Genomic DNA, 45827 nt, shown 5'->3' on the forward strand with positions numbered 1-45827 from the left:
CAACTGGAGCGGAAATCAACCACTACTCACTACATCCAAAAGCAATGGTATTTACGTATACAGCCAAATGATGAATCCGAACGATTTCGATTTTCAAAAAGAATCTCGAATGATTGTTCGGATTTTCTTTTATCTAAACACTTATGTCCCTGGCTCTTTTTGTTGTGAATCTTTCCTCTTTCACATATACATGTTAAAAAACATGGAAAGAGGGATGAAGGTGGCAGTCATACCTACAGATGAGTGGTTGGCAGAGTGGATTGATAATCCCTTGGATCTTCTCAAGAAAACGAAAAATGGCAAAGACGATCAGCAATCCTTTTATCAATACCTCACAAAGCACGGAATGTATCGTTCTGCGCGTCTCGCAGAAGATATTTACGAAAAAATGAAAGAAAAGAAACTTTGGGAACGATTTGCTCTCTTTGAAAAAAAATATAAGCGGAAGTGGAATGGACCGAGCGTCCCGATCTATCTATTCCCCGTACAGGAAAAAAGGGGGATGTTCCAGTCATCCATGAAAAAATCAGGGGTATGCTTCAAAGATGAAATCTTCTTTTTCGTTACGGACCAGGAAGATCCTAAAGAGTATGAAGCGTTATTTGTCCATGAATATCATCACTGTGTCAGAATGAAGCGGTTAAGCAAAAAGGAGGATCACTACACGCTCCTTGACTCCATCATTTTTGAGGGGCTGGCAGAAACGGCTGTCAAAGAATACTGTGGAGAGAAATATGTGGCTCCCTGGACAAAAGCGTATGATGAACAGGAATTGTCCCGCTACTATGAAAAATGGATAGAGCCCAATTTGGAAGTGAGGCGGGATAGTCCCCTGCATGATCAGCTGCTTCTTGGACAGAAATCCTTTCCGAAAATGCTCGGCTATTCATCGGGCTACCGATTGGTGCAACAGTTTTTAAAGAAACAGGATTCGTCAACCCTTTCCCTCATAGGAGAACCGTCAGCAGCATTTTTGCCATAGAAATCAAGGGGATTGCTGAATCTGATCTTCCTGAAATTAGAATGTCCTGTGCCGTCATATCTTCCTGTTCTTTTCATAAAATATACTAAGCATGGACGGGCTCCAATATCTAAATGTAAGGATAGAGGCGGAAGGTATGGTGGTACAATTGTTCGGGCTCTTTATAGGATTTGGACTGGCTGTTTCAGGAGGAGTAAGTTTAATCATGTATTTAAACTTGCTTACGACCGGAATGACATTTGCAGACTATATAGTCTTCGTCTCCACACGTGTCGAATGTTATTTATTCCTTTTGGGAATCCTCGTCATCACCCTCTCGATCTATATACCCCGCAGAAAAATATAATCACTATCATAAAACCCCTTATGATAGGAATAAATTTACACGGATTAGCCTATACTGATTGACAAATAAGATTGAAGCAAAGCGAGGGGTCAATCATGTTATATCTTCATGATGTATGGGTAAATTGGTTCGAAGGCGAAGAAAATGGTTACAATGTCTGCCATTTTCATGAGTGGAGAAAAGAGGACGTTATTGAATTACTGGATCAGGTTCCTCTGATTAAAGTAGACACGACACTGTTTCATTACATCGAGAATGATCTATCAGAGTTACCTCAACAACTGCTCCATCATGTCTATCAAAAAGCGTATCTTCGAAAAAACCACGAACGGATCCAGTTGGATTATTGTTTCATTGTGACGGATGGTACCGGGATACTGGCAGTGGACACAATCGGATATACCGTTCCAATCAGAAAAAGCAGGCTGATACCAAGACAGGAACAACTGGTGTATGAAATGGTCGAAAGTCATGAAACGGTACAGTATTCCATTGAGCCGGACGGTAAAAGGGAGGATGCGTATCATATTCTTTCCCCGAATCCTTATATGATGAGTGGGCTAACGCGGAAGGAAAGACAATTGAAGCAGCTGTTATTCATGGCCCTTGATCAACTTCACAGTTCAAACAACACGGCGGAAATCCGCTATTGGTACACCGAATGGGCACCAGAGCGCTACCGCACCATACAGGAAATGGATTTCGAAGACATATGGCAGATGCTATATGAAGAAACCCAGTACGGTTGGTCGGACAAGCACCTCACTCTCTGTGAAAATTTGATAAAGGGACAACCATTTTTCGAAAAACTATGGGAAGTGGAGAACCGTCCTAAGGTAAATTGATACTTCGCATGAAAACCTTGAGTCAGGAGTGGGCTTGAGGTTTTTTTGTATGCCGGCAGGAAAAAGGCCAGACACCGCGCAAGCAGTCTCTGGCCTTTCTGTTTATTTCCTCTTTCTCTCTTTTCTTCCCAGTCCCATGGCCTTTTCCATCTTCTTCAGCATTTTGTTTGCTGCGAAGTTTGCCTTTTCTGCACCGCGATCAAGGATATCATCCAATTCCTCTGAATCGATCAATTCATAGTAGCGGTCCTGTACCGGCTTGATGGCGTTTATGACCACCTGTGCCAAGTCACTTTTGAAGTCCCCGTATCCTTTCCCTTCATATTTCTGTTCGAGTTCTTCTATAGATGTACCTTCAAGGATCGAATAGATCGAAAGGAGGTTAGACACGCCGGGCTTGCTTTCTTTATCATATTTCACAATGCCGTCTGAATCGGTTACGGCACTCTTGATTTTCTTCTCGATCTGTTTAGGATCGTCAAGGAGTGTAATGAACGCTTTCTGGTTCGAATCGGATTTACTCATCTTCTTCAACGGGTCCTGAAGGGACATCACCCGGGCACCGACTTTGGGGATTCTTACTTCGGGTACTGTAAAGATATCATTGTATTTATTGTTGAAGCGTTCCGCCAGGTTCCTGGTCAGTTCCAGATGCTGCTTCTGATCCTCCCCGACGGGAACAAGATCTGTTCCATATAACAGGATGTCAGCCGCCATAAGCGGTGGGTACGTTAATAATCCTGCTGAAACGGCCTCTTTGCCATGAGATTTATCTTTGAATTGAGTCATTCTTTCAAGCTCCCCGATATATGTCACACACTGCAGGATCCATCCTGCCTGTGCGTGTGCAGGAACTTCCGATTGAATGAATAATGTGGATTTCTCCGGATCGATGCCACAGGCGATATACAGGGCGGCAAGACTGCGGATGTTTTTACGCAGCTCCATTTTATCCTGAGCCACCGTGATTGCGTGCTGGTCAACCACACAGAAGTAACAATTATATTCTTCCTGAAGCTCGGTGAATTGCTTCATCGCTCCGATGTAATTACCGAGGGTGATCGTCCCACTCGGCTGAATGCCACTAAATATTGTCTTCATTTCATTTCCTCCTAGTTTTACACAAAATAAAAACCCACCCGTCCTATGAAAAATAGGGACGAATGGGATGATTCCGCGGTGCCACCCTAAGTGCCCGTTAGAGCCAGCTTAGTCCATGACGTGCATGGAACCTTTTTAACGTAAGGTCATCCCGTTATGTGCTACTCCGTTTCACACATAAAGCTCCGAAGTCCATTCCTTTTCAAATGAATACTTGTTCACACCACCCACAAGCTCTCTTTGACTCATCATGAAAAGTACTACTCTCCATCCATGCTTATACTTTCATTCATATGTAAATATTATATGAGAAAAAAAGGGTGAATTCAAGTGTACAGAAGGTAGGTCATGATAATCGAAAGGACGAATGCGAGTCCACCGATCAATAAAAAGGATTTCGTAATGGAGTAGGAGCGTTGTACACCATATTCCTCGTGAGCTTCTTTCATCTCATCCAGGTCATCGAACTGGGATATATACTTTCCCTGTTTCGTGCTGTGGCGAAATCTTTTAAGGGCGTACACGATCCCGTTGAAAAATCCCTTTCCAAAAATATAAAGGAGGGCACCGATACTGTTATAGGCAATCCCGATGACAAACAAACTGTCTATAATAGAAAGAAACAGATCTTTTTCCTGCAGTGAAGCCACTACCAGGGCAATGATAAAAATAAGAAAGGTAAGTATGTTGAACAATTTCATTCGTTTCATAATGCTCCTTAAGATGTTTTTAACCAAAGTATACATGAAGGGAGAAGAATAATTCAATCCTCATTCATATATATACAATTCTTTCAAAAGTGTATAAGGGAAGACAACAGACATCCATACAGGGCGTACACACGAACGGTATCTTATTTCAAATGTTGAAAGAGAGGGAAATAAGTATTAATTCTATTATTTATATTTAGTCTGATGTTTTAATATTTATAATAGAAGGGGAGTGTCGGAAGAAGAAAAATCATCCACAATGTAAAATGATTTTACATGGATGAAATTTATGATTGTAACAATTGTAATGGGACAAACTCTCTAAAATATTCAGAAAAAACGTTGATGTAACAGGGTTTCAACAACAATATACCTACTAATCTGATAATTTGGCAAAAAAACTGTTAAATTCATATTGCAATAATTTCTCTATCATGTATAATAAGTAACAAATCTTCTGAAAATTAGAAGATAAATAAATATGAGATTTACGAGGAGGTCAATTTCAAGATGAAGAAAAAGTTTTCATTCTTGCTGGTTCTTCTTCTGGCTCTAAGTACTTTCTTGGCTGCTTGTGGCGGCGACAAGAAGACTGAGGGCAATGAGGAAGGATCAGGTGCAGGCGGTTCTGACGAAAAGAAAGAACAAGTACTTAACCTGCTGGAGGCGTCTGAGATCCCATCGATGGACTCTACTCTGGCAACTGACGCTGTTTCATTCAACGTAATGAACAACGTATTGGAAGGTCTTTACCGTTTAGGTGAAAATGACGAGGCAGTTCTAGGTATGGCTGCTGAAGAACCACAAATCAGTGAAGATGGCAAAACTTACACATTCAAGATCCGTGATGCGAAATGGTCAAATGGAGACCCTGTTACGGCTAACGACTTCGTTTACGCTTGGAAAAAAGCTTTAAACCCTGACACTGGTGCAGAGTATGCGTACATCATGTACGATATCAAAAACGCTGCTAAAGTAAATGCTGGTGACCTACCAGTTGATGAATTAGGTGTTAAAGCAACTGATGACAAAACATTAGAAGTTCAGCTTGAAACTCCGGTACCATATTTCAAAGCTTTACTTTCTTTCGCAACATTCTATCCTCAAAATCAAAAATTCGTGGAAGAGCAAGGCGACAAGTTCGGTCTTGAAGCTGACACGGTTGTGTATAACGGACCATTCACTCTTTCTGAGTGGAAGCATGAGCAAAGCTTCAAACTTTCTAAAAACGAAGATTACTGGGATGCAGAAACTGTGAAGTTGAAAGAAGTTAATTTCAACATCGTTAAAGATACTGCTACTGGTGTTAACCTTTATGAAACAAACAAAGCGGATATCGCTGGTCTATCAGCTGAATTCGTTGACAAGTACAAATCAGATGAAAACTTCAAAACAAGAGCTGCTACGTCTGTATACTTCTTACGTTTAAACCAAGGTAATGAAGTATTGAAAAATGTAAATGCTCGTAAAGCAATCGATGCTGCTTATGACAAGCAAGGTATGGTTGACGTACTTCTTAATAACGGATCCATCCCTGCGTACTACTTAGTACCAAAAGATTTCGTAACAGGTCCTGATGGAACTGAATACCGTGAAGCTGTTGGCGACTTTGGTGGATTCGACGCTAAGAAAGCTGCAGACTACTGGGCTAAGGCAAAAGAAGAGTTAGGTAAAGATTCTATTGAATTAGAACTATTAAACTATGACTCTGACAGCTCTAAGAAAATCGGTGAATTCCTAAAAGAACAACTTGAGCAAAACCTTGAAGGATTAACGGTTAAGATCAAAGCTCAACCATTCAAGCAAAAGCTTGAATTAGAAACTAAAGGTCAATATGACTTCTCTTTCGCTGGTTGGGGTCCTGACTATCCAGATCCGATGACTTTCGTTGACATGTTCGTGACTGACGGTGCTCATAACCAAATGGGTTACTCAAATCCTGAATATGACAAGAAAATTGAACAAGCTAAAGGTGAACTTCTTGACGATTTAGATGCACGCTGGCAGGCAATGGTTGACGCTGAAAAGATTCTTTTCGATGATCAAGCGATCAGTCCAATGTATCAAAAAGGCGTTTCTTATCTAGAGCGTCCGTATGTTAAGAATGTTCTACGTCATTCATTTGGTGCAGATAATTCATACAAATGGGCTTCAATTGAGTAAGTATTAACTCAGTAGACACACCTTTAAAGGGAGAGCGTATGCATGAGCATATGCTCTCCTTTTCCAGTGAATGTCGATAATTATCAAAAAAGTAAAAATACATTGAAAATTTGTCGAAAATAGCTATAATTAAAAATGTAGAAAAAATAAGATAAAAAAGGGGGGCTAAAGAATGGTCAGATATACAATTCAACGTATCGTCTATATGATCATCACTTTGCTTATCATTGCAACCGCCACTTTCTTTCTGATGAAGCTCCTGCCTGGATCTCCACTGCAAAACACAGAAAGGCTGTCTCCGGAACAACAACAAATCATCCTGGATAAATACGGTCTCAACGACCCGCTGCCAGAACAATATATCAACTATATGGTCGGGCTGGCTAAAGGAGATTTGGGGTTATCCTTCCAATATGATAATCGCCCGGTTACTCAAATTCTTGGCAGTCGTATTGGTCCTTCCTCACTTTTAGGATTTCAAGCCATGGTATTAGGAACATTTATAGGACTGTTAGTAGGTATCATTGCTGCAATTAAACACAATACTTGGTTAGACTATGGATCTACTTTCATGGCGGTATTGGGAATATCGATTCCGTCCTTTGTATTTGCAGCGTTATTACAATATTATGTAGGGGTCAAACTTGAATGGCTTCCAGTAGCACTTTGGGGTGAGTATAAGCATACCATTCTACCTACACTAGCACTTACAGTCGGTGTAGTAGCCACTATTGCCCGTTTTATGAGAACAGAAATGTTAGAGATTTTAAACTCTGATTATATCTTACTAGCAACTGCCAAAGGTATATCAAAGACGGGTACCATTGTGAAGCACGGAGTTAGAAATGCCATGATTCCAATTGTTACCATTCTTGGGCCCATGACAGTAGCAGTTATGACTGGATCACTGGTTGTAGAGCGAATTTTTGCGGTTCCTGGATTAGGGGAACAATTCGTCTTATCAATCAACACGAATGATTATACGGTCATTATGGGAATTACCCTTTTCTTTAGTGCTTTATTCATTGGTGTCATTTTCTTGGTAGATATCCTTTACGGAATCATTGATCCGCGTATTCGCTTAGCTGGAGGGAAGAAATAATGGGAGCAAAACAAAAGAAACAAGAGCAACTAGACCAACTTAGTCCAGACCTCTTCCAACCCCAACAGGCTAGTGGAGACGAGGCAGAAAAAATTTCACGTCCAAGCTTAAACTTTTGGCAGGATTCATGGCTTCGTTTGCGCAAGAATAAGGGTGCACTTGTAGGGATCATCATCACTGTCATCATCGTATTCTTTGCCATATTCGGTCCTGGAATGAACGAATATAAATTCAGTGATCAAAATATCCGTCATGCAAAGCTGCCTCCGAAAATTGAAGCGCTTTCAGGGATCAGCTGGCTTCCGTTTGACGGAAAAGACGCTGACGGTTTTGATGTGTATGAATCGAGACAAATCAAAGAGAATTACTGGTTTGGTACAGATGACCTGGGACGTGACTTATGGACACGTACTTGGAACGGAACACGCGTCTCTCTATACATCGGGATACTTGCCGCGATCATTGATTTCCTAATCGGGATTTCATACGGTGGGATTTCCGCTTACTATGGTGGAAGAGTCGATGACGTAATGCAACGGATCGTTGAAATTTTGGTAGGGATACCAAATCTGATTGTTGTCATCCTTTTCATCCTGATATTTGAACCGGGTATTTTCTCCATAACGATGGCGATGGTCATAACCGGCTGGGTCGGTATGTCAAGGATTGTCCGTGGACAAGTCCTACAATTAAAGAATCAGGAATTTGTCCTTGCTTCCCGTACATTAGGGGCAAGCAGTAATCGATTGATCTTCAAACACCTGCTACCGAACGTAATGGGACCAGTCATCATTACAACAATGTTCACGGTTCCTGCTGCAATATATACAGAAGCATTCTTAAGCTTTATCGGATTAGGGATCGCTCCACCTAAAGCGTCTCTCGGATCATTGGTTAATGAAGGATACAGATCTATCCAATCATATCCACATATGATGCTTGTACCATCCGCTGTCATTTCATTAGTCATTCTAAGCTTTAACTTAATGGCCGATGGACTGCGTGACGCACTAGATCCGAAAATGCGTAAGTAATGGAAGGGAGATAATACAATGTCAAAAATTTTAGAAGTGAAAGATCTACACGTCTCCTTCAATACGCATGGAGGGGAAGTACAGGCTGTCCGTGGTGTAGATTTCCATTTAGATAAAGGTGAAACATTAGCGATTGTTGGGGAGTCGGGTTCAGGTAAGTCCGTAACGACGAAAGCCCTAATGAGATTAATTCCAAACCCGCCGGGGTTCATCAAAGACGGGGAAATCCTGTTTGAAGGCAAAGATTTAGCCAAGCTTCCGGAAAAGGATATGCAAAAGATCCGCGGGAAGGATATCTCGATGATCTTCCAGGATCCAATGACGTCTCTGAATCCAACGATGACAATCGGGAAACAAATCATGGAACCACTGGTGAAGCACCAAAACATGAGCAAAAATGACGCGAAAAAACGCGCAATTGAATTATTGAAGCTGGTTGGTCTTCCGAGCCCTGAAACCCGCTTTAAGCAATACCCGCATCAGTTCTCGGGTGGACAGCGTCAGCGTGTCGTCATCGCTATCGCTCTTGCATGTAATCCTAAAATCCTTATTGCCGATGAACCGACAACTGCATTGGACGTTACGATTCAGGCACAGATCCTTGAGCTGATGAAGGATCTTCAAAATAAAATTGAAACGTCCATCATTTTCATCACCCATGATCTTGGCGTAGTTGCGAATGTGGCAGATCGTGTAGCGGTCATGTACGGTGGTCAAATCGTAGAAACGGGAACCGTCGATGAAATATTCTACGACCCCCGTCACCCATACACGTGGGGGTTGATCGGTTCGATGCCGACAACCGACACAGAAGGGGAACAGGAGCTTGTTGCGATTCCTGGTACTCCTCCGGATCTATTGAATCCACCAAAAGGGGATGCCTTCGCTCTCCGAAGTGAATATGCTTTGAAAGTGGATTTTGAACAAGAACCGCCATATTATCAGGTATCTGATACTCATATTGTGAAATCATGGTTGTTACATCCGAGTGCTCCGCAGGTTGAGCCACCAGAAGCAGTGAAAGTAAGACAACGACTAATGCCTTCTAATTATAGAGAGCCGGTACTTGTTGAGGGGGTTCGTTCATAATGACAGAAAAATTACTAGAAATTAAGAACTTAAAGCAATACTTCAACCCGGGAAAACCGAATATGGTTAAGGCAGTCGATGATATCAGCTTTGATATTTATAAAGGGGAAACTCTTGGACTTGTTGGAGAATCGGGTTGTGGGAAATCAACGACAGGCCGTACGATCATTCGTCTTTATGATGCGACGGACGGTCAGGTCCTCTTTAACGGTGAAGATGTTCATGGGAAGAAGTCTCGCTCTCAATTAAAGAAGTTCAACCGTAAAATGCAAATGATCTTCCAGGATCCTTATGCGAGTCTGAATCCCCGTATGAAGGTAGCCGATATCATTGCTGAAGGTATTGATATTCATGGATTGGCTTCTTCCAAGGAAGAACGATTGAAGAAGGTTCATGAGCTACTTGAAACAGTCGGTCTGAACAAAGAGCATGCAGGCCGTTATCCGCATGAATTCTCAGGTGGACAACGTCAGCGTATCGGGATTGCCCGTGCACTGGCTGTGGATCCTGATTTCATCATTGCCGATGAGCCGATTTCAGCCCTTGACGTTTCGATTCAGGCTCAGGTCGTCAATCTGATGCAGGAACTTCAAAAGGAAAAAGGATTAACTTACTTATTCATTGCCCATGACCTTTCCATGGTAAAGTATATCAGTGACCGGATTGGTGTTATGTATTATGGAAAGCTTGTTGAATTGACGACTAGTGACGCCCTGTACAAAAATCCGCTTCATCCATATACTCAATCGCTTCTATCTGCGATACCGTTACCGGATCCCGAGTATGAGCGCACCCGCAGAAGAAAAGAATATAACCCTTCTGTTCATAACTATACAGAGGATGATAATCTTGAAATGCGTGAAGTGGTACCTGGCCATTTCGTTTACTGCTCAGAGAAAGAATTTGCGCAATATCAAGCATCGTATAAAAGCTAAGAAGATGATAAAAGCTCCCTTCAATGAGGGGAGCTTTTTCCATTGATAACGTCTAAATCCTGATGTGATTCATACTATATATTGAAGAATATTCATTTCCTTGGAAATTTCGACAGACTAGGTGGATTAACCCTTTTCTTTCAAGTCATTTCCTTGTTAGAATAGTATAAGGAGTTACATAATTTACTAGATAGCATACTTAATAGAGGAGAGGTTCATTTTGAAATGGAGTAAGGTAGCGACATCTTTATGTGTAGCCACAATGTGTGTCTTGCCCTTCCAGTCAGCAAGTGCCGCTGAAGATGGTCCGGTGAAACATGAGAAGAGAACGTTTGCGATGAGCAAAAAGGAGATTACAAGCCCGGTGCCACGATTTGTATATGATTCAGGACTGAGCTTCGAGTATCCAGATGCGGTAAGAGGGGTATACGTTACAGCACATTCTGCTGGTGGAGCCCGTTTTGATACGCTTACAAAATTAATGGATACCACAGATCTTAATGCCATGGTCATTGATATTAAAGATGACGTAGGGAATGTGACATATGAACCGGAAGAGTCTTCCCCGTATGCCAAGGTGGGTCAGCCGTATATCAAAGATCCTAAAGCGATGTTAAAGACCCTGGAAGAAAAGAAAATCTATCCGATCGCACGTATTGTAGTATTCAAGGATACGGTTCTTGCAAATCAGCGTCCTGACTTGTCATTTAAGGACGGGGACAAGGTTTGGTCAAATGGAGGAGGGGATTCCTTCGTCAACCCTTTCCTCAAAGAAGTATGGGATTATAATGTAGGCATCGCCATTGAAGCAGCAAAAATGGGCTTTCAGGAAATCCAGTTCGATTACGTCCGATTCCCAGAAGGATTCGAGAAGCGTGATGATGAACTCATCTATAACGGAGGGGAATATGCCAAGGAAGATAGTGATAATGTACAGAAACGTGTACATGCCGTCACTGATTTTGTGGAATATGCCCATAAGAAGCTGGAACCATATGGCGTGAAAGTGTCCGTTGACATTTTCGGTTATACGGCAACCCTTCCAGAGGCACCCGGTATCGGGCAGAATTTCTCAAAGATATCTGAAAATGTGGATGTCATTTCATCCATGATCTATCCTAGTCATTGGACACCTTACTTCGGAATTGCCAAACCGGATCTACAGCCGTACGAACTGGTAACAGAATACACGAAGGTGGAGAAAGCGAAAATAGCCAAACTGAAAAATAAGCCGGTCTCAAGACCGTGGCTTCAGGATTTCACCGCTTCCTGGCTTGGCAGCGGAAACTACAAACCTTATGGAAAAGCAGAAGTAGAGGCACAGATCAAGGCGTTGAATGATCAAGGAATCAATGAATTCCTTCTGTGGGATGCAGGTAATTCCTATACGGAAGGCGTCGACTATACTCCTTAATAGAAGAGACTGACCTCTGGAACGTGCAGGTCAGTCTTTTTTTAAAGGAGAAACCGGGACCGAAGCATTGCTTCTCATTTGAAAAAGCGTTGAAATATTGTTATCATTAAAGTATTGGTAAGATTAACCGCTTTCAACCACATCTTCCTCTTCATGGGCAGTACAGCCTGTGATTCCGTACGATTATCCCACGGATAAGACTAACATCTAACATAAACCTATTTTTTTCTGAGAATGATAATGGTATCCCGTTAGTCAATGTCACTCAAAAATTCAAACGAAGGAGTAGATCCATGCACTGGTATGAAAAATTAAATCAATATTTCCCTGTAGAGGAAATGAAATCAAAAGAACATCTTGAATCACTGTTAAAAGAAAGAAGCGACATCTATCACAAAGATGAAGGGCCGCACCATGTCCTTATGTACGCCGAACTTGAAGACTTTATCTTCATCGATTATCTCTTCGTCTCAAAGGATGCCCGTGGACAAGGCCTGGGCCATAAATTACTCGATAAGTTGAAAGAAAAGAAGAAAGCCATCATTTTGGAAGTCGAACCAGTGGACTATGATGACACTGACACTGAGAAGCGCTTGAAATTCTACAAACGTGAAGGATTCGAACACGCCGTCAGTATTGGGTATGCCCGCCGTTCACTTGCTACAAACGAAATAAATGAAATGGAAATCCTATACTGGGCCCCTCAACATGAGTCCGAAGATCTGATCTTTAATTCCATGAAAAAAACATATGAGCTCATCCATACGTATAATGACCACAAATTTTACGGTGCATCTTATCAACCCGTTGACGAAGTGTTAAAGAAGGACGAAGAGCGTGATGGGGACGTATTAAAAGATCTTTAAACGAAAGAAAACCTTATTGCCTATTCGCAATAAGGTTTTCTAAATGAAAAAATGGAAATATACAATATCATGTTTAAGCTAAGAGTGTACCGGGTAAACCCATAATAGAAACAGAATATATAGCTTTGTTAAACCTCTGTACAGGAAATTTGACAAATTAGTTAAAACTATATTCATGGGACTGTAATTCATGTATAATACATAATAGAGATTTCTTATTTAAACTAATTTTAATTAACGTCGTTTAAATAATATACTCTATATTATAAAAATTCCTAAAGGGAGTGTGAATGATTCGTGGTTACATTATTCACTTCACCTAGTTGTACATCTTGTCGCAAGGCAAAAGCTTGGTTAGAAGAGCATGAGATTCCTTATACCGAACGCAACGTTTTTTCTGAACCATTAAGCATTGATGAAATCAAAGAAATCCTTCGCATGACTGAGGATGGAACAGATGAAATCATTTCAACCCGTTCTAAAACATTCCAGAAGCTTAATGTTGACCTGGAAACTTTACCACTTCAAGAACTGTTCGAATTGATTCAAAAAAATCCCGGACTGCTGAGACGACCGATCATCCTTGATGAAAAGCGCCTTCAGGTTGGATACAACGAAGATGAGATCAGACGTTTCCTACCAAGAAAGGTTCGGACATTCCAGCTTCTTGAAGCTCAAAGAATGGTAAACTAAAGTACTCTTTTCCAAGTAGGGGAATATATAAGTAAAAGGGGCTGACCCTTTAAGGAACGTTGCGTCTCCTTTCGGGTCAGTCTCTTTATTTTAGAATAAGTTTTATCACTTGAATTTTCTGCAAATATCCGCTAAAATGTCAAAAACGCCTAGAGGGATTTGTGAGAAAAAAATGGGTGTTAGTTTAATTCCATTTTCTGAGGTTTTATCATAAAATAGAAGTACAAGGTACAAACTAATCTAAATGTATCTTCAATCTTCACCAGCAATAGAGCGTTTTGCTCAGAGGGTGTAGTCCCTTCACTAACATCATGCAAGAAGGGAGAGGTGTTAATTGGAAATCGAACGCATAAACGAAAATACAGTCAAGTTCTATATTTCTTATGGGGATATCGAAGATCGCGGATTTGACCGTGAAGAAATCTGGTATAACCGAGAACGGAGTGAAGAACTCTTCTGGGAAATGATGGATGAAGTTCATCAAGAAGAAGATTTCGGAATTGAAGGACCGCTTTGGATTCAGGTTCAGGCGTTAGATAAAGGGCTTGAAGTCCTTGTTACAAGAGCTCAGGTTTCTAAGGATGGCCAGCGATTCGAGCTTCCTATTCCAGAGGATAAGCTCAAGGAACTTCCTGTCGATGAGCGTATAGAGGAACTATTGGATCAGCATTTCCAAATCAAGCAGGATCAGGATGGGGAAGCTGAAGTTGTTTTGGACTTCACGTTGAAATTCAATGATTTCGAAGATGCGATTTCTCTATCCCATCGGTTGAAAGACATGCCTATGGAACATTTAGAAACAAAGCTGCTTGCATTCGAAGATAAATATTTTATTTATGTTAAATTTTCTGAAGAACACTTTTCAGAAGAAGATATCGATAATACGTTAAGTATTCTGCTTGAATATGCCGATGAATCACGAATGACCGTTCATCGCCTTGAAGAGTATGGCAAAGTGGTCATCCATGACCATGTCTTTGAGACGTTAAGTGAACACTTTTCGTAAGGATCAATACCGGTTTCATATAGAAATCGGTATTTTTTATATCCACTCTCTGTATAAGGGTTTTCAATTTTTGAAACATTAAGCCGGTGGAAGGTGTTACTACATATGAAGAATACGGTAAGGGTCCTCTTATTTTGTGCTGTCCTTGTATTAAGTTATATTTTTTATTTTGATCAGTATCTTTCAGGAATGATGAAGTATTTTAGTATTGTCTTTACATTCTCTGTCGTTGTCATTGGGTTTCTTATTTTCTTTGAAAATCGTCATCCTGCCCAAACCTTGACATGGCTCGTGGTTTTGGGGGCATTCCCGTTTTTAGGCTTCATTTTTTACTTATTATTTGGACGGAATTACAGAAAAGAGAAAATGTATAAAAAGAAGTACATTTTGGATCAGGAAACCTATAATAAATTCGAGCCCGGTCCAAAAGAAATAAACGCAGATATGTTTGGCTTATTTCAAGAAAAGCATTTTCAGTTAGCTCAAAGAATCGGGAATAGTGCTATATCCTTTTCCACCGAAACAAAACTGTTGACCAATGGTAACGAAACGTTCGGTGAAATTCTGACGTGGTTAAAGACCGCAAAGCATCATATCCATATGGAATATTATATTGTGCGTCATGACGAAATCGGTAACCAGATTAAGGATATCCTTATTGAACGGGCCAATGATGGAGTCAAAATACGCTTCCTTTACGATGCTGTCGGTGCCTGGCAACTATCAAAGGATTATATAAATGATTTAAAAAATGCAGGTGTAGAAGTTGTTGCGTTCGGACCTGTTAAGATTCCGGTGCTGAATAATAAATTTAACTTTCGGAATCACCGTAAAATCATTGTCATCGATGGGAGTATCGGATTTGTGGGAGGACTCAATATTGGGGATGAATATTTAGGTAAGAATCCACACTTCGGTTTCTGGAGGGACACTCACCTGTTTGTAAGGGGAGAAGCTGTTCGGACCCTGCAGTTGATTTTTCTGCAGGATTGGTATTATATGACGAACGATGATTTTCTGACACCCGGATATTTAAGTCCTGATCCACTTGAAAATGCGAACGACGGCGGCGTTCAGATGATTGCGGGGGGACCCGATAATGAATTAAGCGTCCTGAAGAATATATTCTTCTCGATGATCACCTCTGCGAAAAAGAGTGTGTGGGTGGCATCCCCTTATTTCGTTCCGGATGAAGATATTTTCTCAGCTTTGAAGATTGCCGCTTTAAGTGGTGTGGATGTGAGACTTCTGGTTCCTCATAAACCGGATAAACGGATTGTATTCCATGCCTCCCGCTCTTATTTCCCAGATCTTCTGGAAGCCGGGGCCCGAATATTTGAGTATCAAAAAGGGTTCATGCATAGTAAAATCGTGATTGTAGATGAAGAAATGGCTTCAATCGGAACATCGAATATGGATATGAGAAGTTTTCACTTGAATTTTGAAGTGAATGCGTTTTTGTATAAAACAGAAAGCACTTCCTCTATTGTAAAAGAATATTTACATGACCTGGAGGAATCGGAAGAATTGCAGCTGGAAGAATTTCAGAAGCGGCATCTGGGATACAGGGTCTTAGAATCCACTTCCCGCCTGATGTCTCCCTTGTTATAGTGTGAAGCCCTCAAGCATTTTTTGCTTGAGGGCTTTGTTTATGGAGGATTTTTACTATTTATGTCGAATGGTAACAAAAGGAGGTGTTCTATGTTAACAGCATTACTCAACCGGCAAGTATTTACCACCATCCATTATTCCAGGGAAGAATTAAGAGGGTTAAGAAAGAGGGGTGCCTCATTTATCTGTCCCCATTGTTCTTCACCGCTGACCATGAAAATCGGTAGCTGCAACGTACCCCATTTTGCCCATATCTCCCATGCAGATTGCGAGTTAGTAAGGGGGGAGACACCGCAACATCTATTAAGTAAGCAGTTATTATACGACAGGGTCAGCTCCCTCTATACAAGTGTGAGTCTCGAACATTCCATTAAAGGGCTTAAGCAAGTCGCGGATATTTATGTGAAAACAGATACGGCAGAGATCGCCATCGAGATTCAGTGTTCAAGCATACCGATTTCTGAAATAGTACGCCGCACATATGGTTATCATCGACAGGGGATCACCCCCTTTTGGATCCTGACACAGCCCCTTAAGTCGAAGAAGCTCCTGAGTCTAACGACCTTCCAACAAGCATTTATCCGATACTCTCCACATCTGGATTATTTTATCCTTCATTTTCTTCCTGATAGAAGCATCTTTCAACTCTATCCTCATCTCCTTCCGGTTTCCACCACGGCATTTATGAGTGCAGCACCCATCATCATCCCCGTTTCGGAGTTCACACTTCCTCCTTCCATTCCGAATGTTTCCGTTCTTCATCCCAGCTTTTTATCCCATTGGTACGATTTTAGAACGAAATGGATATACAACAAAATTCACTATAATAAAGCGAGGACAGATGTGTTTTTAAGGGAAGTATACGGCGAAGGGGATACGTTTTTATATTTGCCGCTTTATATTGGCATCCCTGTCATTCCCCATGGCATTCATATCAGAAATCACGAAGTGGAATGGCAATATTACGTATGGAAAGATTGTTTGAAAGAGAATGCGATTTCAGAGGAAAGTGTGTGCAGGGTGCTTAATAGAAGGATTGCAAATGGCCATATCGAGCTGCGTTCCCTTCCTCTCCTAAAAATCGATGAAGAGATAAAGAGAATCGCAAGCGGGTATTTACGTTTACTTGAAGAGTTGCAGGTTCTCAGGAAAATAAATGATATGTATCAACTCACTGAGCCCTGGAGCTGCCCGGATCATTTTTCAGCCTACGAACAGCATAAACATGATTTTTTTCCTAGATGGAAGCATATATTAAAAAAGCTGTAAGAAAGATTGTATTGTTGCAGGAAATTGGTAGATGAGAGAGAATGTAACTATAAGGAATTTTCTGTAGATTTCAGAATGGAGGATGTATATGTCAAAAGATACAGCTACTAAAAGTCTGCCTGGAAGAAAAGAGGTAGATGAAACGTTAACGTGGAGATTGGAAGATATTTTCGAAAGTGATGATGCGTGGGAGAAAGAATATAAAGAAATCCAAGGAATAACAAAGAGAGCAGACGAATATAAGGGAACACTGGGTGATAGTGCAGATCAGCTTTATAAAGCATTTGCCTTCCAGGATAAAATAATGGAACGTATGGGGAAGGTGTATACATATTCTCATATGCGCTATGACCAGGATACGACCAATTCCTATTATCAGGGTCTTGATGACCGTGCCAAAAGTCTTTATACACAGTTAGGGAGTAAGTTTGCTTATTTGGTACCGGAAGTTCTATCGATTGACGAAGAGAAGCTGAATGGCTTCCTTGAAGAGAAGGATGAACTGAAAAAGTATAAGCATGCTTTAGAGGAAATCAATCTTCAGCGTCCGCATGTTCTCTCCGCTGAAGAAGAAGCACTTTTGGCCCAGGCGTCTGAAGTGTTCAGTGCTGCAAGCAATACATTCGGCATGTTGAATAACGCAGACCTTGAGTTTCCGAGCATCAAAGATGAAAATGGGGAAGAAGTGGATATCACACACGGTCGTTTTATCCGTTTCCTGGAGAGCAGCGATCGCCGTGTCCGGGAAGAAGCCTTCAAAAAGGTCTATGAAACGTACGGGAAATTTGAAAACACATTCGCCTCAACGTTAAGCGGAGCGGTGAAGAAAGATAATTTCGTCGCAAACGTCAGGCATTACGATTCGGCGAGACATGCGGCATTATCCAATAACAATATCCCTGAAGAAGTGTATGATAACCTTGTCGATACGGTGAATAAAAACCTTCATCTCCTCCAGCGTTATGTCAAGCTTCGTAAGAAAGTGCTTGGTCTGGATGAGGTTCATATGTATGATTTGTATACCCCACTCGTGAAGGAAGTCAAAATGGAGATAAGCTATGACGAAGCACAAAGCATGATCCTCGACGGACTGAAGCCACTGGGTGAGGAGTATGCCAATGTACTGAAAGAAGGATTTGAGAATCGCTGGGTGGACGTTGTCGAAAATAAAGGAAAGAGAAGTGGTGCTTACTCATCCGGGGCATACGGTACCAATCCTTATATCCTCATGAATTGGCAGGATAATGTAAACAATCTGTTCACACTGGCCCATGAATTCGGTCACAGTGTCCATAGTTACTATACGCGCAGTTCCCAACCTTACACGTACGGTCATTACTCCATCTTTGTGGCAGAAGTCGCTTCCACTTGCAATGAAGCATTATTAAATGATTATCTGTTGAATACGATCGATGATGAGAAGAAAAGATTGTACCTGTTGAATCATTATCTTGAAGGATTCAGAGGGACTGTTTTCCGTCAGACGATGTTTGCTGAATTCGAGCATCTAATCCATAAGAAAGCCCAGGAAGGAGAAGCGCTGACTTCGGAGTTCCTCACCAAACAGTATTATGAGTTGAATAAGAAGTATTTCGGGGAAGACATTTCGATTGATGAAGAGATTGGATTGGAATGGGCTCGTATCCCCCATTTCTATTACAATTATTATGTATATCAATATGCTACAGGCTTCTCTGCAGCAACGGCCCTTAGTCAACAGATCCTGGAAGAAGGCGAACCTGCAGTGGAACGCTACATCGATTTCCTTAAAGCTGGAAGTTCCGATTACCCGATTGAAGTATTGAAGAAAGCAGGGGTGGATGTGACAACATCCAAACCGGTGGAAGATGCTTGTAAGGTCTTTGAAGAAAAGCTGAATGAAATGGAAGAACTGCTTGAAAAATTGCAATAAATAGAGACGATTATGAAAAGAAACACCCTTCCTGAAGGTAACCTTTCAGGAGGGGTGTTTTTTCTTGGCACCTGATTATATAGGTCCGTCCCTCATTTCATGGATTTGAATCCCCTAAAGCGGTTACGGTTTCCCAGTGAGTGGAAGAAGAGGAGAAGGGAGAGAAAGAGGATGGGGGATGTAATATAAACCGGTACCAGGTGCATAAGTCCAAGGATATTTATGAAGAAACTGATCACGATCAGTAGAAGGAGGATTCCGTATTTCATTTTTGAGAGCATAGCCATTCCCTCCGAGCATTGTCTTATTACCATGTATATGAAGGGGAAATGGAGAACATGAATCGATTTTGACAATATTGTGAAATACCATACAAACAACTTGCCAATACAAGTGGATACGTGATATATTATCAGTGTGAAGTTGATCACAAGCAAACATATACCCCTTTGTTTGACCGTGAAAAATTTCTCCCATCCCCTTTGTTCGTATTGAAAAACCGATGTTGGAAACAACATCGGCTTTTCTTGTTTATACGGCTGTTTAATTATATTGAAATAATTATTGACTAATATATTTCCAAAAGGTTCCGTGCTTTGCAGGGAGCTTTTTCACTTTTTGCTGAAGCGTCCATTTCTTCATTTGTTTTTCTACTTCTTCTACCGATAAATCGTACACAACGGCTATTTCCTTCGATGCGACAACCCGATAATACTTCATGAATACATCCAGTGGAGGCAATGGCTGTTTTTCCGGCTTTGTTGCAAGCATTTCTTCAATGATGTGTACGTATACCTCATAGGAATACAATCCTGTAATCTTTAGTCCCTCATCTTCAATATTCTCATTGAAGAAGACAAGTGTCGGAATTTCCTCAACTTCCATTTCAGACGTGATTTTGACATCACATTGAAACGCTTTGGATGCGGAAGAAGAGTTGATATCGTTCATGAATTCCGTGAGATCAAGCTTGGCTGCCTGTGCGCATTCCTTCAGTACCTCGATATTGGAGATGTCTTGTTTCTGAAGGAATAATCGTTCTTGTAAAAAACGTAAAAAGCGGATCCCCGAGTGCTTTCCTTGAAGTTCTGCCGCTTTAATGGCGAATGAAGCGAGATAGGGTGAATCAATTGGATTCTCTATCCACAGGCTCCCGTCACAGGACATACCGGAGCGACTCGCTGTTTTATCCCATTGCTGTGCCAGATCTTCCTTCTTCCGTTTCGTCGCCAGGTTCAATGAGGCGAGCTGCCCGCTTAGAATGTAGCGGATTCGGAAGTATTGTCCATACTCAATGTGCAATTTCTTTAAGATTGGTTCAAGCGCCCAGCATTCCGGGCAAAGAGGGTCAACAAACATATATATTTCCAGAGGTTTCTTGTCACGCCCACACCCTTTCAGGTGATGCCAGCTAGTTGTTCTAGTCAATGGAAGAACCCTTGGGTGTTTCAGTATTTACCATATGATGGGCGGTTAATACTAGTCTGTGAAAAAAGTCATCCCTTACAGGACCCTCTAGGTTGACCTCATCCATTGCATCATGCATACAACTTAACCAAGCCTTAGCCCGTGACTCTGTGATGGGAAAGGGGAGGTGCCTTGCACGCAGCATGGGGTGTCCGTGTTCTTCTGTATAAAGAGCCGGTCCACCTAAATATTGAGTTAGGAATTGTTTCTGTTTACGAGCTGTCTCGGTTAAATCATCCGGAAAGATCGGTGATAACTCAGGATGATTTGATACTCTATTATAAAAGGCTTCAACGAGCATGGAGAGTTTCTTTTCGCCGATAAGATTATAAGGCATTTGTGGTTTCTCGACCATAAGAATGACTCCTTTTTCCTTAGATTGTATGTTCATTCTAGCAAGCATTCTTTCATATCTCAAACAAATCGCCTTACATCAACTGATTATTCCTAAATTAGTGTAGCCCGCTTTTGTCACTCTATTCCCAAATCCCATGAAATAGTGGGAAATAGGGCTGAAGAGTCAATCAGGGTCGATTGGACCACATCCGCGTCATCAAAAAAAGCGGGCCTATGCGGCCTGCTTTTTGAATGATGACGGGATCGTTAGGCAAAATAGCGATCCGTCACTTTTTTTACATAGGAAGTGGTTTCTTTGAACGGTGGAATACCGTTGTATTTATCAACGTTTCCGGGACCTGCATTGTAGGCAGCCAGTGCAAGGTGGATGTCTCCATTGTACTTATCGAGCATTTGCTTTAAATATTTTGTACCGGCAAAAACATTCTCTTCCGGATCGAATACATTGTTGACCCCAAGTCCTCGTGCGGTGCTCGGCATGAGCTGCATCAATCCGGTGGCGCCTGCAGGGCTGACGGCATCCGGATTGAAATTGGACTCCTGTTTAATGACGGCTTGAATCAATTTTTTTGGAATGGCATAGTGATCCGCTGCCCGGCTGATGATTTCATCGATCTCCTCCGGGGCATTCCAGTTCGACTTGTTTAGAGCCGAAAGGGGATTGATGCCTATAGGGACCGAACTGGCGGATTGGGTCAGGTGGGCTCCATTGACGGCTCCAAGTGTTTGATTCAAATCTATATTTTGTTGGCTTGGTTGTAGGGCACTTGTTAATAATTGTTGAAATAAATCATTCGATTGACCGGTTGTATCCTGGAAAGAAGATACGGACCCGAGACTGTTCAAGGCTTGAAGCTCCATCATCGTTCTCAACTGTTGGACATTCATATATTTGACTCCTCTTTAATAAAACGCTTATTCGTATTCTATATCGGTCATGATCGATCCTGTTTTAATTTCTCCAAGTAAAATCGTTTGATTTTATTATCTGTCTGACGAAGTGGGATCTGATGCTGGTCGAGTAATTCCAGGAATATCGCTTCGCCTGATGTACGTTCTTTCACTTCATATTCGAGCTCATAGTCTTCCTTTTGCAGGTAAGTGCTATGGTCGAAGACAAGGAGACCATCCCTGTAAGGGATTTCAACCCTGCTGGTTGAGAGTGTGCCGAAGTGTTGCAGGGACTCATAAGCGATGGAAAGGGAGTTCAGCACATCTCTGACTTCACCTTCCGGGAATAGCCCATCATGTAAAAGGGAATACGATTGGTCTTTGGATAAGGGTTGATTCGTCTCCAGGAGATCTTCTTTCAAAGGGGTCTTTAACGTCAACGTATACGTCCCGTTTTTCTCGCGGATCCGGAGGGCAGACTGCATCTCCTTTAATTGATAATCCGATGTATCGAAATAATGATTATCCTGAGAAATGAAATCTTCCTCCTTTATATGAAAATGTGAAGTCAATCGGTTGAATTCTTCTTCTGTTACAAGATTCTTAAACTCAATTTCAATTTCCTGTGCCATTACAAGCATCCTTTCCTTGCATACTCCCTCTATTATCTCTTTAATAAAAGGGAACTTCAATATTTAGATGAAATGGTTTTCTTATGTTAAAATGGTACTGATTGTTTAATGGAAGGATGAAGAAAAGCATGAGGAAAATTATTCAGTTTAACCACACAACATATGAAAAAGGGACATTATATTTACATACGGACCAGTCGGAACTCTTAAAAGGTACAACGGCGGCAGGTCAGATCATTGCAGATTCCGATCGCTATGCTTTCGTATACTTAGCTGAAAATGAAGAGGAATATGTATACTTATATTTGGAAGAGTCAATCTGGCCGGAATTAAAAAAAGCCCTTCATGAAAAAGCGGCAGTCGTGGCAAAAAGTGAAAAAGATTCACTGGAATTAACTCAATTCATAGAAGAGCTTGAGTATCTCATAGATAATATAGAAGGAAACGGGAACTACGGTGACGAAATGGTTAATAAGGTAGAGAACGTATTTCTTGAAAAGTAGGCGTTTAGAGGTGAGGGGAATGAATCACTGGGAACAATTTTTGGCTCCCTACAAGCAGGCGGTTGATGAATTAAAGATTAAGCTTAAGGGGATGAGGGGAGAATATGAACTTCATAACACTCATTCTCCCATTGAATTCGTGACTGGCAGAGTTAAACCGATCGCGAGTATCCTTGATAAAGCAAATCAAAAAGGAATCAAGCTATCCAACATTGGAACAGAATTGCAGGACATCGCAGGACTAAGGATGATGTGTCAATTTGTAGAGGATATTCATGTGGTGGTGGAAAAGCTCCGTGGGCGCAAGGATTTTACGATTGTTGAAGAACGGGACTATGTGACTCACAAGAAACAAAGCGGATACCGTTCATATCATGTCGTCATCGACTATCCGGTACAAACGATCCACGGTGAAAAGAACATCCTGGTGGAAATTCAAATCCGCACGCTTTCGATGAATTTCTGGGCTACGATCGAACATTCGTTGAATTATAAGTACAGTGGACAAATTCCTGAACAGATCCGTCATCGCTTGCAAAGTGCTGCTGAAGCGGCATTCAGGCTGGATGAAGAAATGAGTTTGATCCGTGAAGAAATCCAGGAAGCCCAGGTCATTTTCACAAACAAAAAGGATAAAGACCAGCGTGGCTCTGAACCTAAACAGCAGGGGGTAAATGAATGAAGTTCGCTATTACATCAAAAGGTGATTCCAAGTCCAATACACTGATGCATAAAATGAGAACATATCTCCAGGATTTCAACTTGACCTATGATGATGATCAACCCGATATCGTCATTTCAGTCGGTGGGGACGGTACACTGCTATATGCGTTTCACCGCTATAGATCAAGGCTTGATAAGACAGCCTTTGTTGGTGTGCATACGGGTCACCTCGGCTTTTATGCAGACTGGGTGCCGGAAGAAATCGAGAAACTTGTCATTGCCATCGCCAAGACACCCTATCAGATCATTGAATATCCACTGTTGGAAACGATTATCCGTTATCAGCATGGTGGAAAAGAGACCCGTTATCTTGCTTTGAATGAATCAACGGTCAAAAGCGTCGAAGGGACCCTGGTGATGGATGTGGAAATCAGGGGGCAGCATTTTGAACGGTTCAGGGGCGACGGATTATGCCTGTCCACTCCTTCAGGCAGTACGGCCTATAATAAGGCACTGGGAGGAGCGATCATTCACCCGTCCTTACCCGCCATCCAATTCGCTGAAATGGCTTCCATCAATAATCGGGTGTTCCGTACCATCGGATCGCCCCTCATTTTACCTGCACATCACACATGCATGCTGAAGCCTGTGAATGGACCGGACTTCCTGGTGACGATCGATCATCTCTCCCTCCTTCACAAAGACGTGAAAAGCATTCAATATCGTGTAGCAGATGAGAAAATCCGCTTTGCACGCTTCCGTCCTTTCCCGTTCTGGAAACGGGTGCATGATTCATTTGTAGCGGATGAATAATGGAGAATGGTAAGGTGAAGGGATATACGCTAAAATGGTGCATCCCTTCAACCTATGAGGGGAAGCTGATGAGAGAGTTTCTGATCGATCAACAATTGTCAAAGCGTACATTGACGGCAGTCAAGTTTGACGGAGGAAGGATCACCATCAATGGTAAAGAAGAAAATGTCCGGTATCCACTTACTACAGGGGATCTTCTTGAGGTGAGATTTCCTGTAGAAAGATCAAGTGAAACGTTGGTGGCAGAAAAGATCCCCCTCTCAATCATTTACGAAGATGATGACGTGCTCGTTGTGGACAAACCGTGGGGGATGAAAACGATCCCCACGAAAGAGGAGCCCAAAGGAAGTCTTGCAAATGCCCTATTAGGATATTTCAATCAAATGGACCTCGCTTCAACGGTACACATCGTTACCCGATTGGATAAAGACACATCTGGACTGGTACTCGTGGCAAAACACCGCCACGTTCATCATCTCTTCAGCCTTCAGCAGAAGGAAAGGGAAATCAACCGGACCTATGAAGCCTTTGCAGAAGGGGTCATGAAGGGATTCGGGTCGATAGAAGAACCAATCGGAAGGAAATCCGACAGCATCATTGAAAGAGAAGTGCGGTCAGATGGACAATATGCCCTGACCCATTACAGGGTGGAAAAGCAGTTCCCTGAATTTGCACACTTGGAATTGAAGCTGGAAACAGGCAGGACCCATCAGATCCGTGTTCATCTTTCCTTCTTGGGCCATCCTCTTGCGGGAGATGATTTATATGGCGGAAGTGTTAAGCTGATAGGCAGACAGGCCCTTCATTGTAAAAGACTGCACTTTTTCCATCCGATTATGAAAAAATGGATGGGCTTGGAGTGCCCCATGCCCGATGATATGAGGAGTCTGCTTGATAGACAGGAAGAGATCCCTTTCAGGTAAACTGAAAGGGATCTCTATTTGATAATGATGATATTGCCCGCAGGAAGACTCATTCAATTCCCCGAAATTTCTCCGCCACGAAAGGCATCCTTGATGCAACACTCACTACTTCCATTTCAGGGTATCTAAATGCCGTGAGCATACCTCCAAACACGGCTCCCGTATCGATGTTGGCCGTTTTATTTATGAGGCGTGCTTCTTTCACCGGGGTGTGGCCGTATACGATCCATGCTTCGCCTTGATAATTACGTGCCCAGTCTTTTCTTACCGGGGTACCGTCATCGTTTTTTTCTCCCGTTATGTCTCCGTAAAGGACGAAGGTTTTGACACGGTTCGATTGTTTTCCGATTAGTTCTTCTTTGATGCCTGCATGGGCAATGATCAGCTTCCCTTTATCCAATACATGGTATAAAGGGGATTGTTCATATAATTCGATGAACATATCCCGATAGCGATTTCTTTCCTTTTGAGTGAGGGCACTCAGTTCCGCCACGGTTGTTTCGAGACCGTGAAGGATTTTCACGTTGTTCCCTAAGAAATAACGGTACAGCTTATTGCAATGGTTCCCGGGGACATAGTAAACAGTATCTTTTTTAAAAAGGCTGTATACTGTTGAGATCGTCTCCAGGGAGTGATGTCCCCGATCAGTCAGGTCTCCCACAAAACCAAGTTTCCTTCCATGGGGATGAACAGGAAGGCCGCTGCCCCATTCATACCCAAGCTTTTTCGTCAACTCTCTAAATTCCGTAAAACAGCCATGCACATCACCGATAATATCAATTTTCATTGAAATCCCACTTCCTTACCTGCCTTTTTCCTTTTCTTTTCCCGTATTTTATGACATATTAATGATTCAGCAATTCCTGCACGTATGATTCGTCTGGCATTAGTATTGCATATTAAAGCAAAGGAATACATAGATGGTTATGATTTCATAAGAGACAATTATGTTGAGATTTGCTAGTATTATTACGACTATATTCAATCAATTTATGAAGGAGGGTGTATTGGATGTCTGAGGTAACTCAAGAACAGGAGAATGAAAGGGATAAGCAGGAAAAGGAAATGTATGATGAAGACCTTCTCATCAGAGCCCTTCAGGAAGAAGATCTGGATTTATTTCGTTCCGAATTTGTTCAATTACACTCTTATGATCAGGCAAAGTTTTTCTCTAAAATAGATGAAGACTTACGAAGCAGGCTGTATCATTATCTTTCACCGGAAGAAATGGCGGAGCTTTTTGAAAGCCTGGATATAGATGAAGAAGATTATCAGGATATCCTGGCTGAAATGAATCCTACATACGCAGCCGAAATGCTCTCTAATATGTATGCCGATGACGCAGTGGATGTCTTGAATGAGCTGGATAAAGATCAGGTTGTCAGTTATTTGACCATCATGAATGATGAATCGGCTAAAGAGATTAAAGAGTTACTGCATTATGAAGAATACACAGCTGGTAGTATCATGACCACTGAGTTCGTGGCCATTTCAAAGAATCAGACGGTCAGGTCTGCCATGTATATATTGAAAAATGAAGCACCGAATGCGGAAACGATTTACTATATCTATGTGGTGGATGATGATAAAAAGCTTGTAGGGGTCATATCCCTTAGAGATTTGATCATCAGCCATGATGATGTGATGATCGGTGAAATTATGAGTGGCCGGGTCATGTCTGTCGGTGTCAGCGAAGATCAGGAAGCCGTCGCACGACAGATGAAGGATTACGACTTCCTTGCCCTGCCGGTTGTTGACTTTCAACATCACCTGCTAGGGATCATTACGGTAGATGACATCATGGACGTCATGGAAGAAGAGGCGTCCGATGACTACTCTAAGCTTGCCGGTATCGCCGATTTGGATTCCATTGACAGAAGCCCTATAAATGCAGCCAAGAAGCGTCTCCCGTGGCTCATCGCCTTACTATTTCTCGGAATGTTCACAGCGAGCCTCATCGGCAGATTTGAAGATACATTGGATAAAGTGGCCATCCTTGCCGTGTTTATTCCACTGATTGCCGGAATGGCTGGAAATACTGGAACGCAGGCCCTTGCGGTTGCCGTAAGGGGGATTGCGACAGGGGACCTGGAAAAGGAGAACAAGATGTCCCTTGTCTTTCGTGAAGCGGGAACAGGGCTGATTACCGGGACGACTTGCGGGATTGTGGTCAGCATCATCGTATACGTATGGAAAGGCGAATTCTTTTTAGGGATCCTTGTCGGCGTCTCCGTATTGATTTCACTATTCGTTGCTACCCTCGCAGGTACATTAGTGCCCCTCTTGATGCACAAGTTAAAAGTAGATCCGGCTGTCGCTTCCGGTCCTTTTATCACGACGATCAATGATATCATCAGTACTTTAATCTATCTTGGATTAGCGACGATGTTTATGAATTACCTAATATAGAGAGAAAAGGGGGAAATATGAATGGAACAACATGCATCTGTTGCATCCCTTGTAATCGTGATAATGGTAGCTTTTTTAACTCCCATTTTGCTTCATCGATTCAAGTTGAATTTCATCCCGGTCGTCATCGCAGAGATTATCATGGGATTGGTTATAGGAAAGAGCGGGTTCAACCTCGTCCACCAGGACATGTGGCTTGAGACATTATCTACCCTGGGGTTTATATTCCTCATGTTCTTAAGCGGTCTTGAAATTGACTTCACCGCTTTTTCCGGCGGGAAAAAGAAAAAAGAGCTATTACCAAGTGGGAAAGAAGAACCAAACCGCTTGAAATTGGCCATTCTCATTTTCATCGGTATTTTCTTTGTATCATTGGGATTGTCATATCTCTTTGTCCTGTTTGGACTAATCGATAATGCGTTCTTGATGACGTTGATCATTTCCACGATATCCCTTGGTGTCGTGGTACCTACGTTGAAAGAGGCACATATCACGAAAAGTGCCATCGGGCAGATCATTCTTTTGGTAGCTGTCATCGCAGACCTGGTGACCATGATTTTACTGGCTGTTTTCGTTTCGCTTTATGGAGAAGGACACGGGAATATGTGGCTCCTTCTGATCCTTTTTGGTGTAGGTCTGCTATTATACTTCCTCGCCAAGAGGCTGAAGAATAACCCTTTCATCAAAAGTCTATCGACAGGGACTGTTCAAATCGGTACACGTGCGGTCTTTACCTTGATTATGTTACTGGTGGCCGTGTCAGAGACGGTGGGTGCCGAGAACATTCTGGGAGCTTTCCTTGCCGGTGTACTCGTATCTTTACTTGCACCGAATCAGGAGATGGTTCATAAGCTTGATTCATTTGGATATGGATTTTTGATCCCGATCTTTTTTGTGATGATCGGTGTGGAGCTGGACCTTGGGTCACTACTGAGTGACAAGAAAATGCTTTTACTCATTCCATTACTGGTTCTTGCCTTCCTTGTTTCGAAGATCATCCCGGTTTATTTATTAAGGTACTGGTATGATACGAAAACGACGATCGCTTCAGCATTTCTTCTTACGTCAACTTTGTCGTTGGTAATTGCTGCTGCGAAGATCGCAGAAAGAATTGAAATCATCACCCCTCAAATGAGTGGAACGCTTATTCTGGTGGCCGTCATTACGTGTATCATCACACCTATCATCTTTAAAAAGCTTTTCCCACGGGAAAGTGCAAAAGAGAAGAAGCTGAACATTACGTTCCTGGGTGCCAATCAATTAACCATGCCCGTTTCAAGGGAGCTTCAATCCTCCCTATATGAACCCGTCCTGTATCATACGAAACAGGATAAATCAGATCGAAGTATCGCTGATTCACTGTTCGATATCCACGAAATCGATGATTATGATCTCGGGACACTACAAGAGAAGGAAATCTTTGAATCCGATATCCTCGTGATTTCAACGGGGGATGAAGAGGTGAATGCGACACTTGCAGTGACGGCCAAAGAGTATGGAGTAGGTCGTGTGATTGTAAGGGTGGAGAGCCCTGATTTGCATGAAAGCCTTCGTGAACAGGATATTGAAGTATATTCTGTATTCTTATCAACGAAAGCATTATTAAGGGCGCTCATTGAATCACCATCCGTCATGAGCATCCTGACCAATCAAGAAACATCCTTATATGAAATCCGCATGTTGAACAGTCAGTTTGAAGGAATGACACTCCGGAAATTCCCATTCACGGGAGATGTCATCTTCGTACGGATCTTCAGAGGGAAGGATTCCATCGTTCCCCATGGGGATACAGAACTTCATATGAATGACCGCCTGATTGTCACAGGTTCTAAAGAATACGTCGATGAACTCAAACGGGAACTCGAATTCTGTGAATACTGCTAACATGAATCCTGCTTCCCAAGAAACATTTTTCTTGGGGAGTTTTTACTTTATAAAGGAGTATCATGACTTCATCCCTAATAGATAATAAAGGTGAAAAGGAGGAAACCAATATGTGGGAAACCAAAATTGTAGAGATTCGGAAATTGGTGAAGGAAAGTATAAAAGGATTGTCTTATGAGGAATTGAATCAAAAACCTTCCCCCGGGGAGTGGAGCATTGCGCAGATCATCCTTCATCTGGCCGGAGCGGAAACCCGCTTTTTGACTTTGGCCCTTGATTCTGCAGAAAATGGAGGGGAGAGAAGCGATTCCGATGTGGATTTATCTGTTTTTGATGATCCATCCAAAAAAATGATAGCGCCAATCGAGCCATCCACTGATCCACACACCTTGGACGAGTTGATGAAAGCATTGGATGAATCACGATCCCTCACCACACACTTTCTGGAGAAATACACGAAAGAAGGCTTGGATCGCCTGTCCATGAACCATCACCGATTTGGTGACATGCCGATATGGCAGGTACTCGAGCTTCTCGGGAAACACGAACAGAGGCATCTCTTGCAAATGGAAGATGTGAAAAAGAGAATAAGATAGAAATTTTCTTTTCTTTTAGGGGAGAGTGCGGTAGAATTAGTAGCAGGTACTAATAACATGTATTAATTAGGAGGATAATAATGACTCTTTCATTAAAAGGTAAAACATATGTTGTAATGGGAGTGGCGAATAAGCGAAGTATCGCGTGGGGTATCGCCCGTTCGCTGCATCAATCAGGTGCACGTTTGATCTTTACATATGCAGGTGAGCGTTTTGAAAAAGGTGTCAGGGATTTAGCCGGAACACTGGAAGGCGGAGAAGATTCACTCGTACTTCCATGTGACGTGACGAATGATGAAGACATCGAAAAATGTTTTGCCACCATCAAAGAAGAAGTGGGAACGATTCATGGACTGGCTCACTGTATTGCCTTTGCCAATAAAGAAGAGCTTGCCGGAGATTATATGAATACGACCAGAGACGGTTTCCTGCTTGCTCACAATATCAGCTCCTATTCACTGACTGCAGTGGCAAAAGTGGCTAAGGACCTTATGACTGAAGGCGGAAGCATCGTGAGCATGACGTACCTGGGCGGAGAACGAGTCATGCAGAACTATAATGTCATGGGCGTGGCAAAAGCCTCTCTTGAAGCAAGCGTGAAATATCTTGCGAGCGACCTAGGAAAACACGGCATCCGGGTGAATGCCATTTCCGCAGGTCCGATTCGTACCCTGTCAGCCAAAGGTGTCGGGGACTTCAACAGCATCCTGAAAGAAATCGAAGAGCGCGCTCCACTTCGCCGCAATACGACACAGGAAGAGGTCGGAGATACGGCGGTATTCCTTTTCAGTGATTATTCTAGAGGGATTACGGGAGAGAACCTTCACGTAGATTCAGGCTATCACGTACTGGGATAATAATAGAAAAAACGGCTGTGGGATAAGATTCCCTCAGCCGTTTTTTTTATATTCCATAAACATGAAACCCCTGGGCGCTTTTTGCATACATATAAAAGTGGAGATCAATTAGGAGGTGTCTCAGTGAGAAAAGAGAAAAAAACGGGGAGAGAACCCCTGCTGTATATAAACCAGCCGAGATTAGAAGAAGTGAAAGGCAATATGCAAGTTACTTACCGATCAGTCAAGAAATCCAAGGCAAAGGAAGAGCTTGAGAAAAGTAAAAGGATATCAGGCTCTGAAACACCATTAAGCCAAGGTACACAAGAAGGTAAATATGCTGATGAGCAATTATTTTTGGATCAGGGGGAGCACAAGGAAGAACGAAATGTCCTGCCGGCCCCTCCACTCCCGGAACGAAAAACGGCCGCTTCTGCGTTCAGGAAATTAAAGCCTTTTCGTGAATTGAGCATAGAAGAGAAATTAGAATACATTTCTGCAAGCATTTCCGGTAAAGTACCCTTTCCGTGCGAGTTTTCGAATGGTCAGGTGGCGGTGAAAGGAGTCATACTGGAGGACTCGGGGGATGAGGTCACCATCAAAAGTTTTCATGGAGAAGAAGTGATAATGAGGAAGAATGACATTCAATCCATCAAGATGATCGGGCTGCAATAAAAAGGAGCCAGGCGGGATACCCGACTGGCTTCTTTGAGTGGAATAACGGATTATTCACATTCTAATTCAACGAATACGTCTTTGATACATTGAATCGCACAGAAGCAATCCAGATCGACCGTGATACATTCTCCAGTTAAAACCCACTCAGTGTTATGGCCCATAGTATCCATATCAGACCCGGATCCTGATCTTGAACCAGAACCAGTACTATCAGCATAGTCAGGCTTTAATACTTGAAGAGTCGCACAGCAGTTATCGAATACTTCTTTTACCCTGAAAAATGGTGATTTCCAAGGGCATCCCTTGATGTGTGCTTTGAATGTATCACCGTTTTTTAGATATAACTTGAAGATACGAGTGTTTAAACGATCAGCAGGACTCACCATTGCACCCAGTGGCTCTAGGAAACAATCGTGTTTACAATCGTTACACTCCTGGTTTGCTTCGTCTTGAATATCTTTAATAGCACGGACGGCTTGACATACGCAACCACGATTTTTTGAACTATTGTCTTTATCTCTTCCGCAACCCATATAGAAGTTCCTCCTTAAAATGAATTTCATTTACATTACTAACATATTGTCATGTAGGCAATTAGGTAACGGACATCTGCCCTCTTTTGTAAATTTGGGCTTGTATAATTTGTAGATTGAAGGGAGTCTTTCCATTGCAACTTACGTTTATTGAACTGTTCGCTCTCGGCTTAGCCATATTCCGGTTGACCCATCTCCTTGTCTTCGATAAAATCACTGAGTTCTTAAGAGCTCCATTTTTCGATGAGTATGTTGAAGTGGAAGAGAATGGGGAAGAGGCGATTTATCTTTCCCCTAAAAAAGGTGGTTTGAAAGGGTTTATCGGAGAGTTATTGTCCTGTTATTGGTGTACGGGCATATGGGTATCGGGCTTTCTTTATGGAGGCTATTGCTTTTTTCCATTGTACTTCATTCCACTCATCACCCTATTGGCCGTTGCGGGAATCGCAGCCATCCTGGAGGCTGCGGTACAAAGTTGGAAAACAGACTGATTCTATAGGTAATTAGTGGAAACAAGCTCGGGTTTCTTCACATATACTAAAAAGGGAATCAGGGTAAAGGAGGAAATAAAAAGTGAAGAAACCCTCTACAAATACACAGAAACAAGGAAACTCATCCACTAAGAAAAAAGGGTGCGGCTGTGGGTCAAAAGTGAAAAAAAGCTGAGACTGCTCAAATTGGGCAGTCTTTTTTTCATAAAAAACGACTTTATGAAAAAAATAAAGGTGAGTACAAACAAAAGAGGGGTCTGTCATGAATAAAAAAAGGATCATCATTCCACTTTCATTATGCGTTTTGATTGGATGTGCGAATAAGGAAGATGGAAGCGATAGTAAGATTGCACTTATGAAGAAAACCAATCCGCCCCCCATTGAATTAGTGGACAATCCAGAGACTGACAGTTACGGTCACGCCATCAAAAGGGAAATCTCCAAAATGAAAGAGCTTTATGATGTCGCTGTCATCCAGGGAAAGAAAGAAACGCTCGTTGTTTACAAGGTGAAGCACTTGCACAGATTCAAAATGAAAAAGATCGAAAAGAAAATGGACCGCTATTTGGAAGATAAATATCCAAAGGAAGATTTTATATTATCCAGTGACTATAAAATCTTTCTCGAAACCATCCGCTTAAAAGAAAGACTTAAAAATGGGTCAATCTCAAAAAAGGATGCCGAAAAAAGATTCCAGGATATCGTGAAGCTGCAAAAAGAGAAAACGTAGGAGGAATGTTTCGTGGCAAAAACACAAAAAACACCCGAACAAAAAAAGTACGAACAGTTAGAAAAACAATATGAAACGAAGCGGCCCCTCCTGAAAAATGTCGTGAAAGCATTCTTTGTGGGAGGCTTCATCTGTCTGATCGGACAGGCGGTAACGTATATGTACATCTATTATTTCAACTTTACTGAGCAGACTGCAGGGAACCCTACGGTTGCGACGATGGTCTTTTTCGCCATGCTTCTGACTGGCTTTGGGGTGTATGACCACATTGGCCAATTTGCAGGGGCAGGAAGTGCCGTCCCTGTCACAGGCTTCGGAAACGCCGTGATTTCTGCCGCCATTGAGCATAGAACAGAAGGACTCGTCCTCGGTGTTGGAGGGAATATCTTTAAACTGGCAGGCTCAGTCATCGTATTCGGGGTATTCTCAGCCTTTGTCGTGGCATTAATCAAGACCATTCTAATTCAGCTGGGGGTGATCTGATGCTGCAAGGGACACGTTCGTGGGTATTTCCTGGCAATCCGGCCATCCTTTCAACCGGAGTCGTAGGTGGGCCTTTTGAGAAAAAAGGAAACCTCACAGCCGACTTCGATCAATTTTACGATGATGTATGGATGGGGCAGGAAACATACGAGAAAGCCAACCGGACACTTATTGAAGATGCCGTTCAAATTGCGCTCGAAAAACAATCTCTGCAAAAAAGCGATATCCAATTTTTTTTGACTGGTGATCTGATCAATCAAATCACCCCTTCAAGTTTTGCAGCAAGAACCAGTGGAATTCCTTATTTCGGTTTGTTCGGGGCGTGCTCGACATCTATGGAAGGCCTCGCACTTTCAGCGTTTTTAGTGAATTATCATGGAGCCCGTCATGTAGTTACGGGAGCTTCCAGCCACAACTCTGCTACCGAGAAACAATTCCGCTACCCCACTGAATATGGTGGGCAGAAACCCCCTACAGCCCAATGGACGGTAACGGGTGCCGGCTATGCTGTAGTTGGAGATGGTACATCGGCCACCATGCCGACTCCGAGAGTCACCTCCGCAACGATCGGGAAGGTTGTGGATATGGGGTTGAAGGATCCATTTAATATGGGTGGGGCCATGGCCCCGGCAGCTGTTGATACGATTGTTGGTCATTTTCAGGATCTGGGAAGGGACCCTTCCTACTATGATCTCATTATTACAGGCGATCTTGCCACAATTGGAAGGCAGACGGCTGTTGAAATGTTGAAACAAAAAGGCTACGCGATCCCTGATGGGTTATTTCAAGATTGCGGGATGCTGATATATGGTGATAGTCAGCCGGTTCAATCAGGAGCAAGTGGGCCTGGATGTTCAGCCACCGTACTTTACGGCCATTTATTGAATGAGATGAAAAAAGGAACCTACAAACGCATTTTAGTCATCGCGACAGGAGCATTGTTGTCACCCCTGACATTTCAACAAGGAGAGTCTATTCCTTGTATCGCCCATGCGGTGTCGATTGAATTTATGTAGATCTGAAAGGAGGAAACCAAGTGTTAGCGATGTTTTTTTGGGCCTTTACAATAGGTGGAATCATCTGTGTGATCGGTCAATTATTGTTTGATGTGGCGAAACTGACCCCGGCGCACACATTAAGTCTGCTGGTAGTCTCGGGAGCCATCCTTTCAGGCTTCGGATTATACGAGCCCCTTATCGATTTTGCCGGGGCGGGAGCGACCATTCCCATCACGAGCTTTGGGAACGCACTCGTCAATGGGGCGATGCAGGAAGCGGGTGAACACGGATTGGTGGGAGTCCTTACCGGTATGTTTGAAGTCACGAGTTCCGGGATCTCATCCGCCATTATCTTCGGCTTTATTGGTGCGCTCCTGTTCAAACCAAAGGGATGATAGAGGTGAACAAAGATGCCTGAATACTTGCAGGTGGCACTAAGAAGTATATTTATCCTGCTTTCCCTTTTTGCGATCACCAAATTATTGGGGAAGAAACAGTTGTCGAAATTATCGTTCTTTGAATACATCACAGGGATTACAGTTGGGAGCATTGCCGGGACTCTTTCAATGGATTTGAACCTGCCCTTGAGTGAAGGGCTGATGAGTATCTTATTATGGTTTGCATTTCCCCTCCTGTTTTCTTTCCTGTCCTTGAAGAGCATTCGCTTCAGGAGGTTTGCTGAAGGCAAGCCAACGGTATTCATAAAGGATGGAAACATCGATGAAAAAGCTTTGAAGAAGGAGAAGTATTCCGTTGATGAAATGCTTGAACAACTACGGAAAAAGGATGTGTTCCGCGTTGCCGATGTGGAATTTGCATCCCTTGACACGAACGGTGATTTAAGTGTTTTGTTGAAGAAAGAAAAACAACCCCTTGTAAGAGAAGATGTATTTGATATATCACAAAAATCCACCCCGCCTCAAGCCGTGATCACAGATGGGAAAATCGATCAAAAAGCCCTGGCTGAAGTAGGTTTTCCCTTGCCATGGTTGGTTCGGGAGCTGTCTAAACGGAAACTGACAGTGGACTCCGTCTTTCTCGCACAATTGGATTCTGAAGGCAACCTGACCTTCGACCTGTACGATTGGACAAACACACAATAAAATATCCAAAAGCCCATACGTTCTCCTCTCTTTGTACATATGTTATAAGAGACTAGAGGTAAAAGAGAGGTGATATTGTATGTATGGATATGGATACGGTGGCTGTGGATATGGTGCCGGCTGTGGATATGGCGGCGGTTATGGCTCAACGTTTGTATTGATCGTTGTGCTTTTCATTCTCTTGATTATCGTTGGAGCAAGTTTCTGTTAGAAAGGGGTACAAAAGGCAGAATCCTCATTGGAGAGATTTTGTCTTTTTGTTTTATTGAACAGAAAGGGATACATCAATTCAAATTATTTATATATTCAATTCACGCTCCTGGGTTTTTTACATATGATGCTTATAGTTAAAAGGAGGCGTGATGGAAATGAATAATAACTTTTTTAAGAATTTAGAGAAGAAGACAGGCGTTAACATGAACGAAGTGTTAGAGCTTGCGAACTCTTTACAAAATGCAAACTTTAAAGATGAAGCAACGGTTAGAAGCGTCATCAAACGTGTATCTAAAATCGCCAATAAACCTGTAAATAAGGAAATGGAAGATAAAATTGTCCAATCGATCGTGAACGATGGGAAGCAATTGGACTTCGGAACCATCTCCAACATGTTAAACAAGGGGAAAAAATAAAAGAAGACATCAAAATCAAGGAGAATGGACATAAAAAAACGTGAAGCCACGTATTTTATGTTAATTCTTCTTTCTTTTTTAAGAAGTTTTAAAGAGACGATAAGTAAGCGTGAGTACGTTTTTAACAATCTGAAATTGGGTAATGAAAACCAAGGAGGTTATAAAAATGGGATATATTGCGCCGATTCCTCACTATCAATACAAACAATATCAGGAAAGAGATATCAAGGTTGATCAACACCACTTCAGCTTTTTCCCCGTACAACCGATTAAACCACTGAAAAATAAATCACAAGCTCACCCAGAAGGAGCAGGCGACCATGTTCCGCATTCCATTCAAGTAAAGGTTCCATACGAGAAAATGAGTAAATCAGCCATCCCCTCCACTTTATTAGCACAGCTCACAGGAAAAGGAAAACACTTTAACGAATATGTGTAGTGAACCGATTCTATGGGGGTATTGAATTGAAACTACAGAAATTCACAGAACATTGCTTTGCATTTACAGGTGCGGTTACGATTGGTTATTGTGTAAAAGATGGGAAGGGGCTATTAATCGATAGCGGATTGGATGATTCGGCAGTGAAGAAGGTAAAGAGGATATTGGACGGGGAGGGACTTCCCCTCGATTATTGCGTGATCACCCATGCCCACGCCGATCATTTTGGCGGTGCCCGCTATCTTAAGAGTAAGTATGCTATTCCATTGTTTGCCCTGAAATTTGAAAAAGCGATCATTGAGAATTCCATTTTAGAACCCATCTATTTGTTCAATGGGGCTGTTCCTATAAATGAATTAAGGAATAAATTTCTTGAGGGACAGGCAGTCGAGGTGGATGGAGAACTATTAATTGGAGAAAACATCATTGGTCCGTTTACCTTCGACGTCATTGATTTACCAGGGCATTCGCATAGTCAGGCAGGTCTTCTGGTTGATGGTATTTTATATGCAGCGGACAGTTATTTTGGAAGTGAGACGTTAAAAAAGCATGTGATCCCCTTTATTGTGGATGCAGACCTTACACTGGAATCGTTAGAAAAACTCCTTCACATAGCCTGTAAAGGAGCGATACCGGGTCATGGCCGATTCGAAGAAGATATTACTCAAACAGTAAAGGAAAATATCGAACTTCATGAAGAACGAATGGACTCCCTTTTAAATGTGGTAAATACAAGCCCTAACGGAAAAACAATCGATCAGATCATGAGGGAATACTTGGACCTACATACCATCACCGTCTCGAATGTGGGACAGTGGCTGCTATTCAGGACATCGGTCACAGCCTATCTCACAAGTCTTGAACGGAAGAAACTTCTGTCCTTTTTGATTCAAAACAATGAGCTAATCATTAAACCCCGTTAATATCCTTGTACCAACAAGGTTTTTCCATCTTCCCATTCTGCGTAAAGCACGTCTTTGGAGGAGTGGAAGCCTTGTTTTTTTATTTCACTCAATAACCAAGTATCTTCTTGTCCTGCAAGGGTCAAGTTATCATAGACAATTTCACCATCTACAATAAAGGCAAGTGGGAGGGTGGCTGCCTTGATGGGGAGTTGAAGATCCTGTCGCTGTACCATATCATATAGCGGCTTTCGGATGACGCTCAACGTCCCGTCTGATTCAAGAAGGGCATATTCACATTCTCTTACAGAAAACACATCTTTTGCCCGGAGTAAATGCTGAAGCTGATTCAAATCCAGGTGATTCTTTTTGAGTTCATCATAATTAATTTGACCTTTATTGATGATTAACGAAGGCGTCCCCTCAAGCATATGCCGGAAACGCCTTGATTTTTGAGTGAAGTATTCAGTAATGAAGATCAGGCTTCCCCAAATCGAAATGGCAGCGAGAATTTGGAAGACGGTCGTTTTCCCGTCATAAAGGGAGTTTCCGACGAGCTCACCAAGAATTAAAGCGGAAATGAAATCAAAGGCTGATATTTGCGTGATTTGTGTTTTTCCTAAGACTTTAGTCAGAATGAGTAGAGCAAAATATCCGACGATCAATTCAATGGCAATGGACTTGATTTCCATAATGATCCCCCTTTCCATACCTTTCCCCATTATCGCCGGGAAGGGTGGTGAATATACGAAGGGACAAACAAAAAAGAACAGAGAATCCAGACCTGAAACTGGACTCTCTGTTCTATTCAAATGGTTTTTTTCATTGTTTTATGAGGAATGCCGGCATCGAGGAATTCCTCGGACGTAACCTGATATCCTAATCCTTCGTAAAAAGGGATGGCATATGTTTGGGCATTTAATTTCAATTGTGATAATGGCTGCCTCTTCGCATACTCTTCAATGCCGAGCATCAATGTACGCCCGGCCCCTTTTCCCCTGATGGATTTAAGAACGCAGATCCTTTCCACTTTCCCAACTCCGTCAAGAATGCGAAACCGTCCGGCCCCGACCGCCTTGTTCTGGTCATAGAGAACGAAATGCGTGGAGTCGTTTTCATACTCATCGATCTCTTCTTCCAAGGGAACCTGCTGTTCCTCTACAAAGACCGTCTTTCGAATATGGAATACCTCTTGAATCTGATCCTCTGTCTTGGCAACTTCGACGTTCACCGTTTACTGTTCCTTCCCTAATCGGAAAGTTTCGTACACGGTCCAGGAGCCGTTCTCTAACTGATAAAGCAAGTGGAAGCGGTCGATTATCTCCTCATGGTCGATGCCCAGCATGCTCAATGATCCGAAAATATCCGAATGTTCATCATTCGAAAGCTTTTGGGCAATCGTGATGTGAGGAACGAATGCGAATTCCGGCTCGTCACCCATGAAGTTTTGATTATGCATGTCATCGTGCAACCCTTGAAGTTCAGGCTTTGACTCGACCTTGAAATAAATCACATTGTTTACAGGTTGGAAGGAACTTACTTTGTACACCTTTAAATTAAATGGATCGTATTTCTTTGAAATCACGGAAAGCTTTCCTGCGATATCTTTAATTTGATCGTCATCTGCACTAAAGACATTTTTCAATGTCAAATGTGGCGGAACCAATGCGTAATGAGGATCATAGCGTTTCCTATAAGAGTTCGCGATATCTTGTAGCTTTTTCGATGGGAAAATGACTATACCATAATTCATTTTCTTCAATCCTCCTCTATTTAACTATCATTGTCATATGTATAGTATAGCAAATTTTTCAAAAATTTAATATAGGGCGAACGAAAGAGCAATGGGATGATTACTGAAGCTTACGGCTGATCTAAAGAGACAAGGGGGAGCCCCTTGCCTTTTAGGTCAGCTAAAACATTAACTTCAATGCACGTTTTAAATCAGGCTGCCAATGCTTCCAGGTGTGGTCCCCGTCAAATTCATCGTAAAAGGAACTGAATCCTTTTTGATCGAATGTTTCATGAAGCTGTCGGTTGGGTTTCAAGAAGTCTTTTACTTTGCCATCTGTCGTCTTCACTTCGGTTTCCTGCATCCCTATTATATGGTAGATGCTTAATAGATGAGGCTGTGTGAATTCTTCCACGGCATCAAGGACTTTTTCGTTGACGAAAGGAGATTGAAGGAGAACCTTGCCGAATGTGTTCGGGTATTTCAAAGCAGTCATCAAAGAGACGGTTGCCCCCAATGAATCTCCGATAAGAGCACGTCCCATCCCCATATGATAAGTCGGGTAATGTTCATCTAAATAGGGGACCAGTTCATGTGCCAGAAAACGGATATACGCATCGTTTTCCTCACCGTGGGGATGATACTTCCGCCTGCGATCCTCTACATCTTTATATGGAACCCCCACTATGATCATATTTTCGATTTCCCTGTTTGAAAGCAATTCATCCGCGAGTCGCGGGATCCTCCCGAGCTGGAAGTAATCTTTGCCATCCTGTGCAATGAGCAGGGTGTATTTATAAAGGGGAGAGTAGGTTGCCGGTAAATAAACCAGCATCTTCATCTCTTCGTTTAATTCTTTACTAAAGAGGTTTAATTCGGTTACATTTCCTCTTACAGTTGTCATGACGATAGCCTCCTAGAATCATTGTTAACGGTTACAGAAAGATTGTACCATAATCTCTTTCAGAATTCCCAAAAGCGGATCGCAATACGAAAATTCAAAAGAGTGTTATAATTTTCATACAATCAGGACTGTTTAGAAAGGGGAATAACCATGAATAAACCTGTTCATTCAAGAGATGTTACCAAAGCTGCACTCCAGAAATTGAAAGATCGGGGAGTGACCATAGAAGATATAGCCGAAATTGTCTTTGAAATGCAGTATCCATATAATCATGAGCTTACGATGGACGATTGTATTGATAGTGTGAAGAGAGTCTTATTAAAAAGGGAGATTCAGCATGCCATCCTTGTCGGGGTGGAGTTGGACCAGCTTGCTGAAGAGAAGAAGCTTTCTGAACCTCTTCAATCAATAGTGGAATCGGATGAGGGCTTATTTGGGGTCGACGAGACCATCGCACTGGGAGCTGCCCTTGGATATGGAAGTATAGCCGTGACCACTTTTGGTCATCTTGACAAAAATAAGATAGGCATCATCCGTGAATTGGATACGAAAAACGGAAAGGGTGTCCATACCTTTTTAGATGATATCGTAGCAAGCATCGCTGCAAATGCATCTTCAAGGATCGCCCATAGCTTAAGGGACCGTGAAGAGAATATTTCAGAAGAAGATAAGTTGAAGTTCGAGGACGAGGAATTAATAGGCTGAAAGACAACCTGATATATAACAGCAGGGGACTGAAGAAAGAAATTCATCTTCAGTCCTTTTTGTGTGGACAAATATACGCGGCAGGTGAAAAGGAGGGTAATTCCTGTAACCGCTTTATACATTTCCTATACATTTCAAGGTTCAGGATGAAGGGATGTGTATGACATGGGAATTGTATAAAAGGGTTTTTTATGAAAAATGTTAAAAGTTTATGTATTTGGTTTGACAAGATTGTTACAGACTGTGTTACAATTATTTCGTTAACGTACAAAATTTAATAGGGGGGATTAGAATATGAAAAAACGCAGTTTATTTCTAAGCACTGCACTACTTCTAGTTCTATCTGTCGTTCTTGCTGCATGTGGCGGCGGATCAGGTGGAGGTTCATCATCTGATGGTGAAGGTAACAAAGAGGTTGACTTCATTGGGATTGCTACAGGTGGAACAGGGGGTACATATTACCCGTTGGGCGGAACATTCGCAAAGATCATTGAAGATGAAACCGGAATCAAGTCTTCCGCATCCACTTCAGGTGCATCTGCTGAAAATATGGCCGCTGTGAAAGACGGCAAAACTGAAATCGCTTTTACGCAAACGGATATTGCATCTTACGCGTCTGAAGGTACAGAAATGTTCAAGGACAACAAGGTAGAGAACGCAAGAGGGATTGCGACACTTTATCCAGAAACAATCCAGATCGTTACAACGAAGGATTCAGGTATCAAATCAGTGGAAGATCTAAAAGGAAAAGTCGTTTCTGTAGGTGAAGCTGGATCTGGTACATTACTGAATGCCACTCAAATCCTTGAGGTTCATGGTATCAAGCTGGAAGACTTAGAAGCTCGTAATCTATCATTTGATGATTCAACGACAGGAATCCAGGACGGTACAATCGATGCGGCATTCATCACATCGGGTACTCCTACTGGAGCGGTTGAAGGTCTGGCTGCGACAGAAGACATTGCGATCGTACCTGTTGAATCAGGAAAAGTGAGTGAGCTGATCGAGAAGTATCCTTACTACTCAGAAGATGAAATCCCGGCTGGGACATACAGTAAAGTGGATGACGCAGTGACTACGGTTGCCGTTCGTGCCATGCTTGTGACGAATGCTGATATTTCTGAAGATGTCATCTACGATGTAACAAAGGCCATTTTTGAAAACACGGATAAAATCACCCACGCCAAAGGAAAGCTGATCAAAGCTGAAGATGGACTTAAAGGTATGGGAATTGAATTACATCCTGGTGCAAAGAAATACTTTGATGAAAAAGGAATTTCAATGGAATAGTTTCACACCAGTAGATGGACGAAGGGATAGGCCGCTTAATACGGTCTATTCTTTTGTTTTGGTTCGAGCTAATTCCAAACCTTTAGCAAAATGGACAAAAAATGGAATGGTGGGGAAATCTTGATGAAGAAATTTTCATTCATGGGTGCGATTCTCCTAATTCTTTGTGTCGGAATCATCCTTTTTATACCCTTACAAACTTTTTTAGTGATAGAACCGAGAAGTACTGCGGGGGACCCGGTCCTTTTCAGCCTTCCCGACGATCATTCATTTTCGGTTCGCTACACACACTCTATTCATCTATCAGAAGTAGAGGAATTTTACCATCAAACATCTTCCAATCAAATTCAACAAACCCAATTACTCTATGAAGATACTGCCATTGGGATGCCGGCCAATGCAGAGGGAAATGAAACCTTTGAAGTGACGAAGGAAGGCAAATATTTAATTTCTAATATGGATAAAGTGTTCCCATTCATTGATATCCGGATCGGACAGGTCGTCGCCAATCACCGTCTTGTGATGGACAGAAAGGAATATCCTTTAGCCGACTATTTTGATAAAGGCTCCGTCGTACGGGTTCAAATAATGAAACAATCACTTTATGATCAGTGGAAAGGAGTGACTGTAGTTGGAAAAAGATAAAGAATTTGAATCATTGACTGCAGAACAACAACAAGAGTTACTTGAGAAGTATGATCCTGAATCATCGACCAGGAAATTTCATCACGGGATATTCAAATGGATCATATTCTTCGGATTATTGGCATTTTCATTATTTCAATTAGTAGCATCCATCTTTCAATTCATCCCTAGGCAATTATTGTTATCCATTCACTTAGGGTTCGCTCTTTCTTTAGTGTTCCTCTTATTCCCTGCCCGGAAGAAGAATCTGAAGAAGGATAAGATCGCCTGGTATGACGTTGTTCTTTCAGTCATCTCGATTGGGATCGGTGCTTATTGGCCGATCATGCAGGATGACATCGTCAGCCGGGTGGGATTAATGACCTCCCTTGATTTCTATGTCGGTTTCGCTGCAATGATCCTTGTACTCGAAGCAACCCGTCGTGCAGTGGGGTTACCGATTACCATCATTGCTTCTGCCTTCATCCTGTATATGTATTATGGCAGACTGATGCCTGGATTCCTTGCCCATAGAGGATATGATTGGGATGATATCGTTAAAACGATGTTCTTTACAAGTGAAGGGATCCTTGGTACGCCCCTATATGTATCAGCCACCTTCATCTTCCTGTTCTTATTGTTCGGGGCATTCCTGGTGAAAACCGGCGTCGGACAATATTTTAATGATTTGGCAGTGTCCATTGCCGGGAAACGTGTAGGAGGACCCGCAAAGGTTGCGATCTTCTCCAGTGCCCTTCAAGGGACGATCAGTGGAAGCTCAGTAGCAAACGTCGTGACGTCGGGTTCTTTCACGATTCCTATGATGAAGAAGCTCGGGTACCGTAAAGAGTTTGCAGGAGGGGTAGAGGCTGCTGCGTCGACAGGTGGTCAGCTGATGCCTCCTATCATGGGAGCTGCCGCTTTCCTGATGGTCGAGTTTATCGGGGGGATTTCCTATTGGGATATTGCCAAAGCTGCCTCGATTCCTGCCGTCCTTTATTTTACCGGGATTTGGATCATGACTCACTTTGAAGCGAAGCGTATCGGTCTTCGTGGATTATCAGATGAAGAAATGCCCAACCGTAAAGAAGTATTCAAAAAGATTTATCTGCTGCTTCCGATACTGACAGTCATCATTCTGTTGGTAAGCGGAATGAGTGTCATGCGTGCAGCACTGTGGTCGATTGTAGCCACTATCCTCATCAGTGCCATACGTAAAGATACAAGGATCGGCTTCAAGGATGCTGTGGATGCCCTTGTTGACGGTGCCAGGACTGCCTTGTCTGTAGCCGTGGCAACAGCTGCCGCCGGTATGATCGTCGGTGTTGTAACGAAAACGGGATTAGGATTGACTCTGGCAAATGGATTGGTGGACCTGGCTGCAGATCTGACCAATACAACAGAAGGTAAGCTGATCCTTACATTGATATTTACGATGATCGCGTCGATCGTACTCGGCATGGGTTCTCCGACAACGGCGAACTATGTCATAACATCCACCATCGCTGCTCCTGCGATTATTCTATTAGGGGCACCGGAGCTTGCGGCTCATTTATTCGTATTTTACTTCGGGATCATTGCTGATATCACGCCTCCAGTGGCGCTGGCTGCATTCGCCGCGGCCGGGGTATCGGGAGGGGAGCCGATAAGGACAGGGGTCAATTCCGCTAAATTGGCCATCGCCGCCTTTATCATCCCTTATATGTTCGTCCTGTCACCTGAACTGTTAATGATCGATACGACCATTCCTAGATTACTTTGGGTCGTCTTCACAGCCGTAACGGGGATGATGGCGATCGGGGCAGGTATGATCGGATATTGGTATCGTCGAGTGTTCATCATAGAACGTTTCCTTTGTGTAGCAGCCGGATTATTACTGATTTATCCTGAGGGGATGTCGGACATTATTGGTCTGGTATTATTCGGTATCATGCTTGCGCTGCAATTCTTTATTAAGAGAGAAGATAAAACACCAACAAGAGCAACGGCATAACAAATAAGAGGCTGTTACCCCATTCATGGGCTAACAGCCTCTTATTGATTTTGATCAAGTCTTGATATCATACGGTCAGAATGAAAAAGGATTGGAGAAGCGGCTAGGATGTCATGAATCCTGAAGTTGCGCACATCTCGCCTGAAATAGCAATAAGCGGTGATATAATCCTTTTCAACTTTTTTGACCAGTATTCTCCTTTTCGAGCATTTCAGCTGCGAAGTCATGTATATGATTTCAATGGGACATCGATCCATCAACGATCGCTCTAATATCCTCATCATGTGGAAGCCCCCCTCAGTAGGATGTATTGACATTGTATGCGAACGAATGTTCTTTTATACATGAAATCTGGAATAGGTGAATTTCTTTAGAAAAATCCATTGACAATTCTCTTATATTTACTATAATAGAATATGTACCTTACATCGTGACTTGTTAGCTCAGTGGGAGAGCACTTCCTTGACAGGGAAGGGGTCGTGGGTTCGAATCCCTCACAGGTCATACATAGAAAAAAGGATGCATCTCATAAGATGCATCC

At 42.4% G+C, this 45827-nt stretch carries 52 protein-coding genes, 1 tRNA gene and 1 other annotated feature; of the genes, 39 read left to right on the forward strand and 14 right to left on the reverse strand.

What is annotated here, in order from left to right; all coding sequences use genetic code 11:
- Nucleotides 1-220 precede the first annotated feature (220 nt).
- The 3 genes from BVI01S_RS15405 (at nucleotide 221) to BVI01S_RS15415 (ending at nucleotide 2173) form a co-directional block, all read left to right on the forward strand.
- Nucleotides 221-982 (forward strand): DUF2268 domain-containing putative Zn-dependent protease, encoded by a 762-nt coding sequence (locus tag BVI01S_RS15405; RefSeq protein ID WP_159361746.1) that lies wholly within the window; start codon nucleotides 221-223, stop codon nucleotides 980-982.
- 136 nt (nucleotides 983-1118) lie between these two features.
- Complete coding sequence (locus tag BVI01S_RS15410; RefSeq protein ID WP_034763443.1) at nucleotides 1119-1328, forward strand: YuzI family membrane protein; 210 nt, start codon at nucleotides 1119-1121, stop codon at nucleotides 1326-1328.
- A gap of 95 nt (nucleotides 1329-1423) precedes the next feature.
- Complete coding sequence (locus BVI01S_RS15415; protein WP_034763445.1) at nucleotides 1424-2173, forward strand: YjbA family protein; 750 nt, start codon at nucleotides 1424-1426, stop codon at nucleotides 2171-2173.
- A gap of 102 nt (nucleotides 2174-2275) precedes the next feature.
- Here the strand turns inward: BVI01S_RS15415 and trpS are convergent, their stop codons facing one another.
- Together trpS and BVI01S_RS15425 are read right to left on the reverse strand one after the other, a co-directional pair.
- Nucleotides 2276-3274, reverse strand: coding sequence for a tryptophan--tRNA ligase (trpS, locus tag BVI01S_RS15420; RefSeq protein ID WP_034763448.1), 999 nt, complete (start codon nucleotides 3272-3274; stop codon nucleotides 2276-2278).
- A gap of 51 nt (nucleotides 3275-3325) precedes the next feature.
- Nucleotides 3326-3557: a binding site (T-box leader), on the reverse strand.
- Nucleotides 3558-3600: 43 nt separating this feature from the next.
- Nucleotides 3601-3984 carry a DUF3899 domain-containing protein gene (locus tag BVI01S_RS15425; RefSeq protein WP_167562124.1) on the reverse strand — a complete coding sequence of 128 codons (384 nt, stop codon included), beginning with the start codon at nucleotides 3982-3984 and terminating at the stop codon, nucleotides 3601-3603.
- Between the two features lie 510 nt (nucleotides 3985-4494).
- On the opposite strand from BVI01S_RS15425, the gene BVI01S_RS15430 reads away from it, so the two are divergent.
- The 12 genes from BVI01S_RS15430 (at nucleotide 4495) to pepF (ending at nucleotide 19078) form a co-directional block, all read left to right on the forward strand.
- Nucleotides 4495-6147 (forward strand): peptide ABC transporter substrate-binding protein, encoded by a 1653-nt coding sequence (locus tag BVI01S_RS15430; protein WP_034763452.1) that lies wholly within the window; start codon nucleotides 4495-4497, stop codon nucleotides 6145-6147.
- A 172-nt stretch (nucleotides 6148-6319) separates the two neighbouring features.
- Nucleotides 6320-7249, forward strand: coding sequence for an oligopeptide ABC transporter permease (gene opp3b, locus BVI01S_RS15435; protein ID WP_034763453.1), 930 nt, complete (start codon nucleotides 6320-6322; stop codon nucleotides 7247-7249).
- Complete coding sequence (gene opp3C / locus BVI01S_RS15440; protein ID WP_034763455.1) at nucleotides 7249-8283, forward strand: oligopeptide ABC transporter permease; 1035 nt, start codon at nucleotides 7249-7251, stop codon at nucleotides 8281-8283. The genes opp3b and opp3C overlap by 1 nt, the downstream gene beginning before the upstream one ends.
- 18 nt (nucleotides 8284-8301) lie before the next feature.
- Complete coding sequence (locus BVI01S_RS15445; RefSeq protein WP_034763456.1) at nucleotides 8302-9372, forward strand: ABC transporter ATP-binding protein; 1071 nt, start codon at nucleotides 8302-8304, stop codon at nucleotides 9370-9372.
- On the forward strand, nucleotides 9372-10307 hold the full coding sequence (locus tag BVI01S_RS15450; RefSeq protein WP_034763457.1) for an ABC transporter ATP-binding protein: 936 nt from the start codon (nucleotides 9372-9374) through the stop codon (nucleotides 10305-10307). Before BVI01S_RS15445 ends, BVI01S_RS15450 begins: the two co-directional genes overlap by 1 nt.
- Nucleotides 10308-10524: 217 nt before the next feature.
- Nucleotides 10525-11721 (forward strand): putative glycoside hydrolase, encoded by a 1197-nt coding sequence (locus BVI01S_RS15455; protein WP_411388037.1) that lies wholly within the window; start codon nucleotides 10525-10527, stop codon nucleotides 11719-11721.
- Between the two features lie 293 nt (nucleotides 11722-12014).
- Nucleotides 12015-12587, forward strand: a complete 573-nt coding sequence (locus tag BVI01S_RS15460) for a GNAT family N-acetyltransferase (RefSeq protein WP_034763459.1) — start codon at nucleotides 12015-12017, stop codon at nucleotides 12585-12587.
- A gap of 297 nt (nucleotides 12588-12884) precedes the next feature.
- Entirely contained in the window at nucleotides 12885-13280 is a 396-nt protein-coding gene (spxA, locus tag BVI01S_RS15465) for a transcriptional regulator SpxA (protein ID WP_032089161.1), read from the forward strand.
- A 334-nt stretch (nucleotides 13281-13614) separates the two neighbouring features.
- Nucleotides 13615-14286 carry an adaptor protein MecA gene (gene mecA, locus BVI01S_RS15470; RefSeq protein ID WP_034763461.1) on the forward strand — a complete coding sequence of 224 codons (672 nt, stop codon included), beginning with the start codon at nucleotides 13615-13617 and terminating at the stop codon, nucleotides 14284-14286.
- A gap of 105 nt (nucleotides 14287-14391) precedes the next feature.
- Nucleotides 14392-15897, forward strand: coding sequence for a cardiolipin synthase (gene cls, locus BVI01S_RS15475; RefSeq protein WP_034763464.1), 1506 nt, complete (start codon nucleotides 14392-14394; stop codon nucleotides 15895-15897).
- A 90-nt stretch (nucleotides 15898-15987) separates the two neighbouring features.
- Entirely contained in the window at nucleotides 15988-17166 is a 1179-nt protein-coding gene (locus BVI01S_RS15480; protein WP_061810835.1) for a competence protein CoiA, read from the forward strand.
- Nucleotides 17167-17254: 88 nt separating this feature from the next.
- A complete protein-coding gene (pepF, locus tag BVI01S_RS15485; RefSeq protein WP_061810836.1) occupies nucleotides 17255-19078 on the forward strand; it encodes an oligoendopeptidase F in 1824 nt (607 codons plus the stop codon).
- A gap of 92 nt (nucleotides 19079-19170) precedes the next feature.
- Here pepF and BVI01S_RS15490 read toward each other — a convergent pair whose 3' ends face one another.
- The 5 genes from BVI01S_RS15490 to BVI01S_RS15510 form a co-directional block, all read right to left on the reverse strand.
- Nucleotides 19171-19359: a hypothetical protein gene (locus BVI01S_RS15490; protein ID WP_061810837.1), complete on the reverse strand. Its 189-nt coding sequence runs from the start codon at nucleotides 19357-19359 to the stop codon at nucleotides 19171-19173.
- A gap of 280 nt (nucleotides 19360-19639) precedes the next feature.
- Nucleotides 19640-20506: a ClpXP adapter SpxH family protein gene (locus tag BVI01S_RS15495; protein ID WP_051758461.1), complete on the reverse strand. Its 867-nt coding sequence runs from the start codon at nucleotides 20504-20506 to the stop codon at nucleotides 19640-19642.
- Nucleotides 20499-20900 (reverse strand): globin domain-containing protein, encoded by a 402-nt coding sequence (locus BVI01S_RS15500; protein ID WP_034763471.1) that lies wholly within the window; start codon nucleotides 20898-20900, stop codon nucleotides 20499-20501. The genes BVI01S_RS15495 and BVI01S_RS15500 overlap by 8 nt, the downstream gene beginning before the upstream one ends.
- 248 nt (nucleotides 20901-21148) lie before the next feature.
- On the reverse strand, nucleotides 21149-21790 hold the full coding sequence (locus tag BVI01S_RS15505; protein WP_061810838.1) for a lytic transglycosylase domain-containing protein: 642 nt from the start codon (nucleotides 21788-21790) through the stop codon (nucleotides 21149-21151).
- Between the two features lie 47 nt (nucleotides 21791-21837).
- Entirely contained in the window at nucleotides 21838-22425 is a 588-nt protein-coding gene (locus tag BVI01S_RS15510) for a CYTH domain-containing protein (protein WP_034763474.1), read from the reverse strand.
- A gap of 128 nt (nucleotides 22426-22553) precedes the next feature.
- Here BVI01S_RS15510 and BVI01S_RS15515 point away from each other — a divergent pair, with 128 nt between their 5' ends.
- Genes BVI01S_RS15515 through BVI01S_RS15530 form a run of 4 tightly spaced genes read left to right on the forward strand, consistent with a single transcriptional unit; the run spans nucleotide 22554 to nucleotide 25327 of the window.
- On the forward strand, nucleotides 22554-22928 hold the full coding sequence (locus BVI01S_RS15515; RefSeq protein WP_034763475.1) for a UPF0738 family protein: 375 nt from the start codon (nucleotides 22554-22556) through the stop codon (nucleotides 22926-22928).
- A gap of 19 nt (nucleotides 22929-22947) precedes the next feature.
- Nucleotides 22948-23610 carry a GTP diphosphokinase gene (gene yjbM / locus BVI01S_RS15520; RefSeq protein ID WP_034763477.1) on the forward strand — a complete coding sequence of 221 codons (663 nt, stop codon included), beginning with the start codon at nucleotides 22948-22950 and terminating at the stop codon, nucleotides 23608-23610.
- The gene (locus BVI01S_RS15525; RefSeq protein ID WP_034763479.1) at nucleotides 23607-24404 is read left to right on the forward strand and encodes an NAD kinase; all 798 of its coding nucleotides are present in this window, start codon (nucleotides 23607-23609) and stop codon (nucleotides 24402-24404) included. Before yjbM ends, BVI01S_RS15525 begins: the two co-directional genes overlap by 4 nt.
- A gap of 14 nt (nucleotides 24405-24418) precedes the next feature.
- The gene (locus BVI01S_RS15530) at nucleotides 24419-25327 is read left to right on the forward strand and encodes an RluA family pseudouridine synthase (RefSeq protein WP_244886947.1); all 909 of its coding nucleotides are present in this window, start codon (nucleotides 24419-24421) and stop codon (nucleotides 25325-25327) included.
- A gap of 49 nt (nucleotides 25328-25376) precedes the next feature.
- Here the strand turns inward: BVI01S_RS15530 and prpE are convergent, their stop codons facing one another.
- The gene (gene prpE / locus BVI01S_RS15535) at nucleotides 25377-26114 is read right to left on the reverse strand and encodes a bis(5'-nucleosyl)-tetraphosphatase PrpE (protein WP_061810840.1); all 738 of its coding nucleotides are present in this window, start codon (nucleotides 26112-26114) and stop codon (nucleotides 25377-25379) included.
- Nucleotides 26115-26392: 278 nt separating this feature from the next.
- On the opposite strand from prpE, the gene mgtE reads away from it, so the two are divergent.
- The 5 genes from mgtE (at nucleotide 26393) to BVI01S_RS15560 (ending at nucleotide 31727) form a co-directional block, all read left to right on the forward strand.
- Complete coding sequence (mgtE, locus tag BVI01S_RS15540) at nucleotides 26393-27736, forward strand: magnesium transporter (RefSeq protein WP_034763962.1); 1344 nt, start codon at nucleotides 26393-26395, stop codon at nucleotides 27734-27736.
- Nucleotides 27737-27757: 21 nt separating this feature from the next.
- The gene (locus BVI01S_RS15545; protein WP_061810841.1) at nucleotides 27758-29620 is read left to right on the forward strand and encodes a monovalent cation:proton antiporter family protein; all 1863 of its coding nucleotides are present in this window, start codon (nucleotides 27758-27760) and stop codon (nucleotides 29618-29620) included.
- Between the two features lie 110 nt (nucleotides 29621-29730).
- Nucleotides 29731-30216, forward strand: a complete 486-nt coding sequence (locus tag BVI01S_RS15550) for a DinB family protein (protein WP_061810842.1) — start codon at nucleotides 29731-29733, stop codon at nucleotides 30214-30216.
- 80 nt (nucleotides 30217-30296) lie between these two features.
- Nucleotides 30297-31073: an enoyl-ACP reductase FabI gene (gene fabI, locus BVI01S_RS15555; protein WP_034763489.1), complete on the forward strand. Its 777-nt coding sequence runs from the start codon at nucleotides 30297-30299 to the stop codon at nucleotides 31071-31073.
- A 123-nt stretch (nucleotides 31074-31196) separates the two neighbouring features.
- On the forward strand, nucleotides 31197-31727 hold the full coding sequence (locus tag BVI01S_RS15560) for a CotO family spore coat protein (protein ID WP_061810843.1): 531 nt from the start codon (nucleotides 31197-31199) through the stop codon (nucleotides 31725-31727).
- Nucleotides 31728-31777: 50 nt separating this feature from the next.
- Here BVI01S_RS15560 and BVI01S_RS15565 read toward each other — a convergent pair whose 3' ends face one another.
- Nucleotides 31778-32263, reverse strand: a complete 486-nt coding sequence (locus BVI01S_RS15565) for a CotY/CotZ family spore coat protein (RefSeq protein ID WP_061810844.1) — start codon at nucleotides 32261-32263, stop codon at nucleotides 31778-31780.
- Nucleotides 32264-32397: 134 nt separating this feature from the next.
- On the opposite strand from BVI01S_RS15565, the gene BVI01S_RS15570 reads away from it, so the two are divergent.
- The 10 genes from BVI01S_RS15570 (at nucleotide 32398) to BVI01S_RS15610 (ending at nucleotide 38059) form a co-directional block, all read left to right on the forward strand.
- Nucleotides 32398-32754, forward strand: coding sequence for a DUF1360 domain-containing protein (locus BVI01S_RS15570; RefSeq protein ID WP_034763493.1), 357 nt, complete (start codon nucleotides 32398-32400; stop codon nucleotides 32752-32754).
- Between the two features lie 262 nt (nucleotides 32755-33016).
- Nucleotides 33017-33484 (forward strand): sporulation protein, encoded by a 468-nt coding sequence (locus BVI01S_RS15575; protein ID WP_061810845.1) that lies wholly within the window; start codon nucleotides 33017-33019, stop codon nucleotides 33482-33484.
- Between the two features lie 12 nt (nucleotides 33485-33496).
- A complete protein-coding gene (gene spoVAC, locus BVI01S_RS15580) occupies nucleotides 33497-33967 on the forward strand; it encodes a stage V sporulation protein AC (RefSeq protein ID WP_061810846.1) in 471 nt (156 codons plus the stop codon).
- On the forward strand, nucleotides 33967-34983 hold the full coding sequence (gene spoVAD, locus BVI01S_RS15585; protein WP_034763502.1) for a stage V sporulation protein AD: 1017 nt from the start codon (nucleotides 33967-33969) through the stop codon (nucleotides 34981-34983). The genes spoVAC and spoVAD overlap by 1 nt, the downstream gene beginning before the upstream one ends.
- 20 nt (nucleotides 34984-35003) lie before the next feature.
- On the forward strand, nucleotides 35004-35360 hold the full coding sequence (spoVAE, locus tag BVI01S_RS15590; RefSeq protein ID WP_034763503.1) for a stage V sporulation protein AE: 357 nt from the start codon (nucleotides 35004-35006) through the stop codon (nucleotides 35358-35360).
- A gap of 15 nt (nucleotides 35361-35375) precedes the next feature.
- Complete coding sequence (locus BVI01S_RS15595) at nucleotides 35376-36068, forward strand: DUF421 domain-containing protein (protein WP_061810847.1); 693 nt, start codon at nucleotides 35376-35378, stop codon at nucleotides 36066-36068.
- Nucleotides 36069-36147: 79 nt separating this feature from the next.
- A complete protein-coding gene (locus tag BVI01S_RS22235; protein WP_079534613.1) occupies nucleotides 36148-36279 on the forward strand; it encodes a YjcZ family sporulation protein in 132 nt (43 codons plus the stop codon).
- 157 nt (nucleotides 36280-36436) lie between these two features.
- Entirely contained in the window at nucleotides 36437-36697 is a 261-nt protein-coding gene (spoVIF, locus tag BVI01S_RS15600; protein WP_034763965.1) for a sporulation-specific transcription regulator SpoVIF, read from the forward strand.
- 166 nt (nucleotides 36698-36863) lie between these two features.
- On the forward strand, nucleotides 36864-37136 hold the full coding sequence (locus tag BVI01S_RS15605) for a hypothetical protein (protein ID WP_034763506.1): 273 nt from the start codon (nucleotides 36864-36866) through the stop codon (nucleotides 37134-37136).
- Nucleotides 37137-37162: 26 nt separating this feature from the next.
- Nucleotides 37163-38059, forward strand: coding sequence for an MBL fold metallo-hydrolase (locus tag BVI01S_RS15610; RefSeq protein WP_034763507.1), 897 nt, complete (start codon nucleotides 37163-37165; stop codon nucleotides 38057-38059).
- On the opposite strand, the gene BVI01S_RS15615 is transcribed toward BVI01S_RS15610, so the two are convergent.
- The 4 genes from BVI01S_RS15615 to BVI01S_RS15630 all read right to left on the reverse strand — a co-directional run bounded on the left by BVI01S_RS15615 (nucleotide 38056) and on the right by BVI01S_RS15630 (nucleotide 40674).
- Complete coding sequence (locus BVI01S_RS15615; protein ID WP_034763509.1) at nucleotides 38056-38730, reverse strand: DUF421 domain-containing protein; 675 nt, start codon at nucleotides 38728-38730, stop codon at nucleotides 38056-38058. The genes BVI01S_RS15610 and BVI01S_RS15615 overlap by 4 nt on opposite strands.
- Nucleotides 38731-38846: 116 nt before the next feature.
- Complete coding sequence (locus BVI01S_RS15620; RefSeq protein WP_034763512.1) at nucleotides 38847-39269, reverse strand: GNAT family N-acetyltransferase; 423 nt, start codon at nucleotides 39267-39269, stop codon at nucleotides 38847-38849.
- A 3-nt stretch (nucleotides 39270-39272) separates the two neighbouring features.
- The gene (locus BVI01S_RS15625) at nucleotides 39273-39791 is read right to left on the reverse strand and encodes a YjcG family protein (protein WP_034763515.1); all 519 of its coding nucleotides are present in this window, start codon (nucleotides 39789-39791) and stop codon (nucleotides 39273-39275) included.
- Between the two features lie 160 nt (nucleotides 39792-39951).
- Nucleotides 39952-40674, reverse strand: a complete 723-nt coding sequence (locus tag BVI01S_RS15630; RefSeq protein WP_061810848.1) for an alpha/beta hydrolase — start codon at nucleotides 40672-40674, stop codon at nucleotides 39952-39954.
- Nucleotides 40675-40824: 150 nt separating this feature from the next.
- On the opposite strand from BVI01S_RS15630, the gene BVI01S_RS15635 reads away from it, so the two are divergent.
- From BVI01S_RS15635 to BVI01S_RS15650, 4 genes are all read left to right on the forward strand, one after another.
- Nucleotides 40825-41379, forward strand: a complete 555-nt coding sequence (locus tag BVI01S_RS15635) for a phosphatidylglycerophosphatase A family protein (protein ID WP_034763521.1) — start codon at nucleotides 40825-40827, stop codon at nucleotides 41377-41379.
- Between the two features lie 294 nt (nucleotides 41380-41673).
- The gene (locus BVI01S_RS15640) at nucleotides 41674-42669 is read left to right on the forward strand and encodes a TAXI family TRAP transporter solute-binding subunit (protein ID WP_034763524.1); all 996 of its coding nucleotides are present in this window, start codon (nucleotides 41674-41676) and stop codon (nucleotides 42667-42669) included.
- 123 nt (nucleotides 42670-42792) lie between these two features.
- Complete coding sequence (locus tag BVI01S_RS15645; protein WP_061810849.1) at nucleotides 42793-43314, forward strand: DUF1850 domain-containing protein; 522 nt, start codon at nucleotides 42793-42795, stop codon at nucleotides 43312-43314.
- Nucleotides 43301-45286, forward strand: coding sequence for a TRAP transporter permease (locus tag BVI01S_RS15650; protein ID WP_061810850.1), 1986 nt, complete (start codon nucleotides 43301-43303; stop codon nucleotides 45284-45286). Before BVI01S_RS15645 ends, BVI01S_RS15650 begins: the two co-directional genes overlap by 14 nt.
- Before the next feature lie 41 nt (nucleotides 45287-45327).
- Here BVI01S_RS15650 and BVI01S_RS15655 read toward each other — a convergent pair whose 3' ends face one another.
- Entirely contained in the window at nucleotides 45328-45570 is a 243-nt protein-coding gene (locus tag BVI01S_RS15655; RefSeq protein WP_061810851.1) for a WYL domain-containing protein, read from the reverse strand.
- A 148-nt stretch (nucleotides 45571-45718) separates the two neighbouring features.
- Between BVI01S_RS15655 and BVI01S_RS15660 the strand changes: the two genes are divergently transcribed.
- Nucleotides 45719-45790, forward strand: a tRNA-Val gene (locus tag BVI01S_RS15660).
- Nucleotides 45791-45827 lie beyond the last annotated feature (37 nt).

This window comes from Rossellomorea vietnamensis NBRC 101237, assembly GCF_001591825.1.
Classification (GTDB): Bacteria; Bacillota; Bacilli; order Bacillales; family Bacillaceae_B; genus Rossellomorea; species Rossellomorea vietnamensis.

What these genes read in the sequence shown, in the direction of transcription:
- BVI01S_RS15410 (WP_034763443.1), top strand. Translation starts at nt 1,119, where the DNA reads ATGGTGGTACAATTGTTCGGGCTCTTTATAGGATTTGGACTGGCTGTT.
- BVI01S_RS15415 (WP_034763445.1), top strand. Translation starts at nt 1,424, where the DNA reads ATGTTATATCTTCATGATGTATGGGTAAATTGGTTCGAAGGCGAAGAA.
- trpS (WP_034763448.1), bottom strand. Translation starts at nt 3,274, where the DNA reads ATGAAGACAATATTTAGTGGCATTCAGCCGAGTGGGACGATCACCCTC.
- BVI01S_RS15425 (WP_167562124.1), bottom strand. Translation starts at nt 3,984, where the DNA reads ATGAAACGAATGAAATTGTTCAACATACTTACCTTTCTTATTTTTATC.
- BVI01S_RS15430 (WP_034763452.1), top strand. Translation starts at nt 4,495, where the DNA reads ATGAAGAAAAAGTTTTCATTCTTGCTGGTTCTTCTTCTGGCTCTAAGT.
- opp3b (WP_034763453.1), top strand. Translation starts at nt 6,320, where the DNA reads ATGGTCAGATATACAATTCAACGTATCGTCTATATGATCATCACTTTG.
- opp3C (WP_034763455.1), top strand. Translation starts at nt 7,249, where the DNA reads ATGGGAGCAAAACAAAAGAAACAAGAGCAACTAGACCAACTTAGTCCA.
- BVI01S_RS15445 (WP_034763456.1), top strand. Translation starts at nt 8,302, where the DNA reads ATGTCAAAAATTTTAGAAGTGAAAGATCTACACGTCTCCTTCAATACG.
- BVI01S_RS15450 (WP_034763457.1), top strand. Translation starts at nt 9,372, where the DNA reads ATGACAGAAAAATTACTAGAAATTAAGAACTTAAAGCAATACTTCAAC.
- BVI01S_RS15460 (WP_034763459.1), top strand. Translation starts at nt 12,015, where the DNA reads ATGCACTGGTATGAAAAATTAAATCAATATTTCCCTGTAGAGGAAATG.
- cls (WP_034763464.1), top strand. Translation starts at nt 14,392, where the DNA reads ATGAAGAATACGGTAAGGGTCCTCTTATTTTGTGCTGTCCTTGTATTA.
- BVI01S_RS15480 (WP_061810835.1), top strand. Translation starts at nt 15,988, where the DNA reads ATGTTAACAGCATTACTCAACCGGCAAGTATTTACCACCATCCATTAT.
- pepF (WP_061810836.1), top strand. Translation starts at nt 17,255, where the DNA reads ATGTCAAAAGATACAGCTACTAAAAGTCTGCCTGGAAGAAAAGAGGTA.
- BVI01S_RS15490 (WP_061810837.1), bottom strand. Translation starts at nt 19,359, where the DNA reads ATGCTCTCAAAAATGAAATACGGAATCCTCCTTCTACTGATCGTGATC.
- BVI01S_RS15500 (WP_034763471.1), bottom strand. Translation starts at nt 20,900, where the DNA reads ATGGTCGAGAAACCACAAATGCCTTATAATCTTATCGGCGAAAAGAAA.
- BVI01S_RS15505 (WP_061810838.1), bottom strand. Translation starts at nt 21,790, where the DNA reads ATGAATGTCCAACAGTTGAGAACGATGATGGAGCTTCAAGCCTTGAAC.
- BVI01S_RS15510 (WP_034763474.1), bottom strand. Translation starts at nt 22,425, where the DNA reads ATGGCACAGGAAATTGAAATTGAGTTTAAGAATCTTGTAACAGAAGAA.
- BVI01S_RS15515 (WP_034763475.1), top strand. Translation starts at nt 22,554, where the DNA reads ATGAGGAAAATTATTCAGTTTAACCACACAACATATGAAAAAGGGACA.
- yjbM (WP_034763477.1), top strand. Translation starts at nt 22,948, where the DNA reads ATGAATCACTGGGAACAATTTTTGGCTCCCTACAAGCAGGCGGTTGAT.
- BVI01S_RS15525 (WP_034763479.1), top strand. Translation starts at nt 23,607, where the DNA reads ATGAAGTTCGCTATTACATCAAAAGGTGATTCCAAGTCCAATACACTG.
- prpE (WP_061810840.1), bottom strand. Translation starts at nt 26,114, where the DNA reads ATGAAAATTGATATTATCGGTGATGTGCATGGCTGTTTTACGGAATTT.
- mgtE (WP_034763962.1), top strand. Translation starts at nt 26,393, where the DNA reads ATGTATGATGAAGACCTTCTCATCAGAGCCCTTCAGGAAGAAGATCTG.
- BVI01S_RS15545 (WP_061810841.1), top strand. Translation starts at nt 27,758, where the DNA reads ATGGAACAACATGCATCTGTTGCATCCCTTGTAATCGTGATAATGGTA.
- BVI01S_RS15550 (WP_061810842.1), top strand. Translation starts at nt 29,731, where the DNA reads ATGTGGGAAACCAAAATTGTAGAGATTCGGAAATTGGTGAAGGAAAGT.
- fabI (WP_034763489.1), top strand. Translation starts at nt 30,297, where the DNA reads ATGACTCTTTCATTAAAAGGTAAAACATATGTTGTAATGGGAGTGGCG.
- BVI01S_RS15565 (WP_061810844.1), bottom strand. Translation starts at nt 32,263, where the DNA reads ATGGGTTGCGGAAGAGATAAAGACAATAGTTCAAAAAATCGTGGTTGC.
- BVI01S_RS15575 (WP_061810845.1), top strand. Translation starts at nt 33,017, where the DNA reads ATGAATAAAAAAAGGATCATCATTCCACTTTCATTATGCGTTTTGATT.
- spoVAD (WP_034763502.1), top strand. Translation starts at nt 33,967, where the DNA reads ATGCTGCAAGGGACACGTTCGTGGGTATTTCCTGGCAATCCGGCCATC.
- BVI01S_RS15595 (WP_061810847.1), top strand. Translation starts at nt 35,376, where the DNA reads ATGCCTGAATACTTGCAGGTGGCACTAAGAAGTATATTTATCCTGCTT.
- BVI01S_RS22235 (WP_079534613.1), top strand. Translation starts at nt 36,148, where the DNA reads ATGTATGGATATGGATACGGTGGCTGTGGATATGGTGCCGGCTGTGGA.
- spoVIF (WP_034763965.1), top strand. Translation starts at nt 36,437, where the DNA reads ATGAATAATAACTTTTTTAAGAATTTAGAGAAGAAGACAGGCGTTAAC.
- BVI01S_RS15605 (WP_034763506.1), top strand. Translation starts at nt 36,864, where the DNA reads ATGGGATATATTGCGCCGATTCCTCACTATCAATACAAACAATATCAG.
- BVI01S_RS15615 (WP_034763509.1), bottom strand. Translation starts at nt 38,730, where the DNA reads ATGGAAATCAAGTCCATTGCCATTGAATTGATCGTCGGATATTTTGCT.
- BVI01S_RS15625 (WP_034763515.1), bottom strand. Translation starts at nt 39,791, where the DNA reads ATGAATTATGGTATAGTCATTTTCCCATCGAAAAAGCTACAAGATATC.
- BVI01S_RS15630 (WP_061810848.1), bottom strand. Translation starts at nt 40,674, where the DNA reads ATGACAACTGTAAGAGGAAATGTAACCGAATTAAACCTCTTTAGTAAA.
- BVI01S_RS15635 (WP_034763521.1), top strand. Translation starts at nt 40,825, where the DNA reads ATGAATAAACCTGTTCATTCAAGAGATGTTACCAAAGCTGCACTCCAG.
- BVI01S_RS15640 (WP_034763524.1), top strand. Translation starts at nt 41,674, where the DNA reads ATGAAAAAACGCAGTTTATTTCTAAGCACTGCACTACTTCTAGTTCTA.
- BVI01S_RS15645 (WP_061810849.1), top strand. Translation starts at nt 42,793, where the DNA reads ATGAAGAAATTTTCATTCATGGGTGCGATTCTCCTAATTCTTTGTGTC.
- BVI01S_RS15655 (WP_061810851.1), bottom strand. Translation starts at nt 45,570, where the DNA reads ATGATGAGGATATTAGAGCGATCGTTGATGGATCGATGTCCCATTGAA.